This window comes from Conexibacter sp. S30A1 (genome assembly GCF_023330665.1).
Classification (GTDB): Bacteria; Actinomycetota; Thermoleophilia; order Solirubrobacterales; family Solirubrobacteraceae; genus Palsa-465.
The window spans coordinates 3,343,862-3,398,666 of the sequence record NZ_CP097127.1 but is presented as its reverse complement, the minus strand read 5'-3'; the positions used below and the strand labels follow the sequence as shown (position 1 = coordinate 3,398,666).

61 protein-coding genes (1 of these 61 only partly in view) are annotated in these 54,805 nt (G+C 68.1%); 15 read left to right on the top strand and 46 right to left on the bottom strand.

Features of this window, described 5'->3' with window-relative positions; all coding sequences use genetic code 11:
* The 23 genes from rpsE to rpsL all read right to left on the bottom strand — a co-directional run.
* Window positions 1-408, bottom strand: partial view of a 30S ribosomal protein S5 gene (rpsE, locus tag M3M54_RS16330; protein WP_249020078.1) — the 5' portion only. Its footprint begins 174 nt before the window's first position; the window shows 408 of its 582 coding nt (coding positions 1-408); it begins with the start codon at window positions 406-408; the stop codon falls past the left edge of the window.
* 33 nt (window positions 409-441) lie between these two features.
* Window positions 442-795 carry a 50S ribosomal protein L18 gene (gene rplR / locus M3M54_RS16325; protein ID WP_249020077.1) on the bottom strand — a complete coding sequence of 118 codons (354 nt, stop codon included), beginning with the start codon at window positions 793-795 and terminating at the stop codon, window positions 442-444.
* On the bottom strand, window positions 792-1,337 hold the full coding sequence (rplF, locus tag M3M54_RS16320) for a 50S ribosomal protein L6 (protein ID WP_249020076.1): 546 nt from the start codon (window positions 1,335-1,337) through the stop codon (window positions 792-794). Before rplF ends, rplR begins: the two co-directional genes overlap by 4 nt.
* Window positions 1,338-1,356: 19 nt before the next feature.
* Window positions 1,357-1,764 (bottom strand): 30S ribosomal protein S8, encoded by a 408-nt coding sequence (gene rpsH, locus M3M54_RS16315; RefSeq protein ID WP_249020075.1) that lies wholly within the window; start codon window positions 1,762-1,764, stop codon window positions 1,357-1,359.
* Between the two features lie 4 nt (window positions 1,765-1,768).
* Complete coding sequence (locus M3M54_RS16310; RefSeq protein ID WP_249020074.1) at window positions 1,769-1,954, bottom strand: type Z 30S ribosomal protein S14; 186 nt, start codon at window positions 1,952-1,954, stop codon at window positions 1,769-1,771.
* Between the two features lie 9 nt (window positions 1,955-1,963).
* Window positions 1,964-2,536 (bottom strand): 50S ribosomal protein L5, encoded by a 573-nt coding sequence (rplE, locus tag M3M54_RS16305; protein WP_249020073.1) that lies wholly within the window; start codon window positions 2,534-2,536, stop codon window positions 1,964-1,966.
* Window positions 2,536-2,862: a 50S ribosomal protein L24 gene (gene rplX / locus M3M54_RS16300; protein WP_249020072.1), complete on the bottom strand. Its 327-nt coding sequence runs from the start codon at window positions 2,860-2,862 to the stop codon at window positions 2,536-2,538. The genes rplE and rplX overlap by 1 nt, the downstream gene beginning before the upstream one ends.
* 2 nt (window positions 2,863-2,864) lie before the next feature.
* The gene (gene rplN / locus M3M54_RS16295; protein WP_249020071.1) at window positions 2,865-3,233 is read right to left on the bottom strand and encodes a 50S ribosomal protein L14; all 369 of its coding nucleotides are present in this window, start codon (window positions 3,231-3,233) and stop codon (window positions 2,865-2,867) included.
* On the bottom strand, window positions 3,233-3,475 hold the full coding sequence (gene rpsQ / locus M3M54_RS16290; protein WP_249021798.1) for a 30S ribosomal protein S17: 243 nt from the start codon (window positions 3,473-3,475) through the stop codon (window positions 3,233-3,235). The genes rplN and rpsQ overlap by 1 nt, the downstream gene beginning before the upstream one ends.
* 280 nt (window positions 3,476-3,755) lie before the next feature.
* A complete protein-coding gene (gene rpmC / locus M3M54_RS16285) occupies window positions 3,756-3,956 on the bottom strand; it encodes a 50S ribosomal protein L29 (protein ID WP_249020070.1) in 201 nt (66 codons plus the stop codon).
* 2 nt (window positions 3,957-3,958) lie between these two features.
* On the bottom strand, window positions 3,959-4,372 hold the full coding sequence (gene rplP, locus M3M54_RS16280; RefSeq protein WP_249020069.1) for a 50S ribosomal protein L16: 414 nt from the start codon (window positions 4,370-4,372) through the stop codon (window positions 3,959-3,961).
* Entirely contained in the window at window positions 4,372-5,493 is a 1,122-nt protein-coding gene (gene rpsC, locus M3M54_RS17110) for a 30S ribosomal protein S3 (protein WP_371878605.1), read from the bottom strand. Before rpsC ends, rplP begins: the two co-directional genes overlap by 1 nt.
* 11 nt (window positions 5,494-5,504) lie before the next feature.
* Window positions 5,505-5,840 carry a 50S ribosomal protein L22 gene (rplV, locus tag M3M54_RS16270; RefSeq protein WP_249021797.1) on the bottom strand — a complete coding sequence of 112 codons (336 nt, stop codon included), beginning with the start codon at window positions 5,838-5,840 and terminating at the stop codon, window positions 5,505-5,507.
* A 425-nt stretch (window positions 5,841-6,265) separates the two neighbouring features.
* Window positions 6,266-6,538 (bottom strand): 30S ribosomal protein S19, encoded by a 273-nt coding sequence (gene rpsS, locus M3M54_RS16265; protein WP_249020068.1) that lies wholly within the window; start codon window positions 6,536-6,538, stop codon window positions 6,266-6,268.
* On the bottom strand, window positions 6,535-7,374 hold the full coding sequence (gene rplB / locus M3M54_RS16260; RefSeq protein WP_249020067.1) for a 50S ribosomal protein L2: 840 nt from the start codon (window positions 7,372-7,374) through the stop codon (window positions 6,535-6,537). Before rplB ends, rpsS begins: the two co-directional genes overlap by 4 nt.
* The gene (gene rplW, locus M3M54_RS16255; protein ID WP_249020066.1) at window positions 7,374-7,670 is read right to left on the bottom strand and encodes a 50S ribosomal protein L23; all 297 of its coding nucleotides are present in this window, start codon (window positions 7,668-7,670) and stop codon (window positions 7,374-7,376) included. Before rplW ends, rplB begins: the two co-directional genes overlap by 1 nt.
* Window positions 7,670-8,317, bottom strand: coding sequence for a 50S ribosomal protein L4 (gene rplD, locus M3M54_RS16250; protein WP_256465797.1), 648 nt, complete (start codon window positions 8,315-8,317; stop codon window positions 7,670-7,672). Before rplD ends, rplW begins: the two co-directional genes overlap by 1 nt.
* Window positions 8,310-8,927 carry a 50S ribosomal protein L3 gene (gene rplC, locus M3M54_RS16245; RefSeq protein WP_249020065.1) on the bottom strand — a complete coding sequence of 206 codons (618 nt, stop codon included), beginning with the start codon at window positions 8,925-8,927 and terminating at the stop codon, window positions 8,310-8,312. The genes rplD and rplC overlap by 8 nt, the downstream gene beginning before the upstream one ends.
* Window positions 8,927-9,244: a 30S ribosomal protein S10 gene (gene rpsJ, locus M3M54_RS16240; protein ID WP_249021795.1), complete on the bottom strand. Its 318-nt coding sequence runs from the start codon at window positions 9,242-9,244 to the stop codon at window positions 8,927-8,929. Before rpsJ ends, rplC begins: the two co-directional genes overlap by 1 nt.
* A 151-nt stretch (window positions 9,245-9,395) precedes the next feature.
* Window positions 9,396-10,583 (bottom strand): elongation factor Tu, encoded by a 1,188-nt coding sequence (gene tuf, locus M3M54_RS16235; RefSeq protein ID WP_249020064.1) that lies wholly within the window; start codon window positions 10,581-10,583, stop codon window positions 9,396-9,398.
* Between the two features lie 88 nt (window positions 10,584-10,671).
* Window positions 10,672-12,768 (bottom strand): elongation factor G, encoded by a 2,097-nt coding sequence (gene fusA / locus M3M54_RS16230; protein WP_249020063.1) that lies wholly within the window; start codon window positions 12,766-12,768, stop codon window positions 10,672-10,674.
* Window positions 12,769-13,227: 459 nt separating this feature from the next.
* Complete coding sequence (gene rpsG, locus M3M54_RS16225) at window positions 13,228-13,698, bottom strand: 30S ribosomal protein S7 (RefSeq protein ID WP_249020062.1); 471 nt, start codon at window positions 13,696-13,698, stop codon at window positions 13,228-13,230.
* Between the two features lie 4 nt (window positions 13,699-13,702).
* Window positions 13,703-14,098 carry a 30S ribosomal protein S12 gene (gene rpsL, locus M3M54_RS16220; RefSeq protein ID WP_249020061.1) on the bottom strand — a complete coding sequence of 132 codons (396 nt, stop codon included), beginning with the start codon at window positions 14,096-14,098 and terminating at the stop codon, window positions 13,703-13,705.
* 149 nt (window positions 14,099-14,247) lie between these two features.
* On the opposite strand from rpsL, the gene M3M54_RS16215 reads away from it, so the two are divergent.
* Window positions 14,248-15,867: a hypothetical protein gene (locus M3M54_RS16215; RefSeq protein WP_249020060.1), complete on the top strand. Its 1,620-nt coding sequence runs from the start codon at window positions 14,248-14,250 to the stop codon at window positions 15,865-15,867.
* Between the two features lie 16 nt (window positions 15,868-15,883).
* Here M3M54_RS16215 and M3M54_RS16210 read toward each other — a convergent pair whose 3' ends face one another.
* The gene (locus M3M54_RS16210) at window positions 15,884-17,680 is read right to left on the bottom strand and encodes a DUF6398 domain-containing protein (protein WP_249020059.1); all 1,797 of its coding nucleotides are present in this window, start codon (window positions 17,678-17,680) and stop codon (window positions 15,884-15,886) included.
* Between the two features lie 79 nt (window positions 17,681-17,759).
* Between M3M54_RS16210 and M3M54_RS16205 the strand changes: the two genes are divergently transcribed.
* Both M3M54_RS16205 and M3M54_RS16200 read left to right on the top strand, forming a co-directional pair.
* Window positions 17,760-18,155, top strand: coding sequence for a DUF2237 family protein (locus M3M54_RS16205; RefSeq protein WP_249020058.1), 396 nt, complete (start codon window positions 17,760-17,762; stop codon window positions 18,153-18,155).
* A 324-nt stretch (window positions 18,156-18,479) separates the two neighbouring features.
* Window positions 18,480-19,829 (top strand): transposase, encoded by a 1,350-nt coding sequence (locus tag M3M54_RS16200; RefSeq protein WP_249019411.1) that lies wholly within the window; start codon window positions 18,480-18,482, stop codon window positions 19,827-19,829.
* A 202-nt stretch (window positions 19,830-20,031) separates the two neighbouring features.
* Here M3M54_RS16200 and ald read toward each other — a convergent pair whose 3' ends face one another.
* Window positions 20,032-21,150, bottom strand: a complete 1,119-nt coding sequence (gene ald / locus M3M54_RS16195) for an alanine dehydrogenase (RefSeq protein ID WP_249020057.1) — start codon at window positions 21,148-21,150, stop codon at window positions 20,032-20,034.
* Window positions 21,151-21,227: 77 nt separating this feature from the next.
* On the opposite strand from ald, the gene M3M54_RS16190 reads away from it, so the two are divergent.
* The 6 genes from M3M54_RS16190 (at window position 21,228) to M3M54_RS16165 (ending at window position 25,736) form a co-directional block, all read left to right on the top strand.
* Window positions 21,228-21,683: an Lrp/AsnC family transcriptional regulator gene (locus M3M54_RS16190; RefSeq protein ID WP_249020056.1), complete on the top strand. Its 456-nt coding sequence runs from the start codon at window positions 21,228-21,230 to the stop codon at window positions 21,681-21,683.
* Window positions 21,684-21,779: 96 nt separating this feature from the next.
* Window positions 21,780-22,172, top strand: coding sequence for a hypothetical protein (locus M3M54_RS16185; protein WP_249020055.1), 393 nt, complete (start codon window positions 21,780-21,782; stop codon window positions 22,170-22,172).
* Window positions 22,173-22,175: 3 nt separating this feature from the next.
* The gene (locus M3M54_RS16180) at window positions 22,176-23,225 is read left to right on the top strand and encodes an alpha/beta fold hydrolase (protein ID WP_249020054.1); all 1,050 of its coding nucleotides are present in this window, start codon (window positions 22,176-22,178) and stop codon (window positions 23,223-23,225) included.
* 14 nt (window positions 23,226-23,239) lie between these two features.
* The gene (locus M3M54_RS16175; RefSeq protein ID WP_249020053.1) at window positions 23,240-24,100 is read left to right on the top strand and encodes a 3-oxoacyl-ACP reductase family protein; all 861 of its coding nucleotides are present in this window, start codon (window positions 23,240-23,242) and stop codon (window positions 24,098-24,100) included.
* Window positions 24,101-24,196: 96 nt separating this feature from the next.
* A complete protein-coding gene (locus M3M54_RS16170; RefSeq protein ID WP_249020052.1) occupies window positions 24,197-24,478 on the top strand; it encodes a hypothetical protein in 282 nt (93 codons plus the stop codon).
* A gap of 91 nt (window positions 24,479-24,569) precedes the next feature.
* Entirely contained in the window at window positions 24,570-25,736 is a 1,167-nt protein-coding gene (locus tag M3M54_RS16165) for an alpha/beta fold hydrolase (protein ID WP_249020051.1), read from the top strand.
* Here the strand turns inward: M3M54_RS16165 and M3M54_RS16160 are convergent.
* The 7 genes from M3M54_RS16160 to M3M54_RS16130 form a co-directional block, all read right to left on the bottom strand.
* A complete protein-coding gene (locus M3M54_RS16160; protein ID WP_249020050.1) occupies window positions 25,663-26,064 on the bottom strand; it encodes a helix-turn-helix domain-containing protein in 402 nt (133 codons plus the stop codon). The genes M3M54_RS16165 and M3M54_RS16160 overlap by 74 nt on opposite strands.
* 39 nt (window positions 26,065-26,103) lie before the next feature.
* Entirely contained in the window at window positions 26,104-26,868 is a 765-nt protein-coding gene (locus M3M54_RS16155) for an SDR family NAD(P)-dependent oxidoreductase (protein ID WP_249020049.1), read from the bottom strand.
* A gap of 74 nt (window positions 26,869-26,942) precedes the next feature.
* Window positions 26,943-28,547: a PucR family transcriptional regulator gene (locus M3M54_RS16150; RefSeq protein WP_249020048.1), complete on the bottom strand. Its 1,605-nt coding sequence runs from the start codon at window positions 28,545-28,547 to the stop codon at window positions 26,943-26,945.
* Between the two features lie 33 nt (window positions 28,548-28,580).
* Window positions 28,581-29,978, bottom strand: coding sequence for an aspartate aminotransferase family protein (locus tag M3M54_RS16145; RefSeq protein WP_249020047.1), 1,398 nt, complete (start codon window positions 29,976-29,978; stop codon window positions 28,581-28,583).
* A gap of 173 nt (window positions 29,979-30,151) precedes the next feature.
* Window positions 30,152-31,015 (bottom strand): hypothetical protein, encoded by an 864-nt coding sequence (locus M3M54_RS16140; protein ID WP_249020046.1) that lies wholly within the window; start codon window positions 31,013-31,015, stop codon window positions 30,152-30,154.
* A gap of 292 nt (window positions 31,016-31,307) precedes the next feature.
* Complete coding sequence (locus M3M54_RS16135) at window positions 31,308-35,459, bottom strand: DNA-directed RNA polymerase subunit beta' (RefSeq protein ID WP_249020045.1); 4,152 nt, start codon at window positions 35,457-35,459, stop codon at window positions 31,308-31,310.
* 81 nt (window positions 35,460-35,540) lie between these two features.
* Window positions 35,541-39,215, bottom strand: coding sequence for a DNA-directed RNA polymerase subunit beta (locus M3M54_RS16130; protein ID WP_249020044.1), 3,675 nt, complete (start codon window positions 39,213-39,215; stop codon window positions 35,541-35,543).
* Window positions 39,216-39,519: 304 nt separating this feature from the next.
* On the opposite strand from M3M54_RS16130, the gene M3M54_RS16125 reads away from it, so the two are divergent.
* The gene (locus M3M54_RS16125; protein WP_249020043.1) at window positions 39,520-40,227 is read left to right on the top strand and encodes a phosphatase PAP2 family protein; all 708 of its coding nucleotides are present in this window, start codon (window positions 39,520-39,522) and stop codon (window positions 40,225-40,227) included.
* Between the two features lie 18 nt (window positions 40,228-40,245).
* Here the strand turns inward: M3M54_RS16125 and M3M54_RS16120 are convergent, their stop codons facing one another.
* Window positions 40,246-40,674, bottom strand: a complete 429-nt coding sequence (locus M3M54_RS16120) for a hypothetical protein (RefSeq protein ID WP_249020042.1) — start codon at window positions 40,672-40,674, stop codon at window positions 40,246-40,248.
* Window positions 40,675-40,722: 48 nt separating this feature from the next.
* Between M3M54_RS16120 and M3M54_RS16115 the strand changes: the two genes are divergently transcribed.
* Window positions 40,723-41,547: a hypothetical protein gene (locus M3M54_RS16115; protein ID WP_249020041.1), complete on the top strand. Its 825-nt coding sequence runs from the start codon at window positions 40,723-40,725 to the stop codon at window positions 41,545-41,547.
* Between the two features lie 72 nt (window positions 41,548-41,619).
* Here M3M54_RS16115 and rplL read toward each other — a convergent pair whose 3' ends face one another.
* The 8 genes from rplL to M3M54_RS16075 form a co-directional block, all read right to left on the bottom strand.
* A complete protein-coding gene (gene rplL, locus M3M54_RS16110; protein ID WP_249020040.1) occupies window positions 41,620-42,003 on the bottom strand; it encodes a 50S ribosomal protein L7/L12 in 384 nt (127 codons plus the stop codon).
* A 42-nt stretch (window positions 42,004-42,045) separates the two neighbouring features.
* Window positions 42,046-42,609 carry a 50S ribosomal protein L10 gene (rplJ, locus tag M3M54_RS16105; RefSeq protein ID WP_249020039.1) on the bottom strand — a complete coding sequence of 188 codons (564 nt, stop codon included), beginning with the start codon at window positions 42,607-42,609 and terminating at the stop codon, window positions 42,046-42,048.
* 384 nt (window positions 42,610-42,993) lie between these two features.
* Window positions 42,994-43,713 (bottom strand): 50S ribosomal protein L1, encoded by a 720-nt coding sequence (gene rplA, locus M3M54_RS16100; RefSeq protein WP_249020038.1) that lies wholly within the window; start codon window positions 43,711-43,713, stop codon window positions 42,994-42,996.
* A complete protein-coding gene (rplK, locus tag M3M54_RS16095; protein WP_249020037.1) occupies window positions 43,713-44,138 on the bottom strand; it encodes a 50S ribosomal protein L11 in 426 nt (141 codons plus the stop codon). The genes rplA and rplK overlap by 1 nt, the downstream gene beginning before the upstream one ends.
* Before the next feature lie 87 nt (window positions 44,139-44,225).
* A complete protein-coding gene (nusG, locus tag M3M54_RS16090) occupies window positions 44,226-44,747 on the bottom strand; it encodes a transcription termination/antitermination protein NusG (protein WP_249020036.1) in 522 nt (173 codons plus the stop codon).
* A 15-nt stretch (window positions 44,748-44,762) separates the two neighbouring features.
* On the bottom strand, window positions 44,763-45,023 hold the full coding sequence (gene secE / locus M3M54_RS16085) for a preprotein translocase subunit SecE (RefSeq protein WP_249020035.1): 261 nt from the start codon (window positions 45,021-45,023) through the stop codon (window positions 44,763-44,765).
* Between the two features lie 17 nt (window positions 45,024-45,040).
* A complete protein-coding gene (rpmG, locus tag M3M54_RS16080; RefSeq protein WP_256465796.1) occupies window positions 45,041-45,205 on the bottom strand; it encodes a 50S ribosomal protein L33 in 165 nt (54 codons plus the stop codon).
* Between the two features lie 168 nt (window positions 45,206-45,373).
* A complete protein-coding gene (locus tag M3M54_RS16075) occupies window positions 45,374-46,348 on the bottom strand; it encodes a D-2-hydroxyacid dehydrogenase family protein (protein ID WP_249020034.1) in 975 nt (324 codons plus the stop codon).
* A gap of 73 nt (window positions 46,349-46,421) precedes the next feature.
* Between M3M54_RS16075 and M3M54_RS16070 the strand changes: the two genes are divergently transcribed.
* Complete coding sequence (locus M3M54_RS16070) at window positions 46,422-47,147, top strand: GAP family protein (protein ID WP_249020033.1); 726 nt, start codon at window positions 46,422-46,424, stop codon at window positions 47,145-47,147.
* Here the strand turns inward: M3M54_RS16070 and M3M54_RS16065 are convergent.
* Together M3M54_RS16065 and M3M54_RS16060 are read right to left on the bottom strand one after the other, a co-directional pair.
* The gene (locus M3M54_RS16065) at window positions 47,144-47,968 is read right to left on the bottom strand and encodes a class I SAM-dependent methyltransferase (protein ID WP_249020032.1); all 825 of its coding nucleotides are present in this window, start codon (window positions 47,966-47,968) and stop codon (window positions 47,144-47,146) included. The two genes, M3M54_RS16070 and M3M54_RS16065, sit on opposite strands and share 4 nt — an antisense overlap.
* A 41-nt stretch (window positions 47,969-48,009) precedes the next feature.
* On the bottom strand, window positions 48,010-48,927 hold the full coding sequence (locus M3M54_RS16060) for a LysR family transcriptional regulator (RefSeq protein ID WP_256465795.1): 918 nt from the start codon (window positions 48,925-48,927) through the stop codon (window positions 48,010-48,012).
* A 70-nt stretch (window positions 48,928-48,997) separates the two neighbouring features.
* Here M3M54_RS16060 and M3M54_RS16055 point away from each other — a divergent pair, with 70 nt between their 5' ends.
* Window positions 48,998-49,660 (top strand): hypothetical protein, encoded by a 663-nt coding sequence (locus M3M54_RS16055; RefSeq protein WP_249020030.1) that lies wholly within the window; start codon window positions 48,998-49,000, stop codon window positions 49,658-49,660.
* A gap of 29 nt (window positions 49,661-49,689) precedes the next feature.
* Here M3M54_RS16055 and M3M54_RS16050 read toward each other — a convergent pair whose 3' ends face one another.
* Together M3M54_RS16050 and M3M54_RS16045 are read right to left on the bottom strand one after the other, a co-directional pair.
* Entirely contained in the window at window positions 49,690-50,355 is a 666-nt protein-coding gene (locus M3M54_RS16050; protein WP_249020029.1) for a DUF47 domain-containing protein, read from the bottom strand.
* Entirely contained in the window at window positions 50,352-51,314 is a 963-nt protein-coding gene (locus M3M54_RS16045; protein ID WP_249020028.1) for an inorganic phosphate transporter, read from the bottom strand. Before M3M54_RS16045 ends, M3M54_RS16050 begins: the two co-directional genes overlap by 4 nt.
* 115 nt (window positions 51,315-51,429) lie before the next feature.
* On the opposite strand from M3M54_RS16045, the gene M3M54_RS16040 reads away from it, so the two are divergent.
* Window positions 51,430-52,392: a metallophosphoesterase gene (locus M3M54_RS16040; RefSeq protein WP_249020027.1), complete on the top strand. Its 963-nt coding sequence runs from the start codon at window positions 51,430-51,432 to the stop codon at window positions 52,390-52,392.
* A 137-nt stretch (window positions 52,393-52,529) separates the two neighbouring features.
* Here the strand turns inward: M3M54_RS16040 and M3M54_RS16035 are convergent, their stop codons facing one another.
* The gene (locus M3M54_RS16035) at window positions 52,530-54,161 is read right to left on the bottom strand and encodes a S8 family serine peptidase (protein WP_249020026.1); all 1,632 of its coding nucleotides are present in this window, start codon (window positions 54,159-54,161) and stop codon (window positions 52,530-52,532) included.
* A gap of 153 nt (window positions 54,162-54,314) precedes the next feature.
* On the opposite strand from M3M54_RS16035, the gene tadA reads away from it, so the two are divergent.
* Window positions 54,315-54,779: a tRNA adenosine(34) deaminase TadA gene (tadA, locus tag M3M54_RS16030; protein WP_249020025.1), complete on the top strand. Its 465-nt coding sequence runs from the start codon at window positions 54,315-54,317 to the stop codon at window positions 54,777-54,779.
* The last annotated feature ends 26 nt before the right edge of the window (window positions 54,780-54,805 follow it).

Sequence of the window (54,805 nt, the reverse complement as noted above, 5' to 3'; positions counted from 1 at the left end):
CGGGTTCTGCGAGCCGAGCGACTTGGAAAGGATGTCGTGGATGCCAGCGAGCTCGAGCACCGCGCGCACGCCGCCGCCGGCGATCACGCCGGTGCCAGGAGCCGCGGGCTTCAGGAAGACCTTGCCTGAACCAAACACTCCGGTCGTCTGGTGGGTGATGGTCGAGCCGTGCTTGGGAACCCGGTAGAGGTTCTTCTTGGCCCGTTCGACCCCCTTCTGGATCGCGACCGGCACCTCGTTAGCCTTGCCGTAGCCGACGCCGACCACCTCACGCTCGTCGCCCACCACGACCAGCGCGGTGAACGAGAACCGCCGACCACCCTTGACGACCTTGGCCACACGGTTGATCTCCACGACCCGCTCTTGAAGGTCGAGGCCTGCTGCTGAAACTGTTCGCTCTCGTGCCATGAATGTCAGTCCAGAGTAGCGTCCGGACGCCGCTTAGAAGGTGAGCCCGCCATCGCGGGCCCCGTCGGCGAGCGCCTGCACACGCCCGTGGTACTGATAACCGCCGCGATCGAACACGGCGCTGGTCACACCCAGAGCCTGCGCGCGCTCAGCCAACAGTTGACCGGCCTTGCGGGCCTGCTCACTGCCGCGCAGCTCGCGCAGCGCGGGCTCAATCCAGTTGACAGCCGCCAGGGTCCGAGCGGAATCGTCGTCGATCAGCTGAGCGGTGATACCACGATTCGAGCGAAACACCGAGATGCGCGGACGTGCGGCCGTTCCCTTGACCTTGGCACGCACGCGCCGCTGGCGGCGCAGACGCGCCGCCTGCTTCGTCTTCACACTCATGCTCGCTTACCGACCTTCCTCGCGACGTATTCGCCCTCGTAACGGATCCCCTTGCCCTTGTAGGGCTCCGGCTTGCGCTGCTTGCGTATCTGTGCAGCGATCTCACCGACCTGCTGCTTGGATGCGCCCCGCACGGTGATCCGCGTCGGCTGCGGCACCTCAAAGCTGATGCCCTCCGGCGCCTTGATCTCGACCGGGTGTGAGTAGCCGAGCGCAAGCTCGAGGTCGCGGCCCTTGAGGGCGGCGCGGTAACCGACACCCTGAATCTCCAGGTTCTTATGGAATCCGTCGGTCACGCCTGTGACCATGTTGGCGACCAGCGTGCGGGTGAGGCCGTGCAGCGCACGGTGCTCACCGCGGTCAGTGGGTCTCGACACAACGAGCTGCTCGCGACCGTCAACGCTGACCTGCTCGACACTGATGTCGCGCGCGATCCGCTCGGAGAGCTCTCCGCCGGGACCTTTCACGGTGACCCGCTCGGGCTCGATGGTGACGCTCACGCCGGTGGGCAGGGCTATTGGTTGTCTACCGATTCTCGACATTGCTTGATCTTCCTGGCCGCTACCAGACCTTCGCGACTACCTCGCCGCCGATGCCCAGCTGCCGTGCTTGGTGGCCGGTCATCACCCCGCGGGAGGTGGACAGAATCGCTGTGCCCAGGCCGCCTTCGACCTTTGGGATGCTGTCGTGACCGACGTAGTGACGCTGTCCCGGACGCGAAACGCGCTGGATGCCGCTGATCACCGGACGCCGCTCACGAGTGTACTTGAGCGTCACCACGAGTTCCTCGCCGGGCCGGTCGGCGCCAGCCGGCACCACTGAGTAGGCCTCGATGTAACCCTGCTCGTGCAGGATACGCGCCACCTCAACCTTGAGTTTTGAGGCAGGGCTCTTGACATCGTGGTGCTGCGCCTTGGCGCCGTTGCGCAGGCGCGTGAGCAGGTCCGCGATCGGGTCGGTCATCGACATCTGATCACCAGCTCGATTTCGTCATTCCGGGGATGTAGCCGTTGTGCGCGAGTTCGCGCAGACAGATCCGGCACACACCGAACTTGCGGTACACCGAGCGCGAGCGACCGCAGCGACGGCAGCGGGTGTAGCCCCGCGTCTTGAACTTGGGTGTCCGTGCCTGACGGACTCGTTGTGAGGTTTTGGCCACTGTTCGTTCCTAACTTTGTGCGGCGGTCTGGCGCCGCCCGCTCTTCGCGAATGGCATGCCGAGGGCCTCCAGCAGGGCGAAGGACTCCTCGTCGGTGCAACGGTTGGTGGTGATCGTGACGTCCAGGCCGCGTGTCTGGTCGACCTCGTCGTAATCGATCTCGGGGAAGATGATCTGTTCGCGCAGCCCCAGCGTGTAATTCCCACGGCCGTCAAACGCACGGGGGCTCACACCCTGAAAATCGCGGATGCGAGGCATCGCCACCGAGAACAGGCGGTCCAGGAACTCGTACTGGCGCTCCCCACGGAGCGTCACAGCCAGACCGACGGGCATGCCCTCGCGCAGCTTGAACTGCGCGATCGACTTGCGAGCCCGCCGGACGTTTGGCTTCTGACCCGTGATCAGCGCGAGCTGCTCGGCGGCTGCGTCAAACATCTTCGAGTCCTGCTTGGCGTCGCCAACACCCATGTTGACCGTGACCTTCATGATCTTCGGCGCTTGCATCGGCGTCTGGTAGCCGAAGCGCTCGATCAACGCCGGGCGTATCTCGTTCTCGTATTTCTGTTTCAGCCGAGCAGCCATCAGTCGATCCTCGTCCCGCTGCGCCGCGCCACACGTACCCGCTTGCCGTCCACAAACTCGATCCCTACGCGCGTCGGTTTGCCGTCCTTGGGGTCGGCGAGCGCGACGTTGGAGACATGGATCCCAGCCTCCTTCTCGATCACTCCGCTGACCTGGTTGGCCGTCGGCGACATCGGGTTGGCTTTCTGGTGGCGCTTGATCTTGTTCAGACCCTCGACGTAGACGCGTTCGTGCTTGGGGTCGACGCGCAGTACGCGTCCCCGCTTGCCGCGGTCCTTGCCGCTGATCACGACAACCTGATCGTCGGTCTTGATGCGGGCAGGCATGGTCAGAGCACCTCCGGTGCGAGCGAGACGATCTTCATGAAGTTGCGCTCACGCAGCTCTCTGGCCACGGGCCCGAAGATGCGCGTGCCACGTGGGTTGTTGTTGTTGTCGATGATCACCGCGGCGTTCTCGTCGAAGGCGATGTAGGTTCCGTCCTCGCGGCCGTAGGCCTTCTTCGTGCGCACGACGACCGCCTTGACGACATCCCCCTTTTTCACGGAGCCCTGCGGAGTCGCCTGCTTGACCGTGGCGGTGATCACGTCGCCGACACGCGCGTAACGGCGCCGGTGCCCGCCCTGCACGCGGATCACGAGGATCTCACGCGCGCCGGTGTTATCGGCCACCCTTAATCTGGTCTCGTTCTGAACCATCAGCGAGCCCTCTCAACGACCTGCACCAGGCGCCAGCGCTTGGTCCGCGAAAGCGGGCGCGACTCGCGCACAACCACGGTGTCACCCACGTGGGCATCGTTGTGTTCGTCATGCGCGTGCAGCGTGGTGGAGGTTCGCACGACCTTCTGGTAGCGACGATGCCGGCGCGCGACATCGATGCGCACGGTGATCGTCTTTTCAGCCTTGTCGGAGACCACGATGCCCTGCCGGGTCTTCTGCATCCCGCTCTCGTGCTCGCGCGGGGGCGTGGCGGTTCGCTCGTGTGCGCCCGCCTTCCAGCTCTCGCGGTCGGCGGCACGGCCACGGCGGCGTGCCAGCGCCTTCTTCGCGCGCAGCGCTTCTCGCTGCTCCTGACGCTGCTGCGGAGTCATCGCCACGACAGGCTTGGGCTTTGCGGCCCGCTTGCCTTTGGGCGCCGCGCTGCTGGTCTTCGGCTCCTGCGGAGCAGTCTCAGCCAGCTGCTCGGCGGCCACGGCCGTCGTCTCTTCGTTGTCGGTTTGCTCAGCCATTGATCTCGATTCCACGTTCCTTGGCGATCGTCAGCGCGCGCGCGATCTCACGCTTCGCACGCCGCATGCCCGCCGTGTTCTCCAGCTCGCCAGTGGCGTGCTGGAAGCGCAGCCCGAGAAGGTCCCGGCGCGCGCTATGAATTTGCGCAGTGAGCTCCTGCTCGCTTAGGTCGCGCAGTTCAGCTGGTTTCATGCTCATCCCTCTTCTCGCACGACGAACTTGGTGCGGACGGGAAGCTTGTGGCCAGCCAGCCGCATCGCCTCACGGGCGAGCGGTTCGGGCACGCCCGCGAGCTCGAACATCACGCGCCCGGGCTTGACAACGGCAACCCAACCTTCCGGTGAGCCCTTACCGGAGCCCATGCGGGTTTCGGCGGGCTTCTTGGTGTAGGACTTGTCGGGGTAGATGTTGATCCAGACCTTGCCGCCGCGGCGAATCTTGCGGGTCATAGCGATACGCGCCGCCTCGATCTGGCGGTTGGTGATCCAGCCCGCGTCGAGCGCCTTGAGGCCGAACTCGCCGAACTGCACCTTCACCTGGCCGCGCGACAGCCCAGCCCTGCGGCCACGGTGCTGCTTGCGGTGCTTTACACGCTTGGGGGCCAGCATCAGCCGTTACCTCCGTTTGACTGACGGGGAGCAGAGCCACCGGGCGCGGACTGGCCGCCCCGCGGCGGCTGGCCGCCCTGCGCCGGCCTTGGTCCACGGTTCTGGGGGGCGCCTGCGGGGCGCGGTCCGCGACCGCTGCCGCCTTGTGAGGGACCACGCCCGGCCTGGCCGGGTCCACTCGGGCCACGCCCAGCCTGGCCGGGTCCACTCGGGCCACGCCCGCCCTGACCCGCGTAGCCTCCCGGCCCGCGGCTCGCGCCTCCGGCGCCTGGGCCGCGTCCGCGACCACGTCCGGGAGCACCCGCGCCCACTCCGCCGGCCCCGGACCCGCCGGGCGCACCCTGACCGGGTGCGCGACCGCGACCCCGACCACCCGGCCCACCGGAGCCGCCACGCCCGCGACCATCGCGGCCGTCACGACCGCCGCGGCGATCACGGTCATTCTGCTGTGGCGAGGGGGCATCCATGATCGTCAGGTCGGCGCCGGTGTAGCCCTCGGGCATGATCTCGCCCTTGTTGATCCAGCACTTGACGCCGATCCGCCCGAAGGTAGTGCGGGCCTCGTGGAAGCCGTAGTCGATATCGGCGCGCAGCGTATGCAGAGGCACGCGACCGTCGGAGTAACCCTCCGTGCGGGCCATCTCAGCGCCGCCGAGCCGACCGGACACCTGGACCTTCACGCCCTTGGCACCCGACCGCATCGCGCTGGTCAGAGCGCGCTTCATCGCGCGGCGGAAGGCGACGCGGTTCTGGAGCTGCTCGGCGATGGACTGCGCAACCAGCCGTGCATCGAGCTCGGGGCGCTTGATCTCGAGGATGTTGACCTTCACCTGCTTGCCGGTGATCCGGTGCAGGTCACGGCGCAGCTGGTCCACCTCGGAGCCGGCCTTGCCGATCACGATGCCGGGCCGCGCCGTGTGGATGTTGACCTCCACCTCGTTCGCGCTCTTGCGGATCGTTATGTCAGAGAGACCCGCATGTGAAAGGCGGCCGACGATGTGCTTGCGGATCTCGGTGTCCTCATGCAGGTAGTCGGCAAAGTGCTTCTCGCTGAACCAGTTTGACTTCCAGTCGTGGATGTAACCCACGCGGATCGACTCGGGATGGACTTTTTGACCCATGGTTGTCTCTTCTAGTTCTTCGGCGTCAGGAGGATTGTCAAGTGCGCGGTGCGCTTGCGGATCTTGCTCGCGCGGCCCTGCGCGCGCGGACGAAAGCGCTTGATGGTCGGACCTTCATCGGCGTGCACCGCCTTGATGACCAGATCCTCGCCGTCGAGATCGTGATTGTTCTCGGCGTTGGCGATCGCCGACTCGAGCAACGTGCTCCAGTCACGAGCGACCGCACGTGGCGTATGCGCGAGGATAGCGCGTGCGTCAGTGACACTCTTGCCGCGGATGTTGTCGCAGACCAGACGCGCCTTGCGCGCAGATGAGCGCACGTACTTTGCCTGCGCACGGACGACCATGTCGGCCGCGGGTTGCTCACGACGCTTGGCGGCGCCGCGCTTCGGCGCCGCCTGCGGCTCGGCGTCAGGCGCAGGCTGCACCGACTCGCTCGTCTGCGCCGCGGTCGCGGTCGCCTTGGGCTTGGCTGCGCGGGTGCGCTTGGGCTTCTCGGCTGCGGCTTCCTCGGCGACGGGCGTGTCCGCCTTCGGCTTTACCGCGCGTGGCTTCCGCGCGGGCTTGGCGCTCGGCTCAGCCGCGGCCGGCGAGTCCGTCGCGGAGGGAGTTGTGTTCATCTCTCCCGGAGCGGCGGACTCGCCGTCCGCGGCAGGAGTTGCGTTCGTGTCTGGCGCAGCGGCGGACTCGCCGTCCGCGGCAGGAGTTGCGTTCGTGTCTGGCGCAGCGGCGGACTCGCCGTCCACGGCCTCGAGTTCCGGCGTCTCGTCGCTCATCGCTTCTTACCCGTTCCCGCGTGGCCACGGTAGAGCCGCGTGGGCGCGAACTCGCCCAGCTTGTGACCGACCATCGACTCCGAGATGAACACGGGCACGTGCTTGCGACCATCGTGGACGGCGATCGTGTGCCCAACCATGTCAGGGAATATCGTCGACGCGCGCGACCAGGTCTTCAGCATCCGCTTCTCGCCGGAGGCGTTCATCGCCTCGACCCGTGCCATCAGGCGCTCCTGCACAAACGGGCCCTTCTTGCTTGAACGACTCAACGCTTCTTACCCCTCTTACGGCCGCGAACGATGTACTTGTCGGACAGCTTGCCCTTCTTGCGCGTGCGGTAGCCGAGCGTCGGCACACCCCACGGCGTCACCGGATGACGTCCCGGTGTGGTGGAACCCTCGCCACCGCCGTGCGGGTGGTCGACCGGGTTCATGGCCGTGCCACGAGTCTGTGGCCGCACACCCATGTGGCGCTTGCGTCCGGCCTTACCGACCTTCACGTTCTGGTGGTCTGAGTTGCCGACCGTGCCCACCGTGGCACGGCACTGTGCCCGCACCATGCGCATCTCGCCGGACGGCAGCCGCAGGGTCACGTAGTCGCCGTCCTTGGCCAGCAGCTGGATGCCGATACCAGCCGAGCGGCCGATCTGCGCGCCGCGGCCCGGAGTCAGTTCGACGTTGTGCACGACGGTGCCGGCTGGCATGTTGCCCAGCGGTAGCGCATTGCCCACACGGATATCTGCGTTCGGGCCCGACTCGACCGTCATGCCGACACTCAGGCGAGCGGGCGCGATGATGTAGCGCTTCTCGCCGTCGGCGTAGTGCAGCAGCGCGATGTAGGCCGAGCGGTTCGGGTCGTACTCGATCTGGGCAACCTTGGCGGGAATCCCGTCCTTGGTGCGCTTGAAGTCGATGCGCCGGTACAACCGCTTGGCGCCGCCGCCGCGGTGGCGCGAGGTCTTGCGGCCGTAGGCGTTGCGCCCACCGGACTTCTTGAGTCCCTCGGTCAGCGACTTCTCCGGCGTCGTGCGCGTGATCTCGGCAAAGTCCGGATAGCTGACGAAGCGCAGACCGGGCGAGGTCGGCTTTGGCTTACGAATCGCCATTACTCACTCACCTCAAGGCCCCGGAAGATCGGGATCGTGTCGCCCGCGCGCACCTGCACCACAGCCTTCTTCCAGCGACGGGTGCGGCCCGCGGTCTGGCCGCGGCGCTTGGGCTTGGACTTGACCGACGAGGTCCGGACAGCCTCGACCTTGACGTCGAAGAGCTGCTCGATCGCCTGCCGGATCTGCGTCTTGTGCGCCGTGTCGGCAACGCGGAACGTGTACTTACCAACTTCCGCCAGCACATAGGTCTTCTCGGAGACCACGGGACGGATGATGACCTGGGTTGCGTCCATCAGCTTCCGGCCTCCTCGGGCTTCTCATTGCGGCCGGCAGCACGCGCCACCAGCTCCGGCAGCGCAGCCTCCGAGACGAGCAGGCGTGCGGCTCCGACGATGTTGGCCACGCCGGTGTCCGCGGCCGGCAGCACGAGCACGCGCTCGAGGTTGCGGAACGACAGTCCGGCCTCGCGCTCATCCTCGGTCAGCACCACAAGCGTGGGCACCTCCGGCCCCCAGCCCGCGAGCAACGCTGCTGCCTGCTTGCTGGAAGGAGTTTCGAAGACCGACGCGTCAAAGACCGCCACCGACCCGCGCTGCGCGTGCACCGACAGCGCGCTGCGCAGCGCCACACGACGCGCCTTGCGGTTGACCTTGAAGGTGTAGTGACGCGGACTGGGTCCGAACACCGTGCCGCCGCCCGTCCACAGCGGACTGCGCGACGAGCCGGCTCGCGCACGGCCACTGCCCTTCTGCTTCCAGGGCTTGGCGCCACCACCACGAACCATCCCGCGCGTCTTGGTCGCGTGCGTGCCCTGACGCAGAGCAGCCTGCTCGGCGCGCACGGTCTCGTGCACGACGGCCATGTTGAAGCTGGCACCAAAGGCGTCCGCGTCAAGCGTGACGGTCCCGGTACCTGTGAGCTTGTTGGCTGTGTTAGGCATCGGTCCGCACCTCCACGATCCCGCCCTTCGCACCCGGGACCGCGCCACGCACGAGCAGGAGGTTCTGGCTGGCGATCACGTCGACCACCGTCACCCCACGCTGGGTGACGCGCGCGGCGCCCATGTGGCCCGGTCCGCGAATGCCCTTCATCACCCGTGCAGGCCAGGCGGAGGCACCGATCGAGCCGGGGGCGCGATAGTTGTGCGAGCCGTGTGTCTTGGGGCCGCGTTTGAAGTTGTGGCGCTTGACGGTGCCCTGGAAGCCCTTGCCCTTGGAGGTGCCCGAGATCTTGACCCGGTCGCCGGCGCTGAAGCTCTCGACGGTCACGGTGTCGCCCATCTGCAGCTCGGCGCCCTCGTTGCGGAACTCCACGAGGTGCTTGTGCGCTCCGACACCGGCCTTCTTGAGGTGCCCGAGCTCGGGCTTTGAGATGTGCTTCTCCTTGGTGCGAGCAAAGGCAAGCTGGACAGCGCTGTAGCCGTCCTGCTCGGGCCTGCGGACCGCGGTCACCGGACACGGGCCCGCCTCGAGCACGGTCACGTGCTCGACCCGCCCGTCCTCGAGGAAGCGCTGGGTCATCCCAATCTTCTTGGCGAGGATCGCGGTCATCAGGAGGCCAGACGGATCTCGATGTCGACGCCCGCGGGCAGATGGTCGAGGCGCTGGAGCGAATCGACGGTCTTGGGGGTCGGCTGGTGGATATCAATGAGGCGCTTGTGCGTGCGGATCTCGAAGTGCTCGCGCGAATCCTTGTCCTTGAACGGCGACCGGATCACGCAGTACACGTTCTTCTCCGTCGGCAACGGCACCGGTCCGGAGACGGTCGCACCGGTGCGCGTCGCCGTCTCGACGATCTCCTTGGCCGCCGTCTCAATCGCCGATGTGTCGTAGGACTTCAGGCGTATGCGGATTTTGTTCTGGGCGATGGTCGCCATGTCTAGCTCTTGCTCTTCTCGTGTTCAGAGCGGGCCGGCCCTTGGAGGCCTCTGCCCGCCCTAGTCGTATGTGCTGCGTTTTTTCCTGCCGGCTCAAGGGTGGGGCTGGTCCAGCCGGACCAGCCCCACCCGAAAACCGCTGCTACTTGACGATCTCGGAGACGACGCCCGAGCCCACCGTCCTGCCGCCTTCGCGGATCGCGAAGCGCAGGCCCTGGTCCATGGCGATCGGCTGGATCAGCTCAATCTCCATCTGGACGTTGTCACCCGGCATCACCATCTCCGTGCCCTCCGGCAGGTTGGCAACCCCGGTCACGTCCGTCGTGCGGAAGTAGAACTGCGGACGGTAACCCGTGAAGAAGGGCGTGTGACGGCCTCCCTCTTCCTTCTTGAGGACGTACACCTCAGCCTTGAACTTTGTGTGCGGGGTGATCGAGCCGGGCTTGCACAGTACCTGGCCGCGCTCGATGTCCTCGCGCTTGGTGCCGCGCAGCAGGCAGCCGACGTTGTCGCCTGCCTGCCCCTGGTCCAGGATCTTCTTGAACATCTCGACGCCGGTCACCACGGTCGTGGTGGTCGGCTTGATGCCAACGATCTCGACGGTGTCACCGGTCTTGATCACGCCCTGCTCGACACGACCGGTCGCGACCGTACCGCGGCCGGTGATCGAGAAGACGTCCTCGACCGGCATCAGGAACGGTTTGTCGAGGTCGCGTACGGGCTCCGGGATGTAGGTGTCGAGCTGCTCGGCCAGGTCGAGGATCTTCTGCTCGTACTCCTTGTCGCCCTCAAGCGCCTTGAGCGCCGAGCCGACGACGAACGGAATGTCATCGCCCGGGAAGTCGTACTCCGACAGGAGGTCACGGATCTCTACCTCGACGAGCTCGAGCAGCTCAGGATCGTCGACCATGTCGGCCTTGTTGAGGAAAACGACGATGTAGGGGACGCCGACCTGACGCGCGAGCAGGATGTGCTCGCGGGTCTGCGGCATAGCGCCGTCGGCCGCGGAGACGACGAGGATCGCGCCGTCCATCTGCGCCGCACCGGTGATCATGTTCTTGACGTAGTCCGCGTGACCGGGGCAGTCGACGTGGGCGTAATGCCGGTTGGCGGTCTCGTACTCGACGTGCGATGCCGCGATCGTTATGCCACGCGCCTTCTCTTCAGGCGCGTTGTCAATGGTGTCGAAGGCGCGAACCTCGCCGGTGCCGAAGTGATCGTGCAGCACCTTGGTGATGGCGGCCGTCAGCGTCGTCTTGCCATGGTCGATGTGACCGATGGTCCCGACGTTCACGTGGGGCTTATCGCGCTCAAACTTGGCCTTGGCCACTTTTTGGTGCTCCTTCGTCTCAGATGAATTCCGTCCGCCGTATGGGCGAACCTCAAGAATTTATCGGACTTTCCGTCCGATCGGTGTGCTACTTGCCCTGCAATTCGCCGATGACCTTCTCGGCGATGTTCGGCGGAACCTCTTCGTAGCGCTCGAACTGCATCGTGTAGGTAGCTCTGCCCTGCGTGTTTGAGCGTACATCAGTTGCGTATCCGAACATCTCCGCGAGCGGCACGAGCGCCGTCACAACCTGCGCGTTACCGCGTGGCTCCATGCCCTGCACCTGTCCGCGCCGGCGGTTCAGGTCGCCAATCACGTCGCCCATGAACTCCTCGGGGGTGACCACCTCGACCGCAAACACAGGCTCCAGAAGCACCGGCTTGGCGCGCTGGGTCGCCTCCTTGAGCGCCAGCGAGCCGGCGACCTTGAACGCGATCTCCGAGGAGTCCGTGTCGTGGTACTTGCCGTCCACCAGCGTGACCTTGACGTCCACCATCGGGTAGCCGGCCCTGGGGCCGTTCTCGAGCGCCTCCTCGATCCCCTTCTCGACGGCGGGGATGAACTCTGTCGGGATGGCGCCACCCTTGATCTGGTTGACGAAGTCAAAGCCCTCGCCCGGGTTGGGTTCGACGTTGATGTAGACGATGCCGTACTGGCCCGAGCCGCCGGTCTGGCGCACGAAGCGGCCCTCCACCTTCTCGGCCCTGCCGCGGATCGTCTCGCGGTAGGAGACCTGTGGGCGGCCCACATTGGCCTCGACCTTGAACTCGCGCATCATGCGGTCCACGAGGATCTCAAGGTGCAGCTCGCCCATCCCGGAGATCTCGGTCTGACCGGTCTCCTCGTTGGTGGCGACCTGGAAGGTCGGGTCCTCCTCGGCCAAGCGCTGCAGCGCGACGCCCATCTTCTCCTGGTCGGCCTTGGTCTTGGGTTCGATCGCAACCTTGATGACAGGCTCGGGGAAGTCGATCGACTCGAGCTTGATCGGCTGGTCCGGTGCGCACAGCGTGTCACCGGTGACGACCTGCTTGATCCCCACGCCGGCGGCGATATCGCCAGCATAGACGGCGTCGAGCTCCTCGCGCTCGTTGGCGTGCATCATCAGCAGCCGACCGATCCGCTCGGTTTTGCCGGTGGAGACGTTCAGCACCCGACCACCGGCCTCGAGCTTGCCGCTGTAGACGCGGAAGTAGGTCAGCTTGCCGACGAAGGGGTCGGCCATGATCTTGAACGCCAGAGCGCTGAAGGGCTCTTCGTCTGACGCGTGCCGCTCGGCCGGGATCTCGTTGCCGTCCTCATCGCGCTTGCCCGGCAGCACACCGTCGATCGCGGGGATGTCGAGCGGGCTGGGCAGGTAGTCGATGATCGCGTCAAGCAGCGGCTGCACACCCTTGTTCTTGAAGGCCGACCCGCACAGCACCGGGGTCAGCTGGCTCGAGAGCGTGGCCTTGCGGATCGCGGCCTTGAGTTTCTCGACGGGGATCTCCTGGTCCTCGAGGATCAGCTCCACGAGCTCGTCGTCGTAGTGGGAGATCTCGTCGAGCAGGTGCTCGCGGGCGGCTGCCGCCTCCGCCTCCATCGCGGGCGGGATTGCCACCACCTCCTGCTCCTTGCCGAGGTCATCCTTGTAGATGATCGCCCGGTTCTCGACCAGGTCAACGATCCCCTGCAGCTCGGACTCGGCGCCGATCGGCAGCTGGATCGGCACCGGGTGGGCGCCGAGCCGGTCGATCATCGTCTGAACCGCCTTCTGGAAGTCCGCGCCGATGCGGTCCATCTTGTTGACGAAGGCGATCCGGGGCACGTGGTACTTGTCGGCCTGGCGCCAAACCGTCTCTGACTGCGGCTGCACGCCCGCGACCGAGTCGAACAGTGCGATCGCACCGTCCAGGACCCTCAGCGAACGCTCGACCTCTGCGGTGAAGTCGACGTGACCGGGAGTGTCGATGATGTTGATGCGCGTGCCGTGCCACTCGCAGGTGGTTGCGGCCGAAGTGATGGTGATGCCGCGCTCCTGCTCCTGCTCCATCCAGTCCATCACGGCCGCACCCTCGTGCACCTCACCGATCTTGTAGGTGCGCCCGGTGTAGAACAGGATGCGCTCCGTCGTCGTCGTCTTGCCGGCGTCGATGTGCGCCATGATCCCGATGTTGCGGGTGTTCTCGAGGCTGAACTTGCGGGGCATCTTGTGAGTCGTTTCTTCTTTCGGGCTCGCGTGCGTGGCGCGTCCGGAGCGTTGATGCACGCGGACGCCGCACCGGGCGGGCGGACGAATCAGGGCGCGAAAAAGGGCCCCAGGGGCCCTGATCCGACACCGATGTCGCCAGGGATTTCGTCTAGTTCTGCAGGGTCTCCATGAGCAGGTCTGTGAGCGGCTGGCGCGCATGTGCGCAGCCCGACCGCGACGGCCAAGCAATATAGCAGCCGACGTGGGCCGGTGGCCGCGGCCCGAAACCAGGTCGCCAGCTGCTACGCGAACAAAAAGGGAAACGCGAGGGTGCCCGCCACACGGGACCGGGGGCTGTGGCGGAGCGACCCTCGCGTAAACCGATTGTACAGGCAACCTGCACATTTCCCAGGGTGCGATCTCGTCTAGCAGCGCCCTGGGCCTCCACTTGTCAGCAAGCTGACAAGTGGGGCGGGACTACCAGCGGTAGTGAGCGAAGGCCTTGTTGGCCTGCGCCATACGGTAGATGTCGTCCTTGCGCTTGTAGGCGGCACCCTGCTGCTGTTGGGCGTCCAGCAGCTCATTGGCAAGACGTTGGGCCATGGTGCGCTCGCGACGCTGCCGGGCATAGGTCACGAGCCAGCGCACCGCCAGCGTGCGCGCCCGGCGGGGCTGAACCTCGACCGGCACCTGGTAGGTCGCGCCACCGACTCGGCGGGAGCGCACCTCGAGCACCGGCGTGAGCGCCTTGACCCCGGCCTCGAGCACCTCGAGCGCGGGCTTGCCACTGCGCTCCTCCATGATCGCCAGCGCGTCATAGACGATGGTCTCGGCCACGGACTTTTTGCCGTCGAGCATCACCTTGTTGATGACCTGCTGGACCAGGCGGTTACGGTGAATGGCATCCGGCTCGACCGGCCGGATCTGTGCGGCTGCGCGGCGTGGCATGCGGCTACTTCGCCTTCGCGCCGTACTGCGAGCGCGCCTTCTTGCGGTCTGAGACGCCAGCGGCGTCAAGCGTGCCGCGGATCACCTTGTAGCGAAAGCCCGGAAGATCCTTAACACGACCACCGCGGATCAGCACAACCGAGTGCTCCTGGAGGTTGTGACCCTCACCGGGGATGTAGGCGCCAACCTCCATGCCGTTGGTCAACCGCACGCGCGCGACCTTGCGCAGCGCAGAGTTGGGCTTCTTGGGGGTTGTCGTGTACACGCGCGTGCAGACGCCGCGGCGCTGCGGCGCGGCGACCTTGGTCTTGCGGCCCTTGCCGGACTTGAGGCCCGGGGTGGCAAGCTTCTTGGCGGGCTTCTTGCGGCCCTTGTTGACTAGCTGGCTGGTGGTCGGCATTCGGGCTGGCAATTTAGCAGGGTCGCCTGCGACGGGTCACGCCCGTCTGGTCGCGCTGTCGGGCGCTGCCAGCTTGGGCGGCGGCCCGCTGGCCGCCGCCCGCGGGCGGGGCGTTACTTTGACGATCGGTGCGGGTTAGAGATGCTCAGATGAGGCCATACATGCAGCCGACGACCGGTAGACGTTTGCGACGCGTGCTGGCGGCAGGCACAGCGGCGCTGCTGCTCACGGCCCCGGCCGCCTTGGCCAGCGACATCTCCTGGCTCGGATCCGGCCAGGGCGCCACCTGGAGCACCGCCACCAACTGGAGCGGTGACGCGGCCCCGAGTGGCAGCGTCACCGCGCTCACCCTGCCACCGCTCAGCACCGGATGCAGCGGCTGGGCATGCGCCTACGGCATCGACGACATCCCAACGCTGACCGTCGGCGAGCTGCAGATAGACGCCGCCTCGGGCTACCTCGTCAGCCCGCTGACCGCGGCCGACGGGATCAGCTTGACCGGGGGTCTGACCTTCTCGAGCCCAGGCACGACCGCGGCCGGAGCGCCACTGAGCACGGCCTTCACGGTCCCGCTCACGCTCGCCGCGCCGCAGAGCTGGAACGTCGCTGGTGTGACCGGCACAGCGACGACGCTGCAGCTGGGCGCGGTCACAGGCGTGCGCTCCGCGCTGCACGTGAACCTCGCGGCCGGTGTCAAGCTGGCCTCTCCCGAGCTTGACACCGGCCCGCTGAGCATCGCGGGCGCCGGCACGGTCGAGCTGAGCAACCCGGGGCCAGTTCAGCCCCTGACCGGAACCGTGGTGACACCGCCGCCGCTGCTCGCACCGGCCGGCGTCAGCCTGACCTCCGGAGCTTCGCTGACCTTGACCGGCGAGGGCACCATCTCAGGCCCAATCACCATCGCCCCCGGCTCGGCTTCGACGCTCACACTCGGCCCGGGCAGCGCGCCCGCAGCAACGTTGCTGAGCTACGGGAACGTCACCCTGCGAGCATCCAGCGCGCTGGCCCTGTGGATCGACGCGCCCGCGGCAGCGGTGCACGCACAGCCCGCGGCCGGCAGCGACTACGCGCAGCTGCGGGTGCTTGGGAACCTCAGCCTGAATGACGCCACGCTGACGCTCGTGCATGGCTACACCGACACGCAGGTCGCCTGCGCCCAGCTCACGCCCGGTCAGACCTACACGCTGGCAATCGCCACCAAGCTGATCGGCACGTTTGCCGGGATCGCGAACGGCCAGGCGGTCGGGCTCGGCGCCTGCGACCCGCTCGCGCCCACCCCAACCGCGCTCATCATCCACTACAACACGACCACCCACCCACAGACCGTCACCGCGACGGTGATCGGCGTTCCACAGATCAGGACGCTCGTGAGCGCAGCGCTCACGCTACCCCCGCGTGCCGCGACCGCCCCCGGCCTGCTGCACGCGGGCGGCTACGGCGCCGTCTACGACGCGCCGGCTCCCGGCACGCTGGCGCTCACCTGGACCACCCGCCTGCACGGGCGCCTCGTGACCGTCGCGAGCGCGAGCAACACGGCCGCCCAGGTCGGACCGCGGCGGCTTGCGATCCGCCTCACCCCCGCCGGGCGAAGGCTGTTGCGCGCGCTCGCGCGCGCAACGCACGTGCCCAGGCCAGGGCGCGGCAGGCGTGCTCGCCGCGCTCCTGCTCGCGCCATCACGCTGACCGCCACCGCAACGCTGACACCGAATGCCCAGAGCCCGTCCACGCTCACGGCCCTGACCGTCAGGCGCGCGATCAGGATCAGCTGAGCGGACCCGGCGGACGTTACCCGTAGAGCTCGCGCAGCTCGATGATCCGCCGCCTGCGACTCGAGACCAGCAGGTCGGGGGTCCCGAGCTGGATGTCCCAGGCCGAGCCGTAGTAGTCACGCTCCAGCACACCCGCCGCCTTCATCAGCGTCAGCGCCCGCTGGGAGACGCTCCCCTGCATGATCCCGAAGTGGGCGAGCAGGTCCTTGACCAGCATGCCGCCGCGGCCGGGGTGAAAGAGCTCGTTGGCGCTGCCGATCGTCCAGCAGACCGCGGCCGCTGCCGTGGTGGCGCTGCCACGCCGGCGAAAGATCTCGGGGTTGCCGCGGGCGACCATTGCCAGGTAGCGCCGGCAGGCGGTTCTGTACTCGTGGTCGAGCAGCTCCTCGCAGCAGCGGTCGCAGAGCACGAGCGTCTCCTGCACCCTCGCGTGGGTGTCCTCGGGGATCCCCGACCAGTCAAAGCCCTCGTCGGGCAGCGGCTCATCGCGCAGTGTTGCAAGCGCCTGCTCGCCACCGACCTCCGCCAGCAGGATGCGCATCAGATACTCGCCGGGTTCCATCGGCTCCTGACCAGGCAGCTCCCAGGGCCCGTCAGGATCCACAACGCCCATGGCCGCCAGCAGCGCCATCGGCCCTTGCGGGCGCGATGAGCGGATCAGCTGCTGATATTCGGGCTCGTGCTCGTCGATCGCCGCGAGCGTCTCCTCTGTCCGCACGGCGCGGATGCCACGCTGGGCGTGGGCGTAGCGCACGACCGCGCGCAGCAGCCCGGGCGCCTTGGCGAGGTACGACGCAGGCGCCACCAGCTTTCGTGGGATCCAGTCCAGCAGGAGGATCTCAACCGCGACCGGGCTCCAGTGCAGCGGATCACCGGGGCCGTAGTCGGTCCCGTACCAGATGATCTCCTCGAGCAGGCTGCGGTGATCATCATCTCCGAAGGGCCGGCCCTGCTCGGAGGCCAGGAACGCCTTGGCGAGCGCCCGCCGCGCCCGCTCGGTCCACTCTTTCCGCTCGTAGCCACACCCACCGCTTGGCAGCAGCCGCATCATCCACTCGATCAGCGGCCGTGCCACCGGCCAGGTTTCGCTCTCAAACGGCGGGAACATCAACGCCCCGTGCTCGATCGACTCCTGCATTCGCGCCCGGGCGTCAGCCGGATCAAGCTCACGCTGGCTTGCAAAGGGACCGGACTCATCGGTCGCGGCGGCAACCATCCCGGCGAGCTCCGCGAGCGGACGCCCGACGACGAACCCGTCCTTGGCGACCGAGCCCAGGTTGTGATCGATGTAGAGCAGGCTCGTCAGCTCGTGCCCACCACTTAGACGCACGCCGACGAGCACGTCCTCGCCGTCGCCAAGCTCGTCGGCGACCTCGGCGCAGCCATAGGCGTGCGCGCGATCCAACTCACGCAGCCACAGCGGCAGCACATGGCGCCGGCCCGCCGCGGCCCTCCGCGCCCGTTCGCGTATCTGCTCATCCGGACCGAGCTGGGCGATCACCGCGAGCAGCGCCGTGGTTTCCGGCCGGTCGACATCGATGAAGGTGCTCAGCAGCTCTGCCGGTGTCGGCGCGCCGTCCTGCTCACCGCCGAAGCTGCGCTCGATCGGGCTTCGGCGCCGAGGGTCCACCACGGCGAGCAGGCTCGAGACCTCAGCCAGCAGATCGAGCGGCTCGCCGGTGCCGAGCCGTTCGCGCACCTCGCGCAGCAGCGGCGGCTCACCGGAGCTGGCAGATCGCGCCTCGCGCCTGGCCCGCGCGCGACGCGCGGCGTCGCGCCTGCGGCGGTCGTCGTGCGAGTTGCGCCTGGCCATCGCGCTAACGCTATCCCCGCGGCCGGACCGATGCGCGGGATAATCGGGGCGTGACCACAGAACCAAGCCCGTCTCGCCCATGGCGCTGAACGTTCTGGGCGGGCCGCTTGAACCCTGCGGCACCGACCCGCTCACCGGCTTCTACCGTGACGGCTGCTGCAGCTCCGGGCCGGAGGACCGCGGCAGCCACACCATCTGCGCGGTGGTGACCACGGAGTTTCTCGAGCATCAGCTCAAGATCGGCAACGACCTGATCACGCCCATGCCCCAGTACGGCTTTCCCGGCCTTGTGGCCGGGGACCGCTGGTGCGTGACCGCCGCCAACTGGCTGCGCGCCCACCTGGACGGCGCCGCAGCCTACGTGGTGCTGGCCTCAACCAACGAGCGCGCGCTAGAGATCGTGCCGCTCCAGGCGCTCGTTGAGCACGCGGTTGACGTGCCGCCCGACCCCGGTGCCCTGCTTGACTGGCCCTGAGCGTCGCACTCCACACTCGGCGGATCCGGCGGCGGCGCAGCGCTGGCTACCCAGGGGGCTGTGCCACCCCCGCAGCGCTTGGCACGGCTAAGCGCTTCTTCCTGTGGTGCTTGACTCGGGTTTCGCACTTTTGGGCCTGTAGCGGCATAGCGGCGTAGCAGGTGGTGGTGGTGGGCGGGGCCGTGGCGGGCTGGTGTGGCCTGTTGGCGCGGTGTCGGGGAAGGAGCATCGGCGGCTTGCGCGAAAGCGGTTGCTGTCAACATAACCCGTCCGTCGCGGCCAAGGGGAGGCACGCTGCGCGGCTTCTCTTGGAGGCTGCCGCCGATGCTCTGCGTCCCATCTTCGCTGAACGAGCTGCTTGTCCTGTTTGAGTCGTGTTTCACCCGTCCCACGTTTGAGACGTTCCGGGGGGTGTTGGTCGGTCAGGTCTCGCAGACCTCTCTGCGGTGCGTGACCGGGATGCTGACAGGCTCAAGGCTGTCGGGGGTGTGGCATCACGCGCGTTGCCACCGGTTCTTCGCCAATGCCCGCTGGTCCGTGGACGAGCTCGGGTTACGGCTCGCCTGCCTGATCGTTGAGCGGTTCACAGAACCGGGTGCGAGCGTGCTGGTCGCGGTCGACGACACGCTCCTGAAACGCAGGGGACGCCGGATCCACGGCACCTTCTGGCATCACGACGCGACCGCCAACAGCCGCTCAGGCTCGGTCGCGTGGGGGAACAACTGGATCGTGGCCGGGATCTGTGTCAAGCTGCCGTTCCTGCAGCGCACCGTATGTTTGCCGGTCCTGTTCCGGCTCTGGCAGCCGCGGCGCGAACAGTTCGTCAAGCAGCACAAGCCCGATCCTGAGCGGCCCGGGAAGGTCAAGCTGGCCAGGGCGATGGTCTGCCTGCTCGCCAAACGGCTGCCGGATCGCCAGATCAACGTGGTCGGTGACAGCGCCTACATCAGCCAGGCGTGGCGTGCTGCACCCAAGCGGGTGACGATCACATCGAGGCTGCGTAGCAACGCGGTGATCTACGCCCCTGCGCCGCCGCGCACCGGCAAACGCGGCCGGCCACGCAAATGGGGCAAACAGCTTGAAAGCCTTCAACAGATCGCAGCCGACCCCGCCACCGAATGGGTAAAGACGACCGTCAGGCGCTACAGCAAAACCGAGACGCTCGAGCTGGCTGAGATCAACTGCCTGTGGGAGCCGCTCGGCGCCGAAACCCCGGTCCGTGTGATCCTCGTCAAAGACGACACCAAGCCGTGCGGCTACCAGATCGCGCTGATCACCACCGACCTTCACGCCACCGCCGCGCAGATCGTCGAACGCTACGCAGACCGCTGGCCGATCGAAGTCGCCTTCCAGGACGGCAAAGAACTGTTCGGCGTCGGTGATGCCCGCAACCGGACCGAGAAAGCCGTGCAACGGACCGTCCCATTCCAGTTCTTGGCGATGGACCTCACGATCATCTGGTACGCGCTCTACGGACATCACCCCGACATCGTCACAGAGCATCGCGCCCGCGCCCCCTGGTATGTCTCCAAGACCACCCCATCATTCCAGGACATGCTCGCCAAGCTACGACGAGTGATCATCGCCACCCAATTTCAACCCGAACAGGCCCGAACCCCCACAACCCAGGAAATCAACCAAGTCCAGCAAGCATGGGCAGCCGCCGGCCTATGAACTGCGAAACCCGAGCTTGACGCTACGCCGTAAAAACGCGGTGACTGTCGCGCCACCGGATGCGGCATCAGACGACCGAACGGCTGCCAGCGGACGAGCAGGCCGGCGAACTGTGAGCGGCTTGGGCGGTGGGAGCCCGACCTGGGGGCGGTCCAGCGGGACCGCCCCCAGGTCTCAGATCAGACGGTCAGAGCGCGAGCGGCTAGAGACCCAGGGCCTCTTCCGGGGTCACGTACGGGACGCCGGCGACGGCGGCGACGGCCTCGTAGGTGACCTGACCGTTGGCGACGTTGAGGCCGAGGCGGTGGCCGGGGCTCTTGGCCAGGAACGCGGCGGCGCCGTGGTTGGCCAGGTCGATCGTGTAGGGCAGGGTCGCGTTGGTGAGCGCGTAGGTCGAGGTGATCGGCACCGCGCCCGGCATGTTGGCCACGCAGTAGTGGGTGATGCCGTCCACCTCGTAGGTCGGTGAGGTGTGGGTGGTGGGCTTGGAGGTCTCAAAGCACCCACCCTGGTCGATCGAGACGTCGACGAGCACCGCCTGAGGCTTCATCAGCGAGAGCTGCTTGCGGGTGACCACGTGCGGCGCCTTGGCGCCGACGACGAGCACCGCGCCAACCACGAGGTCGGCGCTGGGCAGGAGCTCCTCGATCGCCAGCGTCGAGGCGTAGAGGGTGTCTGCGCGGCCGTCAAAGGCGACATCGAGGTCACGCAGGCGGTCGATGCTGCGGTCAAAGACGGTCACCGTCGCGCCCATCCCGATCGCCACCTGGGCGGCGTGGTAGCCCACGACGCCGCCGCCGATCACCAGCACGTTGGCGGCCGCCACGCCGGGCACGCCGCCGAGCAGGATGCCGCGGCCGCCGAGCGGCTTCTCCAGCATGAACGCGCCCGCCTGGGTCGCGATCTTGCCGGCGACCTCGGACATCGGGGCGAGCAGCGGCAAACGGCCATTGCGATCCTCGACGGTCTCATAGGCGATGCAGGTCGCACCGGTCTTGGCCAACCCGTGGGTGAGCTCGACATCTGCAGCCAGGTGCAGGTAGGTGAAGAGCAGGTGGCGCGGCTCGAGCATCGCGACCTCGACCGGCTGCGGCTCCTTGACCTTGACGATCATCTCGGCCTCGCCGAACACGGCGGCGGCGTCGGGGAGGATCTTTGCGCCCTGCTTGACGTAGGCCTCGTCGGGGATCGCCGAGCCGTTGCCGGCCCCCTGCTGGACGAAGACCTCGTGGCCCGCCTCGACCAGCTCCCGCACACCCGCCGGCGTCATCGCCACGCGGTACTCGTCCACCTTGATCTCGGTCGGAACACCAACCTTCATTCTCCAGCCCTCCGGGTAGTAGTTTCTGGTGCAATCATCTTCATCGGGCGAGGATCAAACAAGGAAGGCTCAAGAACTTGGCGGATTCCACAGCGCTGGACGAGACCGACTTCCGGATCCTCAATGCGCTCGTCGCTAACGGAAGGATCTCCTTTGCCGAGCTGGGCAAGGCGGTGGGACTTAGCCCACACGGGGCCGCCGACCGCGTGCGGCGACTCGAGCGCGCCGGGGTGATCAGCGGCTTCACCGCGCTCGTCAACCTGGCCAACGTGGGGCGCTCGCTGGATGCGTTCATCGACGTTGCGCTGCTGCCCACCACCACCTCCGAGCGCTTCGAGCGCGAGATGCTCGAGATCCCCGCGGTGCAGGAGATCACATTTGTCACCGGCCGCTTCGATTACCACGTCCGCGTCGCCTGCCGCAGCGCCGATGACCTCGACCAGACCGTCCGCACGATCCGTGGCCGGGGAGTCGCCCGGACCGAGACGCGCATCATCCTGCGCTCGGCCCGCGGCCTCGGGACGATCGCCTGAGGCGCACCGGGCGCACCGCCCCTATCTGAGCTAGGCTTGTGGCGCGATGGTGCGCCACCACTACGGGTTTGCGTCAGTGAGCACCGGGAGTGCAGCTTGAGCCCGGCGGCAGACAATCCGCGCCCGGAGGAGGGCGGTGAGCATCGCCAGGGTGTCGAGCAGCAGCTCCGCGAGCTCTACGAGCAGGTCGAGGACGCGGCCGCGCGCGCATCTGAGCACCTGGTCGGCACAGAGGGCTTCGCCAGGCTGCTGGGTCAGCTGGCCGAGAACGCCGCCGCGTTGACGAAGCTGACCAACGACGGCATCGACCTGATGCTGCGCAACCTGCGCCTCGCCGGGCGCCGTGACGTCGTGCGCCTGGCGCGCCAGCTCGGGCGCACCGAGGACAAGCTCGAGCGGCTGCTGCAGGAGGTCGAAGCGATCGGCGCGAAGCTTGACCGCATCGAAGGCGAGCGCGAGCCGCGCAAGCCGCGCACACCCAAGGAGTAGGCGATGACGACGCTCGGCCGCCTGGTGTCGCTGCCCCGCGCCGCAGTCGAGTTCGCCAACGTGATCCTGACCACCCCCGACGCCAAGATCGGACAGAGCCCGCGCGAGGTGGTCTGGAGCCACCGCGAGACGACGCTCTACCGATACCGCTCGAACCGGCGTTCGCACCCCGTGCCGGTGCTGCTGGTCTTCGCGCTGATCAACCGGCCAGAGATCTTCGACCTGCGGCCGGGTAACTCGTTTGTCGAGTACCTGCTCGAGCAGGGCTTTGACGTGTTTTTGGTCGACTGGGGGGTCCCCGACGAGGACGACTCAGACCGCGGGCTCGAGGACTACGTCTGCGATGAGCTTGACTGGGCGCTGCGTGAGACGCTGCGCGCCGCCGGCGCCGACGAGGCTTCGCTGCTCGGCTGGTGCATCGGCGGGACGCTGTGCGCGATGTACTGCGCCATCCACCCGGACGGCCCGGTCCGCAACGCCGTGCTGTTGACCACACCGATTGACCCCTCGGGCTCGCTCTACGCGCGCTGGGTCGGCGGCGATGAGTTTGATGTCGAGCTGATCGCCGACGCCTACGGCTCCGTGCCGGGGTCGGGAATCGACTGGGCCAACAAGCTGATGAAACCCGTCACCAACTACGTAACGACCTACCGGCGCCTGCTGCGCCAGATCCTCGACGGCCAGGATCCCCGCGGCGCCTATCAGGCGATGGCCAAGTGGGTCGCTGACAATCCGCCCTTCGCGGGGCGTGCCTACCGCGAGTGGATCACCTGGATGTACAAGGAGAACCGGCTGGTGGCGGGCAGCATCCGCCTGCGCGGCCGCCGTGTCGACCTCGCGCACATCGGGCAGAACCTGCTGGTCGTGACCGCCGGCTCCGACCACATCGCCCCGCGCGAGGGAACGCTGCCGCTGCTTGATCTTGTCTCGAGCGAGGACGTGACGCACCTTGCCCGCCCAGGCGGGCACATCGGCCTGATGGCGGGCTCGAAGGCAAAGCGGGAAATCTGGCCTGAGCTCGCGCGGTGGCTCGGCGAGCGCTCCGGCCGTTAGCGAGAGGGGTTGCGATGGACGCAGGCGAGGGACAGGGCAAGGGCGGGCGCAGCGGCACGGCCGCGACCGGTGGCGCCGATCCACCGATCGGGCGTCCCCGGCTGCACGGCCGGGTCGCGTTCGTGACGGGCGGCACACGGGGGATCGGCGCCGCGATCACGCGCAGCCTGGCCGAGCGCGGCGCGACGGTGGCCGCCGGCTACAGCAGCAACGAGATCAAGGCGCGAGAGTACCTCGATCAGCTCAGCCAAGACGGGCTTGACGCGAGCATCCACCAGGGCAATGTCGGCCTGCCCGACGATTGCCGGCGTACGGTCGGCGAGGTGATCGAGCAGCACGGCCGGCTTGACATCCTCATCAACAACGCCGGCATCACGATCGACAAGACGGTGCTGAAGCTGACCGACGAGGACTGGCACAGGGTGCTTTCGGTCAATCTCTCCGGGGCGTTCTTCCTCAGCCAGGCGGCGCTACCGCACATGATCGAGCGCGGATCGGGCCGGATCATCAACATCTCATCGATCATCGGCGAGACCGGCAACATCGGCCAGGCCAACTATGCCGCGTCGAAGTCGGGTCTCTTCGGGCTGACCAAGACACTCGCGCTCGAGGCGGCCTTCCAGCTGGGGCGTGCCGGGAAACTTGACCCGGACGGCGTCGGGCTGACCGTGAACACGATCGCTCCCGGCTTCATCGCCACCGAGATGATGGAGACGATCCCCGAGAAGGTGATGGACGCGATCAAGGCAAAGATCCCACTCGGCCGGCTCGGGCGCCCGGACGAGGTCGCGCGTGTCGTGCACTTTCTGGCCGCCGACCAGTCCTCATACATCACCGGCGCCGTCTGGCACATCAACGGCGGGATGGACATGTAGCCGGGGGCGGGGCTCCGCTTGCGCGCTTGCCGGTTAGCTGCTAATCTGCAAGCAGATTCATCTCTCTCACTCTCACCCCAACACCAGAGGTTCACGATGGCCGCAAGCGAAGCCCCCACCACCCCGGCCCAGACGTTCGGGGCCGGTTACGAGCAGTACAAGCAGTTCAGCGATCAGGTCATGGACGCCGCGCGCAAGACCGGCGTGCAGACGGTTGACGCCTACCAGAAGGCTGTTGAGCGGGCGCTCGAGATGGAGCGCAAGCTCGGCGTCGCCACCAAGCAGGATTGGCTCAAGGGCATGATCGACAGCCACGCCGACATGGCGCACGAGCTGACCACCGCCTACACCAGCGCGGTTCGCAGCCTGCTCTCCTGAGCTGCGCCGGCCCGACAGCCGGTCTGCTAAACCGTGGGGCGCCGCCCGCTTGGCGGCGCCCCACCCTTATTACAGGAGGCGCACGCGCCCGATGAGCCCCGTACAGGTACCGATCTGCGCCCCTGAAGAGTCAGCTTCCAGCCTCCTAGAGAGCTGGTTTGAGCTGTGGCTCGAGGCGGGCACCGCCACGCTTGGGGAGCTGGGCCGCACGCTCACGCGTGGTCCGCGCACACCGCTCGAGCTCACCCGCTGGTTCGAGCTCACCACCGTACGCGGCCGGCCCGAGTGGTCAAGCCCGCACGCGATCGTGTGGACGGAGCCGCTCGCACGGCTGCGCGACTTCAGCCCGCCCGGCGCTGCCGAGGTGATCCCGACGCTCGTGCTGCCGCCGCAAGCGGGCCACGACTCCTGCATCGTCGACTACTCCCCCGGCCAGAGCCAGATGCGCACGATCCTCGCGGCCGGCCTGGAGCGCGCCTACGCACTCGACTGGGTGGGCGCCAGCGCGGCGACCGCCAACGCGACGATCGAGGATTACATCGCCGTGGTGGACCACGCCGTAAACCACGCCGGCGGCCGCGTCAACCTGGTGGGCGACTGCCAGGGCGGCTGGCTCGCGACCGTGTACGCAGCTCTGCACCCCGAGCGCGTCAACACGCTCACGATCGCCGGGGCGCCGATCGACTTCCATGCTGGCGAGCCCGTCATCGGCGAGGTGGTGACGCGACTGGCGCCCGGCGGGGACCTCGCCTTCTACCGAGCGCTGGTGGCGCTGGGCGGTGGCGTGCTCAAGGGCGAGCACATGCTCTCAGGCTTCATCCTGATCAACCCGCTGGACGAGTACACGCGCCAGGTCGATCTGCTGCGCCACATCGACGACGACCGCTACGTGGCCCGCTACCGCGAGTTTGAGGACTGGTTCAAGCACACCCAGGACATTCCCGGCGCCTTCTACCTGTGGATCGTCGAGCGCCTGTTCCGGGACAATGCCCTCCTCGACGGGACGCTTGAGGTCGGCGGGCGTGCGGTCCGACTCGGCGCGCTCGACATGCCGCTTAACCTGCTGGCGGGCAGCGGCGACCACATCACCCCAGCGGAGCAGGTATTCGCGCTGGCAGGCGCCGCCTCGACCCCGCCCGGCGAGATCCGCTACGAGCTGGCGAGCGGCGGGCACCTCGGGCTGTTCATGGGTCGCGAGGCGCTTGCTGACCACTGGCCGCCGCTGCTCTGCGCGGTGGCGGAGCGTTCGCGGCTGTGAAGGACTCGTAGATCTCGCGTAGCGCGCTGCGCTGGCGCGCGGTCAGACGCGGGTCGGCGGCGATCGCGTCAAGCACCGCGCTCGCCTCCGGCTCCTCACCCGGCGGCGTTACGCCCGCCTGCTGATAGAGCGTCTCCGCCGAGACCTGAAGCGTCTTTGCAATCGCCTCGAGCACCTGCTCTGAAGGCGCGCGCAGGCCCCGCTCGATCTGGCTCAGATAGGGGTTGGAGATGCCAGCCAGGTCGGCGAAGCGCCGCATCGATAGCTCTGCCAGCTCCCGTTGCTTGCGGATGATCTCACCGAGTGCGGCTGCCGAGCGATCCGTCATCTTCGGCCCGAGCATACCGCCAGGCCGCCAGCGCAGCGCTCAGTGTGCGGTCCAGCCCTGATCCATGGTCACCGGCACACCGGTGAAGGCACCGCCGCCCGAGCCCGCCAGAAAGGCGACCACCTCGGCGACCTCGGCGGGCTCGATCAGCCGTTTGACAGCCTGGGGGGCGAGCAACACCCGCTCGGTGACCTCCGCCTCGCTGAGGCCGTGAACCCGTGCCTGGTCTGCGATCTGGCGCTCCACGAGCGGCGTGCGAACGTAGGCTGGGCAGACTGCCGTGGTCATGATCCCGTCGGCCGCACCCTCCAGCGCGAGCGTCTTGACGAGCCCGAGCACGCCGTGCTTGGCCGACACGTAGGCAGCCTTGTACGGCGAGGCAGCCAGAGCATGGGCGGAGGCGATCACGATGAAGCGCGCCGCGGGGCTCCGGCGCAGCTCGGGCCAGGCTTGCTTTGCGAGCATGAAGGGGCTCGTCAGCAGCAGCGCGATCAGCGTCTGCCAGCGCTCGAGCGGGAACTCCTCGATGGGCGCGACGTGCTGCACTCCGGCGTTGGCGACGACGATGTCAAGCCGGCCGAAGCGCTCGATCGCGGCCGCGACCGCCGCCACATTGGCCTGCGGGTCGGTGAGGTCGGCGCCGAATGCGACCCCCGGGCCATCGGGATCGGGGTTCAGGTCGGCTGCAAGCACACTCACCCCTGCCCGCTCGAGCCGCTCGGCAACCGCCCGGCCGATGCCGCTGGCGGCGCCGGTAACGAGCGCCGCCCGCCCGGCGAGGTCGTCTGTCTGCTCGCTGCTCATAACTGGTCGCTGTCGGCCACCTGCGTGGACTCTACCCCTTGATTGCTCCGCCTTGGCGAAGCAGCCGCGCCAGGTCAGCCGACGAGCTCTCGGCCCCGCAGCGCCAGCCAGAACTCGATCCGGTCGCGCGCTGAACTGAGGTCCCGGCCGGTCAGCTCCTCGACCCGCCGGATCCGGTAGCGCAGCGTGTGCCGATGGCAGTAGAGGCGCTTGGCGGCGCGCTCCCACTGGCCGTTCTCCTCGATGAACGCCTCCAGCGAGCGCATCAGCTCACCGCCGTAGTAGCCCTCGCTGCGCTCGATCGGCCCGAGAATCGAGTCGCAGAAGAGCTTGAGCGCCTCGTCGTCCTGCAGTGAGAGCAGCAGCTGAAAGGAGCCCAGGTCACGGTAGGTGGCGACCTTCGCCTGGCGTGCGGTGATGCCCAGTGCCGCCGCTTCCAGCGTGCAGCGCGCTTCGTGAAAGCCCCGGCGCGCCTCCGCGCCGGAGACCGCGCGACCCACCCCCACGGTCAGCGGCGCTCCCGGAAGCTCGCCCGCGAGCCGCTCGGCGACGCGCTCGGCCAGCGCGAAAAGCAGCTCGTCCTCCATACCCGGAATCAGCGCTACCACCTGGTCGCGGTGCGCGACCAGCGCCGGCACCGCCTCGGCTCGCAGCGCCGCCGCCAGCGCGGCCTCGGCCGCCACCAGACCGGGCCCGCGTGAGCCTCCGCCAAACGCCAGTCCGGGCTTGGGCAGCGCCAGCACGCTGACCGTGCCGCCGAGTCCGAACGGCTCCAGGCGACGCTGCAGGTCGGCACCCGTCAGCTCACCGGCCAGCAGGCCGGCGAGCAGGTCCCCGGCGAGCCGCCGCTCAGTGTCGCCGGCGACGCGCTCGCGCAGCAGCTCCAGCGCGACGATCGTGACCGCCTGGCGCAACACCAGCCGGTCGAAGTCAGACAGGGGGGCGTCGTCCTTGACCGCGACCAGCCAAGCTTCGGGCGCCGGCACACCGCTGCCGGAGCCGCCCTCAGAGGCGACCGGAACCGCCAGGCCACGACTCGGGTCGGCAAGCGCGGGCATGAACGGCACGTGCTCCCGGCGACCGGCGCGCTCGCGGATACCCTGGCGCAGCGCCTCCAACTCCTCAGCCTCGAGCTGGCGTCGAAAGGCGTGCTGAGCAAGCGGTTCACCGCGCGTGCCGAAGACGATCACGGCTGCACCGATCAGGGTCGCGAGCGTCCCCACCAGCGCCTCCAGACCACGTTCTGCGAGCACCACCCGCTCGAGCCTCTCCTGGGCCGCGAGGGCGCGGCGCAAGAGCGCGTACTGCTCGTTCACGAGCTTCGAGAAGGCCGCCTCCGTGACCGCGATGAACGGCTTCTCGTAAGGCACCTCAAACAGCGGGAAGTCCCGCTCCTGCGCAGCCTTGACCAGAGCTGCCGGCACGCGCTCGTGGCCGAAACCGGTCCCGAATCCCAGGCCGGCCAGCTGGTGGTCGGCCAGCAGCTCAGTGAACGCACGCTGGCGCGCTGGCGTGTCGAGCTGCAGTCCGGTGGTGAGCAGAACCTCACCACCGGACAGCCAGGGGGTCGGGTCGGCCAGCTCGGTCATGTGGACCCAGCGGATCGGCAGATCGGCGTTGGCCTCGCCAGCGAGCAGACGCAGGTCGAGCTCGGCGGTCAGCTCACGAACGGTCAGCAATCGGGTCCCTCATGGGCGTGAAGCGCCCGGCGATCAGGCGAGATGCATGCGCCGGCCCGCCTCCTCGAGCACCGGCCGCAGCACCGCCTCAATCTCGGCGAACTGTTCGGGCCCGGCGATCAGCGGCGGGGCGAGCTGCACGACGGGGTCACCACGGTCATCCGAACGACAGATCAGCCCTCGGTTGAACATCTCAGACGACAGGTAGCCGCGCAGAAGCGTCTCTGCCTGCTCGTGGCTGAAGGTCTCCTTGGTCTCCTTGTTCTTGACCAGCTCGATCGCGTAGAAGTAACCCATGCCGCGCACGTCACCGACGATCGGCAGGTCACGCAGCGACTCGAGCATCGCGCGGAACGCACCCTCGTTGGCGGCCACGTGATCCAGCACGTGGTCGTTCTCAAAGGCGTCCAGGGTGGCCAGCGCGATCGCCGCCACCACCGGGTGTCCGCCCCAGGTCGAGCCGTGCAGGAACGTGTTGGTGCCCTCCATGAACGGCTCCGCGACGCGGTCGGAGGCGATCATCGCCCCCATCGGCGCGTACGCGCTGGTGATGCCCTTGGCCGTGGTGATGATGTCGGGCTGGTAGCCGATGGCCTGGGAGCCGAAGTAGGTCCCCAGCCGCCCCCATGAGCAGATCACCTCGTCGGAGATCAGCAGCACGTTGTACTCGTCGCAGATCTCGCGAATCCGGTCAAAGTAGCCCTCCGGTGGCACCAGGCAGCCGCCGGCGTTCTGCACCGGCTCCATGATCACCGCCGCGACGGTGTCGGGCCCCTCAAACTCGATGCGCTCGGCAACGGCCTCGGCCAGCTCCAGCGGGTCGTGGTCTGCAGGGAACCGGTACATGTTGGTGTTGGGCACGTGGCTCACGCCGGACAGCAGCGGCTCGAACGGCGTCCGATAGTCGGTCACACCGGTGGCCGTGAGCGCACCGAAGGTGGTGCCGTGGTAGGCGATCTGGCGAGCGATGAGCTTGTGCTTGTGCGGGTGCCCCGTGACGCGGTGGTACTGGCGGGCGAGCTTGAGCGCCGCCTCGACCGACTCCGAGCCGCTGTTGGTGAAGAACACACGGTTCAGGTCGCCTGGCGCGAGCTCAGCGACACGCGTGGCGAGCTCGATCGCACGGGGGTGCGTGTAGGACCAGCTCGAGAAGTAGCCGAGCCGCTTGGCCTGCTCGACACCCGCCTGGACCAGGTCCGCACGGCCGTGTCCCAGCTGCGTGCAGAAGAGCGACGAGAGCCCGTCGAGGTAGCGCTTGCCGTGCTCGTCGTATACGTAGCAGCCCTCGCCGCGCACGATGATCGGGATCTCGTGCTCAGCGCTGTACTCACCCATGCGGGTGAAGTGCATCCACAGATGCCGACGCGCCTGCTCCTGAAGCGTGGCGTCGGCGGTGGCTTTGCTGGCGGGTTCGCTGGTTGTGGTTGACATCAGACCTCTCCGAAAAATGGTTGGGTTAGACATCGGACGTGCCGATCAGTACAACGGTAGCTGGCCGCGAGGCCGCCGTGCACGGCCATGTGGCAAAGCTCACGTGCCCCGGCTTGTACAAATAGGCGCAGACGGGCCTTCGTTGGCCAGGCACCCGCGGCACATCCGGACGTTCAGCCGCTCGCAAACCCCGCGGCCCGCGCCGGCGCGGGCGTGAACCAGGCTGCGACCAGCACCAGGGCGAAAGCCGCCACCTGCGCGAGGATGCCGAGCGTGCTGGTCGGAAACGGGTCACCGAAGACCACCAGCCCGCCAAGGATCCCGGAGACGTTGGCAGCCGTCGAGGTGATCGCGATGACCGGCACCGCCTGGCCGTCCTGAAGCGCCCGCGCCGAGGTGAAGAACGCGACCACTGACGCGGCGACCATGACCGGCACCCACGGGAAGATGAAGCCGAGCAGGCCCTCGCCCCACTCCCCGGTGAGCGCCTTGATCGCCACGTCGCTCACACCAAACAGGATGCCCGAGGCGGCTCCCAGCATGACGCCGCGGTGGTGGCGCGGCGCCCCGATCCGTGGGCCGGCGATCAGCAGCGTACCGAGCGCGATCAGACCGGCCTCAAAGGCGATCATGCCCGGCAGCGAGTAGTGCGAGTGGGCGCCCTGCACGTGCGGCAGTGAGACGCCGAGCAGGATCAGCCCCGCGGCTGTCATCCCCAGGCCCGACCACTGGCGCGGCCCGACGCAGGCGCCGTAATAGCGCTCGGCCATGATCGCCAAAAGCACGATCCCGCCCGCCAGCACGGCCTGCACCACCGACAGCGGCACCAGCGACATGGCAGCGATGTGAAAGGCCCACGAGCCGCAGGCGATCAGCATCCCGATCGTGAACGCACGCGAGGAGAAGAGCTGGCGGGTGGACCACAGCGGTCGGCCGAAGTCGACCTCGGCAGCCGCTCGGGCGCCACGGTGCTTGTAGAGAAAGCCGAGGTTGGTTGCCACCGCACAGGCTGCGGCGAGGGCGATGCCCAGGATCATGGTCATTGCAGGCTGGTGTGCGGTGGAAGCGTTGGTGCGGTTGCGGCTGTGGTCGGGCGCTCAACGACCGTCCGGCGGTGGGCGCCCTGACGGCCTGCCCTTGAGTTTCGGCAACCGACCGGGGTTGCTTGATGCGACTGGACGCCAAGGACACTGTGACACACCGAGCTGGCCGCCGGTCCGCGGCGGCCAGGACCAGCCCACGGCCGGGCGGCCCAAACTGCAGGTGGGCCGCCCGGGGGCAAACGCGCGTCCGGGGGCCCGTGGCCCCCGGACGATAGGTCAGTGCTTGCTAGTTGAGATCCTCGGCGCCCGACAGGCCGTCGTCGCCCGCCAGCCCGAGGTCGTCGAATCCGTCGGCAAACCCGAACGAGGCATCGACGCTGCCGAGCGCCTCGAGGTCTGAGAGGTCGGCGTGCAACCCGCCGAAATCACCCAGATCATCGCCCTCGGCCAGGCCGAGCTCCGCCGCCAGGTCGTCGCTGTCGAGCAGGCCGATCTCGTCGATCCCACGCGGCAGCGGCTCGGCCGGCTCGATCTCGATCCGCCGGTAGCGCTTCAGCCCCGTCGCGGCCGGGATCAGCTTGCCGATGATCACGTTCTCCTTGAGGCCGTTCAGCCGGTCGATCTTGCCCTCAAGCGACGCGTCGGTCAGCACCTTGGTCGTCTCCTGGAAGGAGGCCGCCGACAGGAAGCTGTCGGTGTTCAGCGACGCCTTGGTGATGCCCAGGATGATCTCCTCGGCCTGCGCCAGCTCACCGCCGTCGTGCTCGACCGCCCCGTTGATCCGCGCGAACTCGTGCCGGTCGACGAACTGCCCCGGCAAGAGCTCCGTGTCGCCCTTCTGATCGACCCTGACCTTCTTCATCATCTGACGGACGATCAGCTCGATGTGCTTGTCGTTGATGTCCACACCCTGCGACTTGTAGACCTCCTGGACCTCGCGGACGAGGTAGAGCTCCGTCTCGGTGCGCCGCTCCTGCGGTGTTTTGCCGCCGTGAGCGAGGATCTCGTGTGGATACAGCGAGCCCTCGTTGAGCGGCTTGCCGACCTCCACATGCTCCCCGTCACGGACATACAGCAGCGTGCGCCGCGGGAACGGGTAGCGGTGCTCCTCACCGGCCGAGTCGGTGATCACGACCGTCACCGACTTGTCGGCCTCCTCCAGCGAGACGGTGCCCGACACCTCGGCCATCCGCGCGAGGCCCTTCGGCTTGCGCGCCTCGAACAGCTCCACCACGCGCGGCAGGCCGTGCGTGATGTCCGCGCCGGCGACACCGCCGGTGTGGAAGGTGCGCATCGTCAGCTGCGTGCCCGGCTCACCGATCGACTGCGCCGCGATGATTCCCACGGCGTCACCGATCTGCGCGAGCTTGCCGGTCGCCATCGAACGGCCATAGCAGGCCTGGCAGACGCCGGTGGGCGCCTCGCACTTCAGCACCGAGCGCACCGGTACGCTCACCAGCTCACCGGCGGCGGAGGCCTCACCAAAGGCCTCGACCAGCGCGGCCAGCTCGCCGCGGTCAATCTCGGCTCCCTGCTCGACGATCACCTGGCCGTCGGGCCCGGTGATGGTCTGGGCGGCGATCCGGCCGACGAGGTTGTCGTTGGGCTCAGCGGTGGGCCGCAGGCGCCGGCTGGAGGGATCGACGTCGGCCTTGAACACCGGTGCGGAGATGTACTCGCTGGTGCCGCAGTCCTCCTGGCGGATGATCACATCCTGGGAGACGTCCACCAGGCGCCGGGTCAGGTAGCCCGAGTCGGCGGTGCGCAGCGCCGTGTCGGCGAGACCCTTGCGGGCCCCGTGCGTCGAGATGAAGTACTCGAGCACGTCCAACCCCTCCATGAAGTTGGACTTGATCGGCCGCTCGATGATCTCGCCCTTGGGGTTTGCCATCAGCCCGCGCATACCCGCCAGCTGGCGGATCTGCTGGAAGGAGCCACGCGCACCCGAGTTGGCCATCATGAAGATCGGGTTGAGCTCGTCGAGGTGGTCGACCATCGCCTTGGCGACTTCGTCGGTCGCCTCGTTCCAGAGGCCGGTGACGGCCTCGTGGCGCTCCTCCTGATCCATCTCGCCGTTGTCGTACTGGGCGTCGATCTCAGCCAGGCGCTCGTCGTAGCGAGCCAGGATCTCCTGCTTGTCGGGCGGGGTCTGCACGTCATTCTTGGACACGGTGACACCCGCCTGGGTGGCGTAGTGGAAGCCGATCTCCTTGAACGCGTCCAGCACCTGGCTGATCGACGCGGCCCCATAGTTCTGGACCAGATCGTCGACCAGCTTGGTGGTGTCCTTCTTCTTCATCGAGCGGTTGACGAACTCGTACTTGGTCGGGTCGAAGTCCTCGCCCATCGCCTCCTCAACGGCACGCTCGATGCGGTCGTTGTAGATGATCCGCCCGACGGTCGTCAGCACGTGTCCGCGGTCTGAGTCGCGGGGACGGTATTCGGCGATGTCGTGGAGCCCGACCACACCGTGCTCGTAGGACCACTCCGCCTCCTGGGCGGTGCGGAACACGTGCGGGCGCGGCTGGTGCGTGGCCGGGTCGATCTTCGCAAGCTCCTCCGCCTCAGGACCATAGGTCAGGTAGTAGGCGCCGAGCACCATGTCCTGGGCCGGAACCGCCAGCGGCGCTCCGTGTGCCGGCGAGAGGATGTTGTTGGCCGACAGCATCAGGATCCGCGCCTCGGCCTGGGCCTCAGCCGACAGCGGCAGGTGCACAGCCATCTGGTCGCCGTCGAAGTCGGCGTTGAAGGCGTGGCAGACCAGCGGATGAACCTGGATCGCCTTGCCCTCGACCAACACCGGCTCGAACGCCTGGATGCCCAGGCGGTGCAGGGTCGGCGCGCGGTTCAGCAGCACGGGATGCTCGTGGATGACCTCCTCGAGCACGTCCCACACCTCCGGGATCATCGAGTCGACCATCTTCTTGGCGGCCTTGATGTTCTGCGCGGACTTGCGCTCGACCAGGCGGGCCATGATGAACGGCTTGAACAGCTCGAGCGCCATCAGCTTCGGCAGGCCGCACTGGTGCAGCTTCAGCCACGGACCGGAGACGATCACCGAGCGGCCGGAGTAGTCCACGCGCTTGCCGAGCAGGTTCTGGCGGAAGCGCCCCTGCTTGCCCTTGAGCATGTCCGAGAGCGACTTCAACGGGCGGTTGCCAGGACCGGTGACCGGGCGCCCACGGCGGCCGTTGTCAAACAGCGCGTCGACGGCCTCCTGCAGCATCCGCTTCTCGTTGTTGACGATGATCTCGGGGGCGCCGAGGTCGAGCAGCCGCTTGAGGCGGTTGTTGCGGTTGATCACGCGCCGGTAGAGGTCGTTGAGGTCCGAGGTCGCAAAGCGGCCACCGTCCAGCTGCACCATCGGGCGCAGCTCCGGCGGGATCACCGGCACCGCCTCGAGGATCATCATCTCCGGCTTGTTGCCGGAGTTCAGGAAGGCCGTGACGACCTTCAGGCGCTTGACGGCGCGGGCCTGCTTCTGACCCTTGGCGGTCTTGACCTGATCCTGAAGGTCGGCTGCCTCGGCCTCGAGGTCGACCTGCTGCAGCAGGTCGCGGACGGCCTCCGCACCCATGCCGCCGCGGAAGTACTCCCCATAGCCGTAGGGCGAGCCGAAGCGGTCCTTGAGCTCACGGAAGAGTGTCTCGTCGTTGACCACGTCCTTGGGCTTGATCGACTTGAACAGGTCCCACACCTGGCGGATGCGCTCGGCGGCGTCCTCCATGTAGGCCTCGGTGTCATCGATGTCGGCCGTCATGCTCTTGCGCACGTCCTTGATCAGCTTCTCGCGCTCCTCATCGGAGAGCTTGGCGACGTTGACATCCAGCGCGTCGGCCCACAGGTGGTCGTCGTCCGAGAAGTCACGCGTGATCTTGGCGCTCTGCAGGAACTCGAGCCGGCGTGCAAGCGACTCCTTGAGCTCGAGCATGCGCTCTTCCTTCTCGGCCGCGTAGCTGTCGAGCGTCTTGTTGACCTCGGTCTCGAGTGTCTCGAGGTCACGCGCGCGCGCCTCGTCGTCGACCCAGGTGACCATCGAAGCGGCGAAGTAGAGAACTTTCTCGAGCTCCTTGGGAGCCATGTCCAGCAGGTAGCCGATGCGGCTCGGAACCCCCTTGAAGAACCAGATGTGGCTGACGGGTGCCGCCAGATCGATGTGCCCCATGCGCTCGCGACGCACCTTGGAGCGCGTCACCTCGACGCCGCAGCGCTCGCAGACGATGCCCTTGTAGCGCACCCGCTTGTACTTGCCGCAGTAGCACTCCCAGTCCTTGGTCGGACCGAAGATGCGCTCGCAGAACAGGCCATCCTTCTCAGGCTTGAGCGTCCGGTAGTTGATCGTCTCCGGCTTGGTTACCTCACCGGAGCTCCAAGAGCGAATCTGCTTGCTGGAAGCGAGGCCGATCTGGATTGCGTCGAAGTTGTTGATGTCGATCAAAGTGATTCCTCTCGTGATCTTCGTGCTGCTGCCGGCGGCCCGCTGGCCGCCAGCAGCGCTGTGGGGCGGTGGTGAGACGCCCTATGCCTCGTCTTCTTCCAAAACACCCTCCGCCTCACCGGGGCCGATGGCGGCGTCGAGCATTGGGTCAAGCTCCGCCGCGAAGTCCTCGGCCTCCAGGTCTTCACCTGACTCCAGGTCGGCGTCCTCCTCCTCGAGCTCCTCGGCGGATGCCTCGAGCGTTTCGCCCTCGTGCTCGACGGCCTCGTCGGCCGCCTCCTCGCCGTTTGAGCGCACGCCGCTGAGATCGATGCCGAGCTCCTCCGCGGCCCGCAGCAGGTCGTCGTCCTCGTCGGCCATGTCAGCCCGCTCGCCCTCCTCGGAGACGACGTTGACGTCGAGCGCCAGCGACTGCATCTCCTTGAGCAGGACCTTGAAGGACTCGGGGATCGATGGCTCGGCGATGTTCTCGCCCTTGACGATCGCCTCGTAGGCCTTCACGCGCCCGACGGTGTCGTCGGACTTGATCGTGAGCATCTCCTGCAGGGTGTAGGCGGCACCGTAAGCCTCGAGCGCCCAGACCTCCATCTCGCCGAAGCGCTGGCCGCCGAACTGCGCCTTGCCGCCCAGCGGCTGCTGGGTGACCAGGCTGTAGGGGCCGGTCGAGCGGGCGTGGATCTTGTCGTCCACCAGGTGGTGGAGCTTGAGGATGTACATGCAGCCGACCGTCACCGGCTGGGCGAACGGCTGGCCGGTGCGACCGTTGAACAGCCTCACCTTGCCGGATGCCTGCTCACCCTCACGCCGGCTGAGATCCACGTCCATGCGGATACGACCGCCGGCAGCGGCGTGCTCCTGCTGCCACTGCACCAGCGCGCGGTCGACATCCTGCACCTTGGCCCCGTCAAAGACGGGTGTCGCGACATACACCTTCGGGCCGGCGCCGTCGACGCTGTTGGGTGCGACGGCACGGCGGGTGGCGTTCTTGCCCCGCTCGTTGTCACCGTCATACCAGCCGTTGAGCGCGACCCAGCCCAGGTGCGTTTCGAGGATCTGACCTAGGTTCATGCGGCTCGGCACGCCGAGCGGGTTGAGGATCACATCGACGGGGGTGCCGTCCTCGAGGAACGGCATGTCCTCGATGTCGACGATCTTGGAGATCACGCCCTTGTTGCCGTGGCGCCCGGCGAGCTTGTCGCCCTCGGAGATCTTGCGCTTCTTGGCGACGAACACCCGTACCAGCTCGTTGACGCCCGGCGGCAGATCGTCGCCGTCGTCGCGGCTGAAGGTTTTGACGTCGATCACGACACCACCCTCACCGTGGGGAACCTTGAGGCTGGTGTCGCGGACCTCGCGCGCCTTCTCCTTGAAGATCGCGCGGATCAGCTTCTCCTCCGCCGTCAGCTCGGTCTCGCCCTTGGGCGTGACCTTGCCGACCAGCAGGTCCCCGGACTGCACCTCGGCGCCGATGCGGACGATGCCGCGGTCGTCGAGGTTGCGCAGGCTCTCCTCGGAGCGGTTGGGGATATCGCGCGTGATCTCCTCGTCACCGAGCTTGGTGGTGCGGGCGTCGATCTCGTACTCCTCGATGTGGATCGAGGTCAGCTCGTCGTCCTGCACCAGGCGCCGCGAGAGGATGATCGCGTCCTCGAAGTTGTAGCCCTCCCAGGACATGAAGGCGACCAGCAGGTTCTTGCCAAGCGCCATCTCGCCCTGGTCCGAGGAGCTGCCGTCGGCCAGCACCGTGCCGGCCACGACCTCGGTGCCGACATCGATGATCGGCTTCTGGTGGATCAGCGTGGCCTGGTTTGAGCGCATGAACTTGTGCAGCTCATACTCCTCCTGACCACCCTCCTTCTTGTCAACGACGATCTTCTCGGCATCGACGTAGGAGACGACCCCAGCGCTCTTGGCCAGCACCACATCGCCGGTGTCCACGGCGGCGCGGTATTCCATGCCGGTGCCGACCACCGGCGCGTCGGCGACCAGCAGCGGCACAGCCTGACGCTGCATGTTCGAGCCCATCAGCGCGCGGTTGGCGTCGTCGTGCTCGAGGAACGGGATCATCGCGGTGGCCACCGACCAGACCTGCTGCGGTGAGACGTCAATCAGATCCACCTCGCCCGGCGTGACCGTCACATACTGGCCGGCCTGCGTGCGGCAGAGGATCTCATCGCCCTGGAGGCGACCATTGGCGTCCACCGCGGCGTTGGCCTGCGCGATCTTGAGGTCCTCTTCCTGGGTGGCGTCGACGTGGATGACCTCATCGGTCACCACCCCGTCCTTGACCACGCGGTAGGGCGTCGTCACGAAGCCGTGCTCGGAGATCTCGGCGTAGGCCGACAGCGAGCCGATCAGGCCGATGTTCGGACCCTCGGGCGTCTCGATCGGGCACATGCGGCCGTAGTGGGTGGGGTGCACGTCGCGCACCTCGATCGGCGCGCGCTCGCGCGTCAGGCCACCGGCGCCCAGCGCGCTCAGCCGGCGACGGTGCGTCAGCCCGGTCAGCATGTTGGTCTGATCCATGAACTGGCTGAGCTGCGAGCTGCCGTAGAACTCCTTGAGCGCGGCAACCACGGGGCGGATGTTGACGATCGTCTGCGGCGTGATCGTGTCGGTGTCCTCGGTCGTGAGGCGCTCGCGCACGACGCGCTCCATGCGGTAGAGGCCGATCCGGAAGGCCTCCTGGATCAGCTCGCCGACCGTGCGCAGGCGACGGTTGCCGAAGTGCTCGTACTCGTCGAGGTGCTCGAGGATCGGCTCACGCGGCATGTCCGCGGCCTCGGCGGCGTAGTCCTTGGCCTCGTTGTCCGGGTGCTCGGACATGCCGAGCAGGCGCGGCAAGCTGATCAGCTCCTTGACCAACGCGATGATGTCGTCGTGGGTCAGCGTGCGCGTGTCAAGGTCGATGTCGAGACCGAGGCGGCTGTTGAGCTTGTAACGCCCCACGCGCGTGAGGTCGTAGCGCTTGGGGTCGAAGAACAGCTGGTTGAGCAGCGAGCGCGCGGCGTCGACCGACGGCGGCTCCCCGGGGCGCTGCTTCTTGAACAGCTCGATCAGCGCCCCCTCTTCGGTGCGTGTGACCTCGGTGTCAGCCTCGAGCGTGAGGCGGATATAGAGCGAGTCGTCAAAGAGCTTGGTGATCTCTTCGTCGGTCGCGTAGCCCATCGCGCGCAGCAGCACCGTGACCGGCAGCTTGCGCTTGCGGTCGATGCGCACGTATACGCGACCCTTCTTGTCGATCTCGAGCTCCAGCCAGGAACCACGGGCGGGCATCAGGTTGGCGACGAAGACCTGCTTCTCGCGGTCCTTGGGCTCCATCACGTAGGCGCCGGGAGAACGCACCAGCTGCGTCACGACCACCCGCTCGGTGCCGTTGATGATGAACGTGCCGCGGTCTGTCATCCACGGAAAGTCGCCCATGAACACGGACTGCTCCCGGATCTCGCCGGTCTCACGGTTGATGAACGCGACGGTCACGGTCAGCGGCCGGGCGTAGGTGAGATCCTTCTCACGGCACTGGTCGATCGACGCGATCGGCTCGTCGAAGGTGAACTCGCCGAACTGCACGGCAAGGTTGCCCGTGTAGTCCTCGATCGGCGAAACGTCGTCGATCGTTTCGCGCAGGCCGCCGGCTTGGGGGTCTGTCAGCCACTCAAAGGAGCGGCGCTGGATGTCGATCAGGTTGGGGACTTCAAGGACCTGGTTCAGACGCGCAAAACTCCGGCGCGTCCGGGGGGCTTCAGCGGTTGCCAAGACGGCGACTCCTCGGGCAGATGGGGAGACAGGAGAGACACGGGTTTCGAGCCGATCGGGCCCTACGCACGCGGACTCAAAAAGATAGCACAGAGAAGCGATGCCCACAACAGGGGCGCTCGGCGCTCACGGACCCCGCCTCGGGCTCCGCGTATGTGGCGCGGCGCCGGTGTGTGAGACGGCTACGTCTATTGGCCGACGCCGGAAGTGTAGGCGTAGACGCCGCGCAAGGCAACCATGGGGTGCAAGGCGACCGCCGCCCTGCTTCGACACCCGCGGCAACGATGACGTAAGGTTTCCGCCCGTGATCGTGACCTCACCAGACCGCCGCAGCATCGAGGCGGCGCAAACGACCGAAACCACGGACACACGGCGCCATCAGGCGCTCTACCTGAGCGTCAGCGCAACGCTGCTGGCGCTGGTCTTTTTGGAGCGCTGGGTGCTGTCGGTCCACACGTTCTCCTTCGATGTCTGGTCGGCGAACGTCGGCATGTCGCACAAGGCCTGGCCGATCTGGGACATCACGCGCATCTACCAGCAGGTCGGACGGCCGCTGGTGGCGATCGGCGAGGTGCTCGTGATGACCGCCTGGCTGTGGCGCTCGAGCGGTGGCGGGGCGGCCGGCCGACGGGCCGTGGGCGGGCTCGTGGTGGCGCTGGTCGCGTCGGCGATCAACAAGGCGATCAAGATCGTCTGGGGCGCCACGCCGCTGTGGCGCACCCTGCCCCACCACGTGGGCGCCAACTTCCCAAGCGGCGTGGTCACGTTCATGGTCGCCTCGGTCGGCTACGTGGCGCTGGTCGGCTGGCGCCAGGGACACAGGACGGTGCCGCGCCTGCTCGTGCTGGCGATCATCGGCGCCGGCCCCGCCCGCGTGATCGGTGGCCAGCATCTGCTGAGCGACGTGGTGGGCGCCTACATGCTCGGTATCGCCTTCCTGATCCTGGCCTCGCGCTACCTCACCTGGACGCCACGGGCCAGCGGCGCGCCGACCGCCACCGCCTCCGGCTGAACGCTGCGCGGGAGCGCTTCAGGCGCCCGCAGACAACGGCTCCACGGACACCGGCACCGCTGGCCCGGGAGGGCGCTCGCTCGGCCCCTCGTCGCTGCCCCCGCGCCGGTGAAGCGTCTCGTAGACCTGGGCGCGATAGGGCGTCACCGGGATCACACCGCCGCGAAAGGCCGACACCCCCAGACCCGCGACGCGTCCCGCCCCCGAGGCCAGCTCATCGCCGATCGCCAGCGGGCCCGCGGCGAGCGCGAACACCCACACCTCGTCGGCCACCACTCGGCGCGCGGGCGCGACGCTGGCGGTACCGATCAGCTCAAGCTCATCCCAGCCGTGCCCCCAGCCGCGAAGCAGCCTGCTGACGGCCTCACGCAGTGCCGGTGGCACCGCACCAGGCGGTAGCAGTGCGGCCAGGACGGGTGCTGGTGGCAGCTCGTGGCGGCGGTGCATACCGACACTCTAGGGGTCACCCGCAGTCACGGGCTAGCCTTGGACGACATGCCCGCCCACAAGTCCGCCGGCCGCGCGCTGCTTGCGGCGCTGCTGAGCGTGCTGGCGAGCGTCGCGATGCTCCTCGCGCTGATCGCCGGCTCGGTCACGACACTCACCGGCTCGGGCTTTGCGGGTCGCGCGCTGCGCGTGGTCGAAGCCGGACCGCTGCGCTCGACGGTGATCAGCACCGTCACAGACCACGTGCTGGCCGTCACCGGCAATCAGGCCACGGTCACGCCGATCGTCACGCAAGCGGTTGGCGAGGCGCTCTCGAGCCCGGTGGTCAACGCCGAGATCGACGCCGCCGCCCGGTCGCTGCAGAGCCAGCTCGAGTCAGGCCAGACAGGCGTCTTGCGGCTGACCCTGCCCGATGTCGGTCCCAAGCTCGGTCGCCTGGTCGCCGGCCGCAGCCCGCAGCTCGCCGCCATCCTCGACCGCATCGGCACGGTCCAGGTGGTCGACATACCGCTGCCGCCGGCGGCGTCCACCGCCGGGCGCGATCTGGCCCTGCTCGGTCGCGACAGCACGCTGGCGATCGTGCTGTGCGTCGTGCTGGCCGGCGGAGCGCTGCTCATCTCCCCTTCGCGTTGGGGCACGCTCCAGGGGCTCGGCATCGGCGCGATCGCGAGCGGCCTGATCGCGGTGGGCGTCTACCTGGTGGGCGGCAACCTCGTCACCGGCTCGTTCTCGCTGCCGCTGGCACAGACCGCGGCCCGTGCCGCCTGGGACTCCTATCTCGGTGGGCTCGAGCCCGCCGGGCTCACGCTCGCCGGCGCCGGTCTGGCGGCCCTGGTCCTCGGCGGCGTCGGCCGCCTGCTGTTTGAGCGCTAGCAGGAGCCCCTAAACGACGGGAGGGCCGCCCCGGCGGGGCGGCCCTCCCGTGCTCGGACCGGGGTCCGGAAGCTACTTGTACTCGACGCTCGCGCCGGCCTCTTCGAGCTCGGCCTTGAGCTTGTCGGCCTCCTCGCGCTCGATGCCCTCCTTGACGGCCTTGGGAGCGTTGTCGACCAGATCCTTGGCCTCCTTGAGGCCAAGACCGGTGGCGGCGCGGACGACCTTGATGACCTGGATCTTCTTGTCGCCGGCGGCGGTCAGGATGACGTCAACGGTCGTCGACTCCTCCTCGGCGGCGGCGTCAGCACCACCGGCCGCGGCGGCAGCCGGGGCGGCGGCGGCCACGGCGGCCGCTGAGACGCCGAAGGCCTCCTCGAGCGCCTTGATCCGCTCGGACAGCTCGAGCACCGAAATGCCCTTGAGCTCGTCGATCCATTCTTCAGTGGTAGGCATGTGTTTCTCCTGGTGTTTCTGGTTGAAGGGGTGTGGGGGTTCTCAGTCCTCGGCCGCGGCCGGCGCAGCGCCGGCTGCCCCGCCGCCGAGCAGTCCCTGGTCGCGTATCTGGCCAAGCTGGATCGCCACTCCGGCGATCAGCGCGTTGAGCGTGCGCGCCAGGCCGGTCAGCGGCGCGGCGACGGTGCCGACCAGCTGGGCGTGCAGCACCTCTCGCGCGGGTAGTCTGGCGATCGTCTCAGCGTCGGCGGCGCTGAGCGCCACGCCGCCCATGTAGCCGCCCTTGAACGCCAACGGGCCGCGCAACGCCCGCGAAGTGTCGCTCAGGACCTTGGCGGCCGCGGCGACATCACCCTTGACGAGGGCCAGCGCCGTCGGCCCATACAGCATCGGCTTGATCTCGTTGACCCCGGCCTGGTCGGCGGCACGCTCCGCCAGCGAGTTCTTGGTCACCTGCAGCCTGGTGTCAAGCGGCCGCAGCTTCTCGCGCAACTCCGCGATCTGCGCAACCGTGATGCCGCGGTAGTCCAGCGCGAAGATCGCCCCGGAGCCGGTCAGCTCATCGGCGATCTGCTCGATCACTGCCGCTTTCTCTTCTCGATTCATTGGTCTCGCTCTCTACTCATGACACCCGTCTGCAGGCGGGCATCGAGAGCGGCCGACCAGCATCGCGCGGCGTCCGCTTCGAGGCTTCACCTGCTCTGGACTTACGCGCGCACGCGGCCGGAGGTCTTGGGCGTCGTCTCTTGAGGGCGTCAGTGTAGCCGCTCACCGCGCCACGGACCGGGCGGCACGATCGCGCGAGCGCGGACAACAACCCCGCGCCCCCAAAGCTCCACGACCACAACGTGGTTTGTGCAATCCGGGCGCTACCAGCGCGCGAAATGCACAAAGTGGCAGCTCAGGGTCTTGGTTTGGGGCGCAGGTGCTGTGCCCGACGGTCGGGAGCCGGCGGACCGCTGTCCGCCGGCTCCACGCAAGCGGGCGGTCTCAGGCGGGGACTGCGTCCTCGACGATGTCGCGGGTGCGGGTCGGGTCAACGCGCACGCCCGGACCCATCGTCGAGGCGAAGGTGACGGTCCGCAGGTAGCGGCCCTTGGCCGCCGCTGGCTTGGCACGCACCAGCTCCTCGATCACCGCCTGGTAGTTCTCGAGCAGCGCCCGGTCCTCAAAGTCGCGCTTGCCGATCACGAGGTGCACGATCGCGTTGCGGTCGGTGCGGTACTCGACCTTGCCGGCCTTTGACTCCTCGACGGCCTTACCGACGTCCATCGTGACGGTCCCGACCTTCGGGTTCGGCATCTTGCCCGACGGTCCGAGGATGCGCCCCAGCCGACCGACGACCGGCATCAGGTCAGGCGTGGCGATCGCCACGTCAAAGTCGTCAAAGCCCTCCTGGATGCGTGTTGCGAGGTCCTCGGCGCCGACCACATCGGCTCCCGCCTCCTCCGCCTCGCGCGCCTTGTCGCCCTGGGCGAAGACCGCCACCCGGACCTCCTTGCCAAGCCCGTTGGGCAGCGCCACGGTGCCGCGCAGCTGCTCGTCGGCGTGGCGGACGTTCAGCCCGGTGCGGACGTGGACCTCAACCGACTCGTTGAAGCTCACCGTCGAGAGCTGCTTGACCAGCGCGATCGCCTCCGCCGGCGTGTACTCACGCTCGCGGTCGAAGCGCTGACGCGCCTGCAGGTATGCCTTGCCATGGTTTGCCATCAGGCCTCCACCTCCACTCCCATCGAGCGGGCGGTGCCCGCGACGATCCGCTTGGCGGCGTCGATGTCGCCCGCGTTCATGTCCTGCATCTTCTTCTCGGCGATCGCGGTCAGCTGCGCCTGGCTGAGGCGCGCCACCTTGAGGCGGTGCGGCTCGGCCGAGCCGCGCTCGAGACCGACCGCCTGCTTGATCAGCACGGCAGCCGGCGGCTGCTTGGTGACGAAGGTGAAGGAGCGGTCCTCGTAGACCGTGATCACCACCGGAATCACCGTGCCGGCATCACCCTGGGTCTGCGCGTTGAACGCCTTGACGAACTCCATGATGTTGACGCCGTGCTGGCCGAGCGCGGGGCCGACCGGCGGCGCCGGGGTGGCCTGACCACCGACCGCCTGCAGCTTGATGTGTGTGAGGACTTTCTTTGCCATTTCGACTCTTCCTAGTTCTGGCGAGCAACACGGGCCCCCCTAGGGCCCGCATAAATCTCTCCTAGTGCACCTGCAACTTCAGGGTTACTACAGCTTCTTGACCTGGTCGAAGCCGACCTCGACCGGGGTTTCGCGACCGAAGATCGAGACCAGCACCTTGAGCTTCTGACCGTCTTCGTTGACCTCGGAGATCTCGCCCGAGAAGTCAGACAGCGGCCCGGAGACGACCTTGATCGACTCGCCGATCGCGAACTGCGCACGGCTGCGCGGGCGCTCGGCGGTCTCCTGGTGCAGCAGCCGGTCGACCTCGCTCTGGGTGAGCGGCACCGGCTCGCTGGAGGGACCGACGAACCCGGTGACCCCGGGCGTGCCCTTGACCAGCGCCCATGAGTCCTCGTTGAGGTCCATGTTCACGAGCACGTAGCCGGGCATCGTGCGGCGCTCGACGGTGACCTTCTGGTTGTCCTTCATCTCGGACACCGACTCGGTTGGGACGACGATCTGGCGCACGTTGCGCTGCTGGCCGAGCGAGACAACCCGGTGTTCCAGGTTGTGCTTGACCTTGTTCTCGTGTCCGGAATATGTATTGACTACGTACCAGCGGAACATTCTCTCTTCGCCTGTCTAGAGGATCAGGTTGATCAGCTTTGAGGCCACCAGGTCCGCGACCCCGAGGAACACCCCGGCGACGATCACGAAGCCGATGACGACACCCGTGGCCTGCATCACCTGCTGGCGGTTGGGCCATTGCGTGCGCTGAAGCTCGCGCCAGCTTCCGCGCAGGAACCCGACAAGCCTAGCGGGTGCCGACGGGCGCGGCGCAGCGCTGATGCCCGCCTGGCCCGGGTGCTCGTCGACCTCGTCGAGCTGATCGGGGTCAGCCACTGAAGCCTCGCCGCCGCCTAACGCGTCTCACGATGCGGGGTGTGCCGCTTGCACCACCTGCAGTACTTGCGCAGCTGCAGCCGCTCGGGGTTGTTGCGCTTGCTCTTGTTGGTCTGATAATTGCGGTGCTTGCACTCCTCGCAGGCGAGGGTCGCAGCGATCCGCACGTCTCCACGGGCCATATCTGTAGTCCCCGAATGCGGTTTGACTGGTGCTCGCCGAGACTGAGCGCGTGCTGACGCACGCCGCTCGGCGCGCTGGTGAGTGTAGCGGGTGAGCGCTGCCGTGGCGGCCCGCTGGCCGCCACGGACGCACGAGCCGCCGTCGGCGACGCTCGGCCAGGCTGCCGCTCAGGCGATCACGCGGATCGGCTCGCCGCGCAGGTGAGCCGCCAGGTCCTCAACCACCTGCGCGTACATCTCAGCCAGCGCCGCCGCGCTGACGTAGCCGAGGTGTGGGGTCAGCACGGCGTTCTCAAGCGACAGCAGCGGGTGACCGACCGGCAGCGGCTCGGTGTCGTAGACGTCCAGCCCGGCGCCGGCGATGCGACCGTCAGCCAGCGCCTGCACGAGCGCGGCCTCGTCGACGATCGGGCCCCGCGAGGTGTTGACCAGGTAGGCGCTCTGCTTCATCAGCGCGAGCTCACCGGCCCCGATCAGCCCGCGGGTGCGCTCGGAGAGCACCAGGTGGATCGAGAGCACATCCGACTGCGCGAAGAGCTCGGCGCGACTCACCAGGCGCGCGCCCGCGGCCTGCGCCCGCGGCGCCGTGAGGTTCTGGCTCCAGGCGATCACCTCCATGCCGAAGAGCCTGGCCGGAGCCACCATCTGGGCCCCCAGCCGCCCGAGCCCGGCCAGCCCCAGGGTGGCGCCCGCGAGGTTGGTGGGCAGCGCCTGCTGCCAGATCCCTTCGCGCATCGCCCGGTCCTCCGCGACGACGCGCTTGACCAGCGCGAAGATCAGCGCCCAGGCGACCTCGATCGTGCTGGGTACGCCGGGCGGCGGCTCGAGCGCGGTGCCGCCGTAGCCGGGGATGCCGGTGCCGTAGACGTGCACGCCCCGCGCCGCAAGGTACTCCACGTCCAGCGCGGCGTTGCGCATGCCGGTCGTGACCACCACCGCAAGCTCCGGCAGCTGTTCGAGCACCGCGCGCGGGAAGGCGGTGCGCTCGCGCATCAGCACCAGCGTGTCGTAGCTCGCCAGCACCTCTGACAACTGCTCACGCGGGATCGGCCGGTCGAAGAAATCGACCTCGACGCCGAGCGAGGACCAGTCGGCGAGCGTATGGGCGATCCGGTGATAGTCGTCGAGCACAGCCACGCGCATGGTCAAGCCAGTATCGCGGGTCGCGCGTTGCAGGGTGCAGGCAAGCGCCCATCACCGCCAGAATGTCGCTGCAATGCTGCGGCTGATCGGCATCATGATCGCGGTCGGGCTGGCGGATTCGCTGAACCCATCGACGATGGCGCCGGCGCTCTATATCGCCTCGCAGCCGCGCGCCCGTAACGCCCTGGCCCAGTTCACCGCCGGAGTCTTCACGATCTACTTCCTGGGCGGGGCGCTGATCGCGCTCGGGCCGGGCCAGCTGATCCTGTCGCTCGTGCCACGGCCTGACCCGACCGCGCGCCACGTGCTCGAGTCCCTGGCAGGGGTGGTGCTGCTGGTGGCCGCCGGCCTGCTGTGGGTGCACCGCGACCGGCTCGGCGCCCGACAGCTGCCGGTCTTCACCGGGCGCAACCGCGCACACTGGCTGCTCGGCGCGAGCATCATGGCGATCGAGCTGCCCACCGCGTTTCCGTATTTCGGCGCGCTCACGGCCGTGATCGGCTCGGGCGTCGACGTACCGCGTCGGCTCTTTTTGATCGGCCTCTTCAACGTGTGTTTCGTGATGCCACAGCTGGCGATGATGGCGGCGCTGACCTTTGCCGGAGACCACGCCCAGGAGTACCTCGGCCGCGCGAGCGCCTTCCTGCGCCGCCACTGGCCGGTGCTGCTCGCCGTCGTGGCGGTCGTCGCCGGCCTGATCACGATCGCGCTCGGCGCGACCGGCACCTACCGGGTGGCGCGGCGCCTGATAAAGCGTGCGGTGCGGGCGGTGAAACGGACGGTTAAGGCCGCGGTCTAGCGCCGGCGCGCCAGCAGCATCGCCGTCTCGTAGGTCAGCTCGAAGCTCCCGCCGGCGGCGTCGATCGCCGCCCCAACGGCCGTAAACAGCCGCTGCCTGGCAGCGTCAGCCAACAGGATGTGGTCTGAGTGGGTGCCGAGCAGCCCCAGGTACTGCTCGCGGCTGTAGCGCAGCGACCAGCGCACCGAGCGCTCTGTGAGGTCGCTGAACGCCGCATCCTCACGCAGCTCACGCGCCGTCCACGCGACGTTCTCAAGCGGCTGAGCACTCGGATTCAGGGGCCCGGACTTGCGCGCGGCGAAGTCCGACGCGACGGCCGCGTAGGCGACATCGAACGCCGGCGCCAGCGGGTTGCCGTCCCACAACGGGCGGTTCCAGAACGGCACAAGCGCACCGCCCGTCCTCAGCACCCGCGCCGCGGCCCGGCTGCGCAGCTCCGGCGTGACCCAATGCCACGCGGTCCCCGAGACAATCAGCGCAAAGGCACCCTCAGGCAGCTGCGCGTGCTCAAAGTCGCTGCGCAGGACCTCAAGCGCCAGCCCGGCGGTGGCGGCCCGCTGGCTCGCCACCGCCGCCATCTCGCCATCGGGCTCGACGGCGGTCACGGCAAAGCCCTGCGCCGCCAGCGCCAGGCTCACGAAGCCGGTCCCCGCCCCCACGTCCAGGACCCGGTCCCCGGGCCGCGCGCCCGCGTAACGGATCGCCGCGTCGATCACCTCGGGCGGGTAGCGAGGACGGTGGCGGTCGTAGCGCTCGGCGACGGCGCCGAAGCTGAGCCGTCGCTCGCGGTCGGCGCTGACGTCTGACTGTTCCGCAACCACCTCCGGGAGCATAGGCCAGGGGTCGCCGCCTGGACGAGGACTCACTGCTGAGCGCCAGCGGCGAACGTGCGTGCGCGCTGCGCGAGGAGCGCGAGCATCACCGCCGCCGCGGGCAACCGGCCGGCGGCGGGGTCGGTGGCCGCAAACACCCGCCGCGCCGGGTTATGCGGGGCAAGGCCGCGCACCACGAGGCCCGGCTGGCGACGGCTCAGGGCCAGCCTTGGTACGAGCGCAACCCCGACACGGGCGGCGACCAAGCCCTGAACGGTGTCGTAATCATCAGACTGGAAGCACACGCGTGGCTCAAAGCCGGCGCCGCGGCACAGTTCGACGATGTGTCGCGCGCAGGCGCTCTGCGAAGAGGTCTGGATCCAGTCCTCGTCGCGAAGCTCGCCGAGCGTCAGGTTGTGCTTGCGGGCGAGCGGATGCTCGACCGCCAGCGCCACCCAGAGCGGGTCCTGGATCAGCTCCACTTTGGTGAGACCCTCGAAGTGATGCTCCTGGCCGGGGAACTCGAACAGCAGCGCCAGGTCCAGCTCACCGGCCCGCAGCAGCGGCGCGATCTCCTCGGGCTCGCCTTCCTCCAGCGACAGCTCCACCTCCGGGTGCTGGCGGCGAAAGGCCGCGATCGCCTTTGGGACCAGCGTGGAGCCGGCGGACTGGAACGAAGCCATCCGCAGCCGTCCCCCGCGCACACCGAGCAGCGCCGCGATCTCATCCTCGGCGGTCTTGACCTGAGCGAGGATCGTTTCGGCGTGCGCGAGCAGCACCGCGCCGACGGCGGTGGCGCGCACACCGCGGCGTTCACGCACCAGCAGCTGCGTGCCGGCCTCGGCCTCCAGGCGCGCTACCGCCTGCGAGACGGCCGACTGCGTGTAGCCGAGCGTGTCAGCGGCGGCGGAGAAAGATCCGCAGCGCACGACCTCGCTCAGGATTCGTAGCCGCGGAAGATTCAGCATAAGGATCACTAATTGTGGCGATCGCCAGCGTTACTGGCAGTGATGCCTTCTGGGTGGGAGAGTTCCCGCCATGCCGGCGACGGCCATCGTCTCCTACGACGGAACCGACAACGACGCCGACGCGCTCACCCTCGCGCGCGTCCTGGGCGAGGCCGGCGCCAGGCTGCTGCTCGCCTACGTGCTCCACAGCGCGCAGGCGCCCGACGTGGATGCCGGCCGGAAGCTGCTGCGCCGCGGCGCCGAGATCCTCGACCAGCCCAGCGCGGAAACCCGCCTCATCGCCCACCCGTCCACCAGCGAGGGCCTCAGACAGCTCGCGGCGCGCGAGGCGGCCCAGCTGCTCGTGTTCGGCTCGGCGTACCGCACGCCGCTCGGGCGAGTGGTGCCGCAAGCCTCGACCCAGCGACTGCTGGACGGCGGCGCCACCGCGATTGCGATCGCCCCGGCCGCCTACGACGCCCGTGAGATCCGCACCATCGGCCTGCTGGCCGAGCTCGACGACGTGGCAGCGATCGACACGGCGCACGCGCTGGCCAGCCACTTCGCGGCTGCGGTCACCGACCACGGCCATGGCGTCGACCTCCTGATCGTCGGTTCGCGCCCGCAGGCGCGCACCGGCACGACGCTGCTGTGCGCACAGACCGAGGGCGCGATCTTCGAAGCCACCGCGCCGGTGCTGGTCACCACCAGGGGCGTGGCCCTGGACTTTCACACCGAGCTCTACCTGGCCTGAGCACGAGCGCGGCCTGAGCGCGCGACGCACTAGCGGCTGCGCTTGAGCGCCCCGTCGGCCAGCGCGTCGGCGGCCTCTCCGAGCCGCAGGCCGACCACGTCCAGGCGCCGCAGCAGCTCACGATGCTTGAGGGTCTCGTTGTCGATCGCCGTGTTCAGCAGCGCGCCGACTTGCTCCTGATAGAGCCGCCTGACCTGGCTTGCCGCCTTGCGCGTGGCCAACGTCTCGTGACGGACCTTGCCGCGCGGGTTACCCAGCTCGGCGACGGCACGCTTCAGACAGCCGAGCCCATCCACCAGGATGCGGCTCAGCTCGGTGGCGAAAGCGAGGCTCTCAGGACGGTACAGCGTGGCCTCACGCACAAAGTCACGGAGGTTGTCGAGCACGTCGTCGATCGAGCGCGACAGGCGGAACATGTCCTCCGCGTCGATCGGCGTCGTCAGCACCTTGGCGAGCGTCAGCACAAGTTGGGCGCGAGCGCCGTCACCGTCGTGTTCGAGCTCGCGCATGACCACGTGCGCCTCATCCGCACTGATCGCCCCGGCGGCGAGTGAGACGACAAGCTGCGCCGCCTGCTCGGTGGCGTCGAGCTGGTCCTCGAGCAACGCCACGAGCTCGCCCGTCGAGCGACCGGTCAGGTCGCGCGCCAGCCGCACGACACCGCGCGAAACCGGGTTTGCGCGCGGCGGGTTCATGCTGCCCTCGCAGCGAGACCGGCGATCGCCGCCACCGCGACGCTGGCCGGCAGCGTCACGCCCCACGCGCCGGCCATGCGTGTCACCTCGCGCCAGCGCACGCGCGTGCGCGACTCGCTGAGCCCGGCACCAACCAGCGCTCCGGCGACGGACTGACTCATCGTCAGCGGAATCCCGGCAAGCCCGGCGCCCATGACCACCGCAAACGAGCAGGTTTCGGCTACGGCGGCGTGACGCAGCCGCACGGCCAGGATGCCGCGGCCGAGCCTGGCGGAGATGTTGCGAATACCCAGCAGCACGCCCATGCCAAAGAGCAGCGGCAGCGAGAGCGCGAGATACCAGGGGTCGCGCACGACGCCGCCGGACGCCGTTCCGGCCGCGACCGCGAACAACGCGAGCATCTTCTGGCCGCCGTTGGCCGAATAGGCGAGGCATTGCAGCACGAAAGCGCCCCGGTGCCAGCGGAGCAGCGTGCCCTCTGCGCGGGCGCCGGCACTCAAGCGCAGCGCCAGCGGAGATAGCGCGAGCGCGAGCGCGGCGCTGACCAACGGCGCCGCCAACCCGACCAGCAGGATCATCGCAAGCTCACCACCCCGCAGCGGCAGGCCGGCGCCAAGGCCGGCGCCCGCGATCGCACCCACCAGCGCCAGCGTCAGACTGGTCGGCAGGCCAGCCCGGACGAGCGCGAACACGACCATCATCGCCGAGATCGTCGCCACCAACACAAAGCGGTCGGTGTCCGGCCCGCTGAACGGCACCAGGCCATGGGCGAGGGTCGTGGCGACACCTGTGCCGAACACCAGCCACGGACCGATCACCAGGGCAACCAGGAACACGCCAAGACTCACCAGCGGTCTTGTGCCAGACGGCCCCAGTCCGGCGGACAGCACGGAGCTGCCGTCGTTGGCCCCTGCCACAACCGCAAACATTCCAGCAGCGATCAGGAGGGCGTAAGACACGAATCTCCTCCTAATGGCCGAAGCCGGTGGTCAACCCCTCGAGACATAAAGTATCAGACTTCATACCTTTTACGGTAGTACCGGGATCGGCCCGTTTGCCGACAAAATCAGTCGCTTGCGCACGCTCGTGATCTCCGACCTGCACCTCGGCCAGGGTGGCGGCGTCAGCGTCCTCACGCGCCCGCGACCGCTGGCCGCACTGCTCGACGCGCTCGACGCCCACGACCGACTGGTGCTGCTGGGCGACACGGTTGAGCTGCAGGAGACGCACGGCTCTCAGTCGCTGGCGACCGCCGAGCTCGTGCTGCGCCGGATCGGTGAGCGGCTCGGCGAGCACAAGCAGGTGCTCCTGCTACCGGGCAACCACGATCACTGGCTGGTGCGCGACTGGTCGGCTCGCATGGGAACGGGGCTCGCTCGAGAGAACCTGGTCCCCCCGGATGCGAGCCCACAGCTCAGGCGGCTGGTGTCGGCGCTGTCCGACACCAACGTGGAGATCCACTACCCGGGCGTCTGGCTCGATGAGCGGACGTGGGCCACCCACGGCCATTATCTGAACCACTACCTGCACCCTGTCTCCTCGGTCGGCGTCCACCGGCCCGCGCCGACGGCCAGCGCACGACCTGCGAGCTTCGAGTACGTCGCCTCACACCGAACCGGGGAGCCGCACCTGAGTGAGGGCCTGTTGCCCGAGCGCGCGATCGATCGTCATCTCCCAAGCTGGCTGGCGCCACTCACCTCGGCGCTGCTCGATCGCCAGATGCGACGCCACGCGCTGCCGGCCATGCTCGCCGTGATCAGCGCACTCGGGGTCGATGCCGACCAGGTGATCTTCGGCCACGTGCACCGTCGCGGGCCACGTGCCCGCGACGACCAGAGACGCTGGGCGGGCCCGGGCGGGCGGCCGCGGCTGCTCAACACCGGCAGCTGGCGTTACGAGCCGGTGATCGTGCGGCGACTGGACGGCCGTGCCCCCTACTGGCCGGGCGGAGCGGTCAGCATCGGCGCCGACGGGCAGGCGCACAGCATCGGACTGTTGGAGAACCTGAGCGAGCGGGAGCTCGTGGCGGTGGCGTGAGTTGTCCTGTGCTGTGCCCAGGCGCTAGCGTTGGGATCAGCCGATGCCGAAACTCTGGATCTATACGCAGGCGCTGATCGTCATATTCGTGATCGCCGGAATCGTGATCGCGATCACGAAGCTCTCGTAGGGCCGGCTCACCTGACCACGCCACCGTTGCTCACCGCGGGCGTGGTGGCGGTCGGCGGGCCGCTCGTGGGTGTCGTGGTCGTGGTGGTCGTGGTGGTCGTAGTGGTCGTAGTCGTCGTCGTCGTGATCGGTGGCGCGAGCGGCCCGCCCTTGCTCGTTGCCGCGCCGATGTTCAGCAGGCCATAGCCATAGTCCACGTTCGGCTCGCCGTCACCAAGCGGGGTGGCCGTCGCCTCGAGCCGAGCGAGGATCGCGGCGGGTGTCGGGTGCGGGCCGAGCACGCGACTGGCGATCACCATCGCGGCCGCAGCCGACACATCCGGCGTGGACATGGATGTGCCGTACCAGCCGCCGGGCAGCCCGAACTGGGCGGGATGCTGCGTGTTGACCAGGGTCATCTGGTAGATGTCCGGCAGGTTGCGGTTCGGATGGCAGCTCGACCCGGGCACCGAGGCCGCGTCGTCGCCGCCGCCGGGCGCCACCAGGTCGAGCCCCCGGCCGACGTTCGAGTAGATCGCCAGGCAGCGGTCGGCGGTGGTCGCCCCAACCGAGATCGTGTCTGGCAGGGCCGCCGGATAGTCGACCGACGCGGCCTCGTCGTTGCCGGCAGCGGCGACGACCACCACGCCGTGGCGGTAGGCGTAGGCGATCGCCGACGCGACATCAGGGATCTCGCGACTGCTGGTGCCGGGCGAGAACTCGATGCTCAGGTTGATCACCTTGGCGCCGTGCTTGACGGCGTAGCGGATGCCGGCTGCGATCGTGGAGGAGTCACCGTTGCCCTGGGCGTTCAGCACCCTGATCGGCATGACCGTGGCCTGATAGGCCAGGCCGGTGAGGCCGATGCCGTTGTTGGTAGCCTCGGCGATCGTGCCCGCGACGAAGGTGCCGTGGCCCTCGCGGTCAAGCGCGTAGGGATCGGTGCAGCGACCGTTGCGGATGCTGCCGGCAACAAGATCGCAGGGGTGGATGAAGTGGCTACCGGCGAAGTCGGGTGAGCGCTTGAACTTGCGCCAGTTGCGGTAGGCGACACCGGTGTCGATCACCGCGATCACAACCCCTCGGGCACCGGGGCGGTGGTCAGCCAGGAGGTTGTACCAGGCCTGCGGAGCGTTCACACCGCTGCGTGGCAGGAAGTTCCACTGCAGCTTCTCCCAGCCGTGGATCCTGCCGCTGCGGCCTGGATCATCCGGGTAGAAGTCCCCGGCCATGTGGGCGATGTAATCGGGCACGGCGTAGCGGACCCCCGGCAGACGCGACACAACATGTGCGGCACGCTTGGGATCGACTCCGGTCGGGAGGGTGAGCAGCACCTCACCCGGTGTCAGCTCGGGGCGATCCGACACAGATGCGTGGAAGTGGGCGCCGGCGTCGATCTCTGCGACCAGCGCGGCGGCATGGCCACGGAAGCCGACGATCAGCTCGTGCGGGTCATACGGCAGCGCTCGCCCCGCCAGTGCCGTACCGCTGCCCGCTGCCAGCCTGGCCCCGGTCGCCACGCCAACGACGAGCACGCCGGCGACGAGCAGCGCAAGCGCAAGGCGCCCGCGCGGCAGGCGTGCAGCCGTAGGCGTCGTCGCGCGCTGGCTGCGTGGCAACGGCCCCAGTGGCCGGTCGTATGTGGAGATGGGTGGCGGCATCGGGCCAACGGCTGATGGGACTCTGAAGCAAACTCCGCAGTAGCCCACAAGGGTAGGGGTGTGCCACGCCAAACACCGCAGCAACGTTGAACGGAAACGTTCAGGCCACCGGGCAGCGCCCATGCTCAGCCCGGCTGCGCGACACTAACCCAGGTGGCCGAGCACTTCTTCCCGCGCGACGAGTACTACATGCGCCTGGCCCTGCGCGAGGCGGCCCGCGCCCTTGACCACGACGACGTGCCCGTGGGGGCGGTCGTCGTCAGAGACGGTGAGGTCATCGGCGCCGGCCACAACGAACGCGAGCTGCGCGCCGACCCGACCGCCCATGCCGAGACGCTGGCGCTACGTGAGGCGAGCGCCAGTCTCGGCTCCTGGCGGGTGCTCGACGCGGTGCTCTACGTGACGCTCGAGCCGTGCGCCATGTGCGCGGGCGCGGTCGTGCTGGCGCGCGTGCCGCGCGTTGTCTTCGGAGCCCATGACCCCAAGGCGGGCGCCGCCGGCAGCGTCGTCAACCTGCTGGACGAGCCTCGCTTCAACCATCGCCCCCAGGTCGCCGGCGGGCTGCTCGCGCAGGAGTCAGCCGACCTGTTGCGAGGGTTCTTCGCGAGCAGGCGCTGAGCGGCCCGCCTGCCCGGCACCGGAGC

Coding starts and splice junctions, on each gene's coding strand:
- M3M54_RS16070 (WP_249020033.1), top strand. CDS start 46,422: ATGCTGCGGCTGATCGGCATCATGATCGCGGTCGGGCTGGCGGATTCG.
- M3M54_RS16160 (WP_249020050.1), bottom strand. CDS start 26,064: ATGACGGATCGCTCGGCAGCCGCACTCGGTGAGATCATCCGCAAGCAA.
- M3M54_RS16060 (WP_256465795.1), bottom strand. CDS start 48,927: ATGCTGAATCTTCCGCGGCTACGAATCCTGAGCGAGGTCGTGCGCTGC.
- rplB (WP_249020067.1), bottom strand. CDS start 7,374: ATGGCGATTCGTAAGCCAAAGCCGACCTCGCCCGGTCTGCGCTTCGTC.
- fusA (WP_249020063.1), bottom strand. CDS start 12,768: ATGCCCCGCAAGTTCAGCCTCGAGAACACCCGCAACATCGGGATCATG.
- M3M54_RS16205 (WP_249020058.1), top strand. CDS start 17,760: ATGGCGCTGAACGTTCTGGGCGGGCCGCTTGAACCCTGCGGCACCGAC.
- M3M54_RS16035 (WP_249020026.1), bottom strand. CDS start 54,161: ATGCCGCCACCCATCTCCACATACGACCGGCCACTGGGGCCGTTGCCA.
- rplC (WP_249020065.1), bottom strand. CDS start 8,927: ATGACCGCGATCCTCGCCAAGAAGATTGGGATGACCCAGCGCTTCCTC.
- rplE (WP_249020073.1), bottom strand. CDS start 2,536: ATGGCTGCTCGGCTGAAACAGAAATACGAGAACGAGATACGCCCGGCG.
- rplA (WP_249020038.1), bottom strand. CDS start 43,713: ATGGCAAACCATGGCAAGGCATACCTGCAGGCGCGTCAGCGCTTCGAC.
- rpsQ (WP_249021798.1), bottom strand. CDS start 3,475: ATGCAGAAGACCCGGCAGGGCATCGTGGTCTCCGACAAGGCTGAAAAG.
- rpsL (WP_249020061.1), bottom strand. CDS start 14,098: ATGCCGACCACCAGCCAGCTAGTCAACAAGGGCCGCAAGAAGCCCGCC.
- M3M54_RS16170 (WP_249020052.1), top strand. CDS start 24,197: ATGGCCGCAAGCGAAGCCCCCACCACCCCGGCCCAGACGTTCGGGGCC.
- rplN (WP_249020071.1), bottom strand. CDS start 3,233: ATGGTTCAGAACGAGACCAGATTAAGGGTGGCCGATAACACCGGCGCG.
- rplV (WP_249021797.1), bottom strand. CDS start 5,840: ATGGTCGTCCGTGCGCAGGCAAAGTACGTGCGCTCATCTGCGCGCAAG.
- rpmG (WP_256465796.1), bottom strand. CDS start 45,205: ATGGCCCGTGGAGACGTGCGGATCGCTGCGACCCTCGCCTGCGAGGAG.
- M3M54_RS16215 (WP_249020060.1), top strand. CDS start 14,248: ATGAGGCCATACATGCAGCCGACGACCGGTAGACGTTTGCGACGCGTG.
- rplP (WP_249020069.1), bottom strand. CDS start 4,372: ATGCTGGCCCCCAAGCGTGTAAAGCACCGCAAGCAGCACCGTGGCCGC.
- rplX (WP_249020072.1), bottom strand. CDS start 2,862: ATGCCTGCCCGCATCAAGACCGACGATCAGGTTGTCGTGATCAGCGGC.
- M3M54_RS16140 (WP_249020046.1), bottom strand. CDS start 31,015: ATGATCCTGGGCATCGCCCTCGCCGCAGCCTGTGCGGTGGCAACCAAC.
- rpsG (WP_249020062.1), bottom strand. CDS start 13,698: ATGCCACGCCGCGCAGCCGCACAGATCCGGCCGGTCGAGCCGGATGCC.
- M3M54_RS16050 (WP_249020029.1), bottom strand. CDS start 50,355: ATGAACCCGCCGCGCGCAAACCCGGTTTCGCGCGGTGTCGTGCGGCTG.
- M3M54_RS16210 (WP_249020059.1), bottom strand. CDS start 17,680: ATGGCCAGGCGCAACTCGCACGACGACCGCCGCAGGCGCGACGCCGCG.
- rpsH (WP_249020075.1), bottom strand. CDS start 1,764: ATGTCGATGACCGACCCGATCGCGGACCTGCTCACGCGCCTGCGCAAC.
- M3M54_RS16200 (WP_249019411.1), top strand. CDS start 18,480: ATGCTCTGCGTCCCATCTTCGCTGAACGAGCTGCTTGTCCTGTTTGAG.
- rplR (WP_249020077.1), bottom strand. CDS start 795: ATGAGTGTGAAGACGAAGCAGGCGGCGCGTCTGCGCCGCCAGCGGCGC.
- rplF (WP_249020076.1), bottom strand. CDS start 1,337: ATGTCGAGAATCGGTAGACAACCAATAGCCCTGCCCACCGGCGTGAGC.
- M3M54_RS16075 (WP_249020034.1), bottom strand. CDS start 46,348: ATGCGCGTGGCTGTGCTCGACGACTATCACCGGATCGCCCATACGCTC.
- M3M54_RS16155 (WP_249020049.1), bottom strand. CDS start 26,868: ATGAGCAGCGAGCAGACAGACGACCTCGCCGGGCGGGCGGCGCTCGTT.
- M3M54_RS16145 (WP_249020047.1), bottom strand. CDS start 29,978: ATGTCAACCACAACCAGCGAACCCGCCAGCAAAGCCACCGCCGACGCC.
- M3M54_RS16165 (WP_249020051.1), top strand. CDS start 24,570: ATGAGCCCCGTACAGGTACCGATCTGCGCCCCTGAAGAGTCAGCTTCC.
- rplL (WP_249020040.1), bottom strand. CDS start 42,003: ATGCCTACCACTGAAGAATGGATCGACGAGCTCAAGGGCATTTCGGTG.
- rplD (WP_256465797.1), bottom strand. CDS start 8,317: ATGCCTAACACAGCCAACAAGCTCACAGGTACCGGGACCGTCACGCTT.
- M3M54_RS16175 (WP_249020053.1), top strand. CDS start 23,240: ATGGACGCAGGCGAGGGACAGGGCAAGGGCGGGCGCAGCGGCACGGCC.
- M3M54_RS16055 (WP_249020030.1), top strand. CDS start 48,998: ATGCCGGCGACGGCCATCGTCTCCTACGACGGAACCGACAACGACGCC.
- ald (WP_249020057.1), bottom strand. CDS start 21,150: ATGAAGGTTGGTGTTCCGACCGAGATCAAGGTGGACGAGTACCGCGTG.
- rpsC (WP_371878605.1), bottom strand. CDS start 5,493: ATGGGTCAAAAAGTCCATCCCGAGTCGATCCGCGTGGGTTACATCCAC.
- rplW (WP_249020066.1), bottom strand. CDS start 7,670: ATGGACGCAACCCAGGTCATCATCCGTCCCGTGGTCTCCGAGAAGACC.
- rplK (WP_249020037.1), bottom strand. CDS start 44,138: ATGGCAAAGAAAGTCCTCACACACATCAAGCTGCAGGCGGTCGGTGGT.
- M3M54_RS16115 (WP_249020041.1), top strand. CDS start 40,723: ATGCCCGCCCACAAGTCCGCCGGCCGCGCGCTGCTTGCGGCGCTGCTG.
- M3M54_RS16180 (WP_249020054.1), top strand. CDS start 22,176: ATGACGACGCTCGGCCGCCTGGTGTCGCTGCCCCGCGCCGCAGTCGAG.
- M3M54_RS16120 (WP_249020042.1), bottom strand. CDS start 40,674: ATGCACCGCCGCCACGAGCTGCCACCAGCACCCGTCCTGGCCGCACTG.
- rplJ (WP_249020039.1), bottom strand. CDS start 42,609: ATGAATCGAGAAGAGAAAGCGGCAGTGATCGAGCAGATCGCCGATGAG.
- rpmC (WP_249020070.1), bottom strand. CDS start 3,956: ATGAAACCAGCTGAACTGCGCGACCTAAGCGAGCAGGAGCTCACTGCG.
- nusG (WP_249020036.1), bottom strand. CDS start 44,747: ATGTTCCGCTGGTACGTAGTCAATACATATTCCGGACACGAGAACAAG.